This window comes from Acidithiobacillus sp. IBUN Pt1247-S3 (genome assembly GCF_041146875.1).
GTDB lineage: Bacteria > Pseudomonadota > Gammaproteobacteria > Acidithiobacillales > Acidithiobacillaceae > Igneacidithiobacillus.
The window spans coordinates 56,231-111,156 of the sequence record NZ_JBFRXP010000009.1; the positions used below are offsets into that span (position 1 = coordinate 56,231).

A 54,926-nucleotide genomic window follows, 5' to 3' on the forward strand; every position below is an offset into this window, starting at 1 on the left:
TTCCGACCAGCTTGACCGCTAACGACATTGCCAATTACACGATTGATCCGTCGTACAGTGGTGGGCAATATTTGGGCGGGCGAGATTCCGGTTGGTACATTGGTTTGCCTAGCTCTGCGCCGGCGGATGTGCTCGTGCCGCCGGATAGCGCAAACCTGTTGAGTTCGGGTAGCTCCTATCTGAGCTTCGCTGCAAAACACGCAGGCAGGCAAAACGCCGTACTTTTTTCTGACGACGATGGCTTCCTCTACGCCTTGGGCTACAACAATACTGGTAGTCCCACCTTGCTTTGGGGCTGGATGCCTGGTTCCTTGCTCCCATCTTTGCAGAATTACCAGACATTCTGGCAAGGCAACAATATGGGGGATTTCTCTACTATAGACGCCTATAATGGCTCTGCCTGGCATACCTATGTGGTGGGTGTCGCGAATAATGGCGGGATCGTCTACGACTTACAGCTTAGCGGCACTCCTGCACCAAACCTGAAATCCGTGGTAAGTCAGTATACCTTTTCCGGCTATGCACAACCTCAGCCGAGCGCGCCAGTGTATTATCAAGTTCAAACGGCAGGCGCCAGTAATTACGGTTCCACCTGGGCGCTTTTTGCATTAAACACTTCTTCTGGCAGTTATCTGGGTGTGCTGAATGTGGGCACTGGCGCCGGTTTGCTTGACCCGTTGCCATTTGCGAACACGGCCACGCCCTATATCGATGCCAGTGGTAATTTGTATTTGGGCGATGGAAATGGAAATGTTTATGAGATGTCTAACAGTGACTTTTTGAGTATCTTGACTGCGAAGAAGGCCACTACTATAGCGAGCAAGGATTTCTCTGCCGTCGGTAATTATGCTCCCTGGGTTAGCTCTACACTCACTGGCAATGTGCAATTCATGGGTGGCACCTACTATCAAGGCGCCAACTACCTTCGTGTGCAGGGTCCGAATGGCATTACCTTATTCAAGCAAACAAACGGCACCTGGGCGCCTGTCTGGACGGCTTATAGCGGTGGGGCCGGGTCTTGGAGTGGCGCAACCTATACCCCCCAGTCTGGATCGGTGACGACCAATTCAATCTCGCCGTTACCCGCGGGTTCCACGATTTCGGACCAGGCGCTGATCAGTGGTGGCAACGTGATTGTTCCCGTGACCATTCCAGCACCTGCGAATAGCTGCGGTTTCAGTACGGCGGCTTATTACCTTTATGGCTTGACCAATGGTGTTTTTCCGTCGGGCGCGTTCGTTTCGCCTACCGGCACCGCGATTACGCAAGGATATGTCATTGGTCGCGGGTCGGCGTACACGCCAACGGTTTCCATTTTTAATGGTCGTTCTCTTCTGCAGGGCGCTGCTAGCCAGAACACCACGGGTGGTACTTCCGGGTTTGCCTCCGCTCTGGGTGCCGGGATGCAGCCAGGCGGGCCAGTAGCGTGGCGACTCGTGTTAACCCAATGAGGTATTGGTTTAAGCCGAGGCTAAAAGAACTGTAGAATGCAACCATGCGTGAAAACGCCCCTACGGAGGACATCATTTGCAAACCGAACATCAAGACTTTGCTACAGAATTTCCGGAACTCGCGCAGCGCATTGCCGAGCTTGCCGGGGGCAATGCCCACTTTCAGCGCCGCCTGGAGGAGTTTCAGGAACTCACGGCGCGCATCGAACACATCGAGCGCAACGATGCCCTGTCGGATTCGCCGGATTTGCTGGCGATGAAGCAGCAGCGCCTGGCGCTGAAAGATGAGCTGTACCAGATGGCAACGCGGGGCTGAGTTCCCTTTCTATGGCTCAGGTGGTGGGGCGTCTGTTGTCCAGGGGAATGGAAACCCCCAACTCTTCCGCCCAGTCACCAAGCAAATACACAACGCCGTGGGCAACGCGGATGGCATCATCGGCGTCCTCGATCTTGTACGATTTGGAAATGCTGCTCCCTTCGGTGAGAGCTTCCGGAGATCTGGGCGCAATGTAATGTCTGTCCAAACGCTCTGGTGACAGGGCTGACAGGCTTTCGTTTCCCTCGCCAAGCTGTTTGCTTAACAGTTCGATAGAATGTGTTCTTGCGGGGTCTATTCCCGTAGCAATCAGGGTGCCTTTCATCGCCTTTTCGACAGCCTGTTGCGCCATAAAACAAGCCGAGTTATAGATGCCAGCATCCCGCATCGCAACAGCAGCTCGGAGATCGCTGAAACTCACATCAAACCACTGCCTGGCTTTTTCCAATAATTTTTCGTTACTCATAGATGATGATTCCTTCATCAGAAATCATGCGGCAAAATGGATGTCCAGATTTTGACTCTTTGGCAAATTCTTCCGCAGACCAAACGATGATATCCGTTGGCAGGCAATACCCCGTCTGGCGAGACGATTCCATTTTGGCATCAATCGCAATGCCAAGGCGATCCACAAACCGTGTTTCGGCAAAACGTTCGCCACATTCCACAAAAACATCGACGTCAGAGTCTGCACTCGCAGCCCCTCGCGCAACGGAGCCAAACAACCAAATGCGCCTGGCATCTAAAAAAGACACCAGGAAAGGCACAAGGCAGTGCCGTGTTTCTTCGGCCCACAGTGCAGAACGGTTTTTACCATCCGCCACCAACTTTTGCCGCGCAGAAAGTAAGCCATAGGGAATGGTGTGCATCTTAGAATCCATTTGGGGTTTCTATTCAAATAATAACAGCCCCATCAGGCGCCAGCAAAAAGGTGCTGCGCTGGGCTTGATTCTGCGTAATCGTTCGATTACGATTTTCCTATGACCTACACAGTAAAGCTGCTCGGCGATTTCTCCGGTTGACTCAAAGAGTTACGAGATGGGCAGACCCGTCAGCGCCTTAGCAAGCGGTTGCGCAAGGCGCAATTGGGGAACCTGGGTGATGTGGAACCGGTCGGCGAAGGCGTATTTGAGATGCGGGAGCATTTTGGCCCTGGTTGGCGTATGTATTATGCCCAGCGGGGTGAAGCAATCATTGTGATGCTCGCCGGTGGCGACAAGTCTACGTAGCAGGCGGATATTCGTCGAGCTATTGCGTTATCCAAACGATTGGAGGATTGACAATGACCAAAAGGATCAAAATCTCAGAGATTCCCGAATTCGATGTGTCCGAGTGCCTGAACAACGACGAGGAGGTGGCCGTGTATCTCACAACGATTTTAGAAGAAAACGATCCTGCACTGTTGGCGGCAGCGCTCGGCGACATTGCACGTGCACGAGGGATGTCGCAGGTGGCCAAGGATGCTGGCATCGCTCGCGAAGCCCTCTACAAAGCATTGCGGGCGGGTAGCGAACCGCGCTTTGAGACGATCAGCCGCGTTTGTTCGGCTCTGGGTGTACGGCTCGTCGCACAGCCGATGCATACGGCACATTGAATCTGACCGAATGGGTCGCGGACACCGGCAACACTCATAGCGCTGCGCAGTGCGTGCTTCTAATCCCATTGGACCGTGAGCGTCAGTGTGCGTTTTTCTATCGCTCCACCTCCGCAACACATTGACAGATTCACCGTATGAGGGAGGGTTGGTTTATTTCCAGCCAATCAACCACCGACTGAAGCAATGCTTCTGCGTTAGACAGGCATTCTTCCACCGCGCTTATCGGCACGAGATCGCCGGAGTAATCCGCGACATTGCGTTGTTTGCGCAAGGCGTCGAGCACAATGACGGTCTGCTGGTTTACTCCGATAGTCTGGTTGAGGGTCTGTATCATTGTCATGTGGTGACCGGGCTTGCTGGTCAGCGTCCTGAAACCATTGGCCTGCAATGCGACATTGGCCAATTGCATGATGGCTTTGTAGGCGGCATCGAAGCGGTTCTCAGCACTGATTTCCATCATATGCGCATCGGCAATATTGCGCTGGGCGGCCGACATTAGCCTGCGGATTACCACAGCATCAGGCTTGATCTTTTCCAGGCTAATCCCGACCAAATTATCCAGACTCATCATCAGCTCCGATCACATCCATGCGCGGCCGTGTCATCACTTCGGTCACAAAACCATTTTTCGCATTATTCAACTGTTCCCATTCTTCTCGGCGGTAAATTTTCGGATTCACCTCCCGGCCCAACATTGCCTGCACCGGATACAGCGCACCGACCACATTAGCAAAACCGGGGTCGCCGATGATCAGTAGGTCAATATCGCTGGCTGCAGTTTCCTTGCCGCTGGCCACAGACCCGAAGATAAAAGCCCGATCAATCCTTCCCACCAGCGGTTCCAACGCCAGCCGGATGACCTCGGTCGCGCCAAAAGTCTTTTTGACGATGCCGAGTAGCTCGCCATAGATAGGACATCGCGGATTGGCCTGGTAATGGTGTTGGTTGCCAATTCGAGTCATGTTCAAAATACCCGCTGCCAGCATGCGGTCCAGCTCGCGCTTGATGGTCGCCACACCCATCCCGGTCAGGCGCAGAATTTCCTTGGTATAAAAACTCCGCTCCGGCTGACCATATAGTAGACTCAGCACCTTTTGCTGGGTCTCGGTAAACAGGGCATTACTGAGTTGGCTCATATCCGTCCGACAGAGCAGTTCATTTATGGGGAACCATAGTTCATCATAAGTGAACTATCAAGCGGCGACCAAAAAGCCAGGGAAACCACCCCGTCCAGAGGACGGTCTAAGAGATGTGCGTCAGGACAGATCCAGTCGCCGCTCGATGCGGTCCAGGTTGACCTCGCGCTTGACCAGACTCATGGCTTGTTCCAGCCCGTACATGCGGTGCTTCATATCTACGAACGCTTCGTGCATCTCGTTCCGAAGGGTCGTCACTTCGTTGCGCAATGCCCGCAGGTGCAAGTGCAGCAATCACCGGCAATGCACTTGCATGGATTTCATGTCATCTGTGTTTCAGAATTATGCGGAATGGCCATCGTGCAAGTACTTGACCAGCGCTTGCGTCATGATCTCGTTGAGGCTGTGGTTCTCCTGCGCCGCCTTGATCTGGGCGTCACGGTGCAATTCTGGCGGAATGCGCACCAGAAAGCGCCCGGATGCGGGCTTGTCCGGTTCTTGATGAAGCTCGGCGCACATGCGTAGGTAGCCATCCACTGCTGCGGTGAAATGCGTCTTGAGTTCGCTGACGGATTGTCCCTCGTAGGTCACCAGATCCCGGATATTCAAGATGCGTCCATAGAGCGCATCGTCTTCTGCGCTGTATTCCACGCTCCCAAAGTACCCTTGATATTCCAGTCGATTTTTCATGGCTTGATCCCGGCTGACTCTAGCAGCTCCCTGACGGCTTTCACCTGGTATGCCTTGGCCTCTTTCTGGGTGAGTATGGTCAGAGAGATTGATGGCTTTGGATGCGCTGGCCAGCCATTTCGTGTAGGCAGCGGCTTGAAGCGCCGCATCTACCCACCAGTCGCAGGCGCAGCAATTACCGGCAATGCCCTTGCATGAGTTTACGTCATCGGTGTTTCAGGATGATGCAGAATGGCCATCGCGGTAAAACCGATTGCGCACAGCGTTCTTCCAGAACGCGTCGTCCAGCGGCGGCAAATTGTTCAGGTCAACTTCATAACGAACCGTTTTGCTCATAGCGATTTCTCCTGCATCCATGCGGGGATGTCCCGCTGACCGTGCAGCACACGCCAGACGTCAATGTGATCGGGCCTTTCGACGTAGAACACGAGATACGGATAGCGCGTCAGCGGCCATACGCGCAGCCCTGGCAAGTTGAGTTCGTGGGCATAGCGGGGCGAGCCGGTGGCGGGATGGCGGCCCACATGAGTGTAGGCATGTTCCAGCGCATCGATGAAGCCGAACGCAACCGCTTCTCCGGCCTCATTTAGATAGTAGGCAAGCGCCTCATCGACATCCCGGTTTGCCTGCGCACGCGGGACGACCGATTTGCGCTTCACCCTTTGGTGGCGGGTTTTGCAGTCGGCTTGGCGGCCTTGCGCACCCGGCCCCGCAGGACTTCGAAGTAGCCGCCATCAGCTACTGCCGCCGGGTTTGATTCTACCCCCGCCAATAGCAGACCGCGCAGTTGCAGGCGATCCTGATCCTTGCGGATCAACTCGCGCACGTACTCGCTGCTCGTGCCGTAGCCGCGCTGGTTGACCTGCTCATCCACGAAGGATTTCAGGGTGTCGGGGAGAGAAATATTCATCGTGCTCATGGCATCAGTGTGGGTTCTTTGGCAAAATTTGGCAAGATCCGATTTCCGCCTGGCACTGCATGATTGGTCCGCGCGCCAGTATCAGGGCGTCTGCCGTGGCCACGGGCCGGTGTACCACGGGGGAATTTGTGGCAGGCCGTTGTTTATGGGCGGCGCTTGCGGGGGGCGCGGTCGGGGTGGCCGTGGCCGGGTGGGAGGATAGGGCGGGTAGGGATAGCCTGGATACAGTAGCAGGGAGGGGTTGCGATCTTCGTGAATGATCTGCGGCTGGCGCTGGCCAAGGTAGTTTTCTAGTGCGCGGAGCAGGTTGAGTTTGGCGGCAAGCTCTTGGTCTTTGGCAATTTGCTGTTGCGCGCGGTGCTGCTCTTCTGGCTTTTGCACGACGGGTGGGGGTGGGGTGGGCGGCGTTGGACTCTGCTCACCGACTTTATGTACGTCTTTGGCGCCCTTGGGCGGCTGATTGCCATAACTGACCACACCACTAGGTGAGACCCAGCGATAGATGGGTAGTGCATCTGCCTGCGTTGCCAAGACCGGCAACGCCAGTAGGCAGGCGCTCAGGAGAATGCCCCCAGTTCGTACTATCCTCTTTGCGTGCATATTCGTGCTCATGTGAGCTTACTTTCGTTTACGATAAACCTTTTTCTCAGGGATACCCAAATCTAGTTGTTTGGTGGTCTGGCAGAGCGCCCAGTCGCGCGCAGAAGGACAGGCGGGGCTTGGGGCGAAGCGCCCGGTGATGACGCTGGCACGCTTTGTCACAACCTTCCGGATTTGGTTACGCAAACAGAGCTTATTTTCCTAGTTGCCGCCACAGCAAACACCCTCGGTTACTGACAGCACTATTCTGCGATTGCCATTGTTGGGCGTCAACGCGGGGCAAGGTTGTTCACCATCTCGCCCTATTTTGCCGAGGGCAATGCTTTGCATCGACCAATTGGATGCGCTCTAATCGGTAGAAATACCCATTCGGAGGCCCGATGTCCACAGGCGAATTTGCCCTGATTGCGGAGTTGCGCGATGTCCTGGGCCAGGGGCAGGCAGGGGATGGCACCATCGTGGGGATTGGCGATGATGCCGCAGTGCTGGACTGCAGCGGGCGGGCTTTGGTGGCCTGCACCGATACCCTGGTAGCGGGGCGCCACTTTTTTGCGGACGTGAACCCCGCCGATCTGGCCTGGAAGGCCTTGGCGGTGAACCTGAGCGATCTTGCGGCAATGGGCGCCGAACCGCGCTGGACCTTGCTGAATCTTTCTCTGCCGACAGGGGTGGCGAATGCCGCGTGGCGCGCAGATTTCATCCGCGGCTGGCAGACGCTGGCTGCACCTGTTGGCTTGCGCTTGGTGGGCGGCGACACGGTGGCAACCGATGGTCCGTTGTCGGTTACGGTGACGGCCCTGGGCTTGCTCGCCGGACCAGCTCTTTTGCGCAGTAGTGCGCGCGTGGGTGACGACATCTATGTAAGCGGTAGCTTGGGTGATGCGGCATTGGCTCTGGAACGCGCCTTTGCCGAGCGGCGGGGAGAGCAAAATTTGCCGCTTTTGGGCGCTAAATGGCTGGAAGAACGTCGTTTGCGGCCGATGCCGCGGGTTGCACTTGGACAAGCCGCGCAGCAAGCGGGGGTACGCTGTGCGCAGGATATTTCCGATGGCTTCCTCGCCGATCTGCGCCATATTTTGCGAGCCTCGCAGGTGGGGGCGCGTATTGATGCCGATTGCCTGCCGCTGAGTCTGCCGTTAGAAGATTGGGCGGGCGGTGACTGGCAACGCGTACTGCGTACAGCCCTGACTGGTGGCGATGATTACGAGCTGATCCTTTGTGCGCCGATTGCTTTGGCGACGGCCTTGCAGGAAGTGGCGCAGCGCACGGAAACGCCGTTGCGCAAAGTGGGGACGATTTTGCCGGCGACGGCGGGAGTGCAGATCTTTTGGCACGACGAAGCGCGGCCACTGCCGAGCCAGTGGGGGCATGAGCATGACATCTGAGTTTCCGGTTTTTCTTCCTCTGCGTCCTGCGGCCTTACCCCTGGCGCAGCGTCTTGCGGCCTGGATAGAAAGAGCCGGGCAAGCAGTCAGCCTATCGCTGGTTGCCGAACTGCCGTTGGCGAGCGCCCAGGGGCTGGCCGTTGGTGATTTCAAAAACGCTAGCGAATGGCAAGCGGCCGGGGGAACACTGCTCGACCCCCTCGATTGGCCGGCTATGGCAAGGTATCTGCACCAACGCTGGCCTCTGCCTGCCATGCTCTACACCCGCTTCGGCGTCACTCCGACAACAGCGGCCTTACCAGGAGAAATCTGGAGTGATGACCCAGAGGCAATGCCCCTCGATTTGGCGCCACCCGAGTGGGTTTTGCTGCGCCGCGCTGAGAAGTCGGGGCTGCAACTGGCGACAGCCGAGTCTTGTACGGCGGGTGGAATCGCTGCCCGCATCGCCGCTTTGCCGGGTTCGTCTACAGTCTTGCGCCAGGGATTTGTGGTGTATGGCAACGCCGCCAAGGAGGAGATGCTGGACGTTTCCCGGCAGACTCTGCAAGCCTATGGCGCCGTCTCCGAGCCGGTGGTGGACGAAATGCTGGATGGTGCCCTGCGCCATGCCGACCTTGCCATTGCCGTGAGTGGCATTGCCGGCCCAGGGGGCGCGGTGCCGGGCAAGCCCGTGGGTACCGTCTGCCTCGGTTGGGCCACGCACGCACAGCGTCAGGTGCGCACTCTGTGCTTTGCTGGCGACCGCTGGGCGGTACAATATGCCGCAGGTACGGTGGCTATCGGTGGCTTGCTCGGTCTTTTAGTAGAGGCGGATATTGTGGGAGAAGGCAAATGAGCAAAGGTTATGAAGAGGACGTATTGCTTTGGGCGCAGGAGCAGGTGGCCCTGTTGCGCTCTGGGAAATTTGCTGCCCTCGATATTGAACACATTGCCGAGGAGATCGAAGACGTGGGCAAGAGTGAACAACGGGAACTCGCCAATCGCATGGCGGTATTGCTGGCGCATTTGCTGAAGTGGCGCTATCAACCCGAGCGCCGTGGTGTGAGTTGGCAGCGCACCATCAAACATCAGCGCGAGCGCATCATGTTGGCCCTGCAGCGTACTCCTAGCCTGAAAGTTATGCTCGCAACGTCTGACTGGCAGCGAGAAATTTGGCTCGATGCCCTGGATGATGCACGGCAACAAACCGGTTTGGACGTGTTTCCTGAGGATTGTCCGTGGAGCATGGATCAGGTTATGGCCGAGGAATTTTTTCCTGAGGATTGAAAGATCCGGGGGAATCCGGGGAGATTGGTCTGAACGAAGCGCTCGGGTAGAATGCCCGAATACCTGAGCGAGGAGATGGCAAGATGGATGATCAACGCAGCAAGGCTCTGGCGGCAGCCCTGTCCCAGATCGACCGGCAATTTGGCAAGGGTGCCATCATGCGCCTCGGCGAACAGAGTGCCATCAAAGATATTTCTGTCTACTCCACCGGTTCGCTTGGGCTGGATTTGGCCTTGGGCGTAGGCGGTTTGCCGCGCGGACGCGTGGTCGAGATCTACGGACCGGAGTCCTCGGGTAAAACCACGCTGACCCTGCACGCCATTGCCAGTTGTCAGGCTGCGGGGGGCACAGCGGCCTTCATCGACGCCGAGCATGCCCTCGACCCTACCTATGCGCAGAAGCTTGGCGTGGACCTCGAAAATCTCCTGATCTCGCAGCCGGATACCGGCGAGCAGGCCCTGGAAATTGCCGATATGCTGGTGCGTTCCGGCGCTGTGGATCTGATCGTTATCGATTCCGTCGCGGCGCTCACCCCCAAGGCGGAAATTGAGGGGGAAATGGGCGACTCGCACGTGGGTCTGCAGGCACGCCTGATGAGTCAAGCCCTGCGCAAACTCACCGGCAATATCTCGCGCACCAATACCCTGGTCATCTTCATCAACCAGATCCGCATGAAAATTGGTGTGATGTATGGCAGCCCGGAAACCACTACTGGCGGCAATGCCCTGAAGTTTTACGCCTCGGTGCGCCTCGACATCCGCCGGATTGGCGCGATCAAGAAGGGGGATGAGGTGCTGGGGAATGACACCCGCGTCAAGGTCGTCAAGAATAAGGTGGCGCCACCCTTCCGCGAGGCCGAATTTGCCATTTACTACGGGGAGGGCATCTCGCGCCTGTCGGAGCTGGTTGACCTGGGGGTCAAATTCGACATTCTGGAGAAGAGTGGTGCCTGGTACAGTTATGGCACCGAACGCATTGGGCAGGGCAAGGAAAATGCCCGCCAGTATCTGAAAGAGCACCCAGAGGTCGCCAAGGCTATAGAAGACAAGGTGCGTGCTGCCGCCCTGGGGCATCCTCTGGCCTTTGCGGAAGAAGTGCCGGGGCTGGTCGAAGCGGAAGGATGAGCGATGGGGAGGCGGCCATCGAGGCCGCAGCCCTGCGTCTGTTGGCGCGGCGGGAATACGCCCGCGCCGAGTTGCGTAGCCGCCTGGTGCGGCAGAATGAGTTTGTTGCCGAGGTGGTCGATACGGTCCTTGCTGGCCTGGAGGAGCGCGGTTACTTGAGCGATGCGCGTTACCGCGAGGCGAAGATGCGCAGCCGGGCGGCGCGCGGGCAAGGGCCGATGCTGGTGGCGCGGGATTGGCGTGCCAGTGGTGCGGGAGACGACCGTGAGCTGTTGGCAGAGCCGGATTGGCTGGCGCGGGCGCGGCAGGCTCTGCATAAGCGTTTTGGCGAGCAGGCGCCGGGGGATGCCAAAGAGTGGGCACGGCGCGCGCGGTTTTTACAGGGGCGCGGGTTTCCCGCGGATTTGATTCGCAAGGCCTTGGCCGAAGAAGAATTTTTTGCGGATGGGGATTGATCGATCGCCGCCGAACATCGTTTAGGGAGTCGCATGAAGTCAGCAGCCATTCGTTCCGCCTTTCTGGAGTTTTTTGCGAGCCAGGGACATCAGATTGTCCCGAGTAGCCCCCTGGTGCCGCGTAATGACCCGACGCTGCTCTTCACCAACGCCGGTATGGTGCAGTTCAAAGACACGTTCCTGGGCCTGGAACATCGGCCATACGCGCGCGCGGTATCCACTCAGCGCTGCATGCGTGCCGGTGGTAAGCACAACGATCTCGAAAATGTTGGCTATACCGCGCGGCACCATACCTTTTTCGAAATGCTCGGCAACTTCTCTTTCGGTAATTACTTCAAGCGTGAGGCGATCCAGTTCGCTTGGCGTTTTCTTACCGAAACCCTTGGCCTGCCCGCCGAAAAACTCTGGATAACCGTCTACGAGAAAGACGATGAGGCGGCGGCGATCTGGCTGGAAGAAATGAAAGTCGATGCCACGCGTTTCTCGCGCTGCGGCGACAAGGACAACTTTTGGAGCATGGGTGACACCGGGCCCTGCGGCCCTTGCTCCGAGATCTTTTATGATCACGGCGCGGAAATCCCCGGTGGCCCTCCCGGCAGCCCGGAGGCCGATGGCGACCGCTACATCGAGATCTGGAATCTGGTCTTCATGCAATATGACCGGGACAGTTCGGGCAAACTCACTCCTCTGCCCAAGCCCTCGGTGGACACCGGCATGGGTCTGGAACGCTTGGCGGCGGTGCTGCAAGGTGTGCATAACAACTACGATACGGACATCTTCCAGACGTTGATCGCCGCAGCGGCGGAGCTCGCCAAAACACCCTATGGCCAGAGCCTGGAAACGGATACCAGTCTGCGCGTACTGGCGGACCACATTCGTGCCTGTAGCTTTCTGATTACCGATGGCGTGATTCCCGGTAATGAGGGGCGCGGCTATGTGCTGCGGCGCATCATCCGCCGTGCGGTGCGGCATGGGCGCAAGCTGGGTATTGAGGATGCTTTTTTCTATCGTCTGGTGACCCCATTGGCGGCCAGTATGGGCGATGCCTACCCGGAGCTACGTCACGCACAACACGAGGTGGAGCGGCAGTTGCATCGGGAAGAACTCAAGTTTCGCGAGACCCTGCAACGTGGCTTGGATTTGCTCGACGAGGCCATTGGCAAGCTCCCAGTAGGCGCTCCGATCCCCGGTGAAGTAATCTTTCGCCTTTCCGATACCTATGGCTTCCCGGTGGATTTGACCGCGGATATCGCCCGTGAGCGTGCGCTAGATATGGACATGGCGGGCTTTGATGCCGCCCTCGCCGAGCAGCGCCAGCGCTCACGGGTGGCCTGGTCGGGCAGTGGCGCAATAAAGGCCGAAAAGGTCTATCACGACCTGGCCATGCAATTGCCGGCCACGGAATTTCTCGGCTACGGTGGCTGCGATGGCGCCGGACGCGTGCTTGCCATTGTGTGCGATGGCGCTAGTGTGGAAAGGCTACAGGCGGGCGAGGAGGGCGCGATCATTCTCGATCAGACGCCATTTTATGGCGAGTCTGGCGGGCAGGCGGGCGATTGCGGCAAGCTCTTTCATGGGCAGGAGTTGTTGTTTGCAGTAAGGGATACGCAAAAACCCGTCCCGACTCAGCATGTGCATATCGGCAAGCTGGAACGCGGCAGTATTGCGGTCGGCGATATCTTGCAAGCGGCGGTAGATCCTGTAGCCCGCGCTGCTACTGCGGCGCATCACTCGGCGACGCATCTCTTGCATGCCGTTCTGCGTCGGCGTTTGGGCAGCCATGTCCAGCAGAAGGGTTCGTTGGTGACGCCGGAGCGCCTGCGCTTTGACTTTAGCCATCCCGAACCCTTGGGTGCAGCCGAATTGCAAGCCATCGAGCGCGAGGTCAATGCCGCCATTCGCGCCAATGTGATGGCGGAGACCCGCGTTTTGCCTTTAGATGAGGCGCAAGCCCTGGGCGCTATGGCTCTCTTTGGCGAAAAATATGGCGAAGAGGTACGGGTAGTGCTGATGGGCGAGCATTCTCTGGAATTTTGTGGTGGCACGCATGTGGCCGCCCTGGGGGAGATTGGGTTTTTCAAAATTCTGAGCGAATCCGCCGTTGCTGCTGGCGTGCGGCGCATCGAGGCGGTAGCTGGCGATGCCGCGTTGGGCGCGGTACAGCAGGATGAGGAACGCTTGCGTGGAGCTGCAGCACTACTCAAGGCCGCGCCCGCAGAGCTTGATCAGCGTCTGGCGCAAACCCTGGAGCGCCTGCGCCAACTGGAAAAAGAACTGGAGCGCAGCAAGCGCGAATTGGCGGCCTCCGCCGGTGCCGATCTGGCGGCCAAGGTGGAACGGATTCATGATATTCCCGTCCTGCTGCAGCGTTTGGATGGCATGGATGCCAAGGCCCTGCGCGAGGTTTTGGATCGTCTGCGTTCGGAAATCAGCTCGGGCATCATTGTGCTGGCCGGTGTTGCCGACGAGAAGGTATCTCTCCTGGCCGCCGTTAGTAAGGATCTGCACGCCAAGGTTCACGCCGGGGACTTAGTCAATGTGGTGGCGCAACCCTTGGGCGGCAAGGGCGGTGGACGTCCCGACATGGCCCAGGCCGGTGCCGGTCAGCCCGAGGGCCTCGACGCCGCCATGGCCCAGGCCAAGGCCTGGCTTAACGAGAAGATTGCTTCGTAAGCCGGCAGTCTCTCCTGCACTAGCTACTGGTTCTGCCAGGGCTGACCATGACCATGACCATGATCACCTGGTCCGTGGTCACCTTGTCCACGATCACCACGGCCGTGATTACCATGATCTGGTCGCTGATCACCGGGACGATTCCATCCTTGTGGCCCTTGCCCACCCCCATGTTGCCATTGCGCTCCGTGTGGGTACTGCTGGCGATAGGGGCCATGCTCTGGCCCCTGCGGCCGATATTGCTGTGGGATAGGCGGCTGCGGGCGTGCTTGCGGTCGGAAATGCCGCCAGTGCGGATTGCGTGCGTAGTAACCCGCATCGTGTTGTACCCGCTGCCAGTCACCGGGATTCCAGCGCCGTAAGCCCGGTGGCGGGGCGGCAATGGGTCGCCATGGCCCGCGGTACGCGGGGCCCATCCACCAACGATTACCGTAATAGTAGTAGTAGCTGGAGCCGGAATAGAAAATTGGCTGAGAACTACCGTAGGCAGCATATACCCCAAGGTTCGAGAGCCAGACCATAAGCGGCGGGGCGGCAACGACCGCGGGCGGATAATAAGCCGGTGTACCGATATTTAGTTGCAGGTCAATGGGGTCGGCGATGGCGGCACTGCTTGCCGCAAGCAGTGTGGCACTCAATATGGTCGCCGCTAGAGAAAGACGGTTTTTCTCGGTCATGATGCTCTCCTGATAGTGCCCATTCGTGGTCAAGCGTTGCGATTTTGCGCTATGCTCGGACGGGTTTCTTCTTGCTAGGATACGGTTTTGCTGATAGGAAGCGAGCACAAAACTGTGAGTAAACATGAATTTTTGTGTCTTGTCGCGTGATTGACTCGGCTGATCTCGAGCAACTGTTGCGCGCTGTCGCGCGCGGCGACCAGCAAGCCTTTCAGCGCTTCTACCGCGAGACCTCTGCGCATCTATACCCTGTCGCTTTGCGTATTTTACGAGAGGAAGGGCGGGCAGCCGATTGTTTGCAGGACGCCTTCATCAAGATCTGGTTGAAGGCATCAGAGTATCAACAAGGGCGCTCGCCGATCGCGTGGGCAGCCGCCATCGTGCGTTACCAGGCAATTGACCTGTTACGTCGCCTTCCCAAAGACGAGCCTGGTTGGGAGGAACCGGATTGGGAACGCGAAGAGTGGGGCGCAATGGGTGAGGAATCTGCCTTGTACCCAGCGGAACGCAAGCGCCTAGAGGATTGTCTGCAATTTTTGTCGACAGAGCAGCGGCAAGCGATCGTACAGGCATTTTATCGCGCTGCTACCTACGAGGAGGTGGCGACGCAGTTCGGCGCGGCGCTGGGTACGGTGAAGAGCTGGATTCGTCGAGGGTTATTATTGTTGAAGGATTGTTTGCAGCATGAATCTGCGTAAGCACCCGCAACTTGCCGAGCAAATGGCCGCCGCATACGTTATTGGCAGTCTGCGCGGCCGGGCTCGGCTGCGTTTTGCGCGGCTGCTGCAGCAAGATATTGTCCTCGCGCAAATGGTGGAACGCTGGGAGGATGCCTTGTTGCCTGCTTTGCTTCCGGCACGGGCGCAAAGCGCTCCGGCGCGGGTATGGCATGGTATTCAGGCGCAGTTGCCAAAGACGAGGCTCGCTAGGGAGACGTCTCGCCATACGGCACGGGCGGCACAATTACCCTGGTGGCGGCGTTTGGCCTTGTGGCAGGGTGTGAGCGCGGCGCTGGCGGTGGCCATTGTCGTTACCTGGCTCTGGCCCAGCGCGCCGCAAATGCCGATGTTGGCGGTAGTGAACAATAGCCAGGGTCAGGCGACTTGGGTATTCCATGCGAGCGCGCATCACATGCGTCTGGTGACGTTGCGGCATACGGTGATCCCGGCGGATAAATCTCTGCAACTCTGGGCGATAGTGCCCGGAAAGAAGCCTGTATCCATGGGATTGTTGCCGATGCAAGCGGGGGAAACGCCGATCTTGCCCGCGCCAGACGATATGAACCTTTCTCACGCCAGATTGCTCGCGGTAACCATGGAGCCGGCGGGGGGGTCGCCTACCGGGCAGCCGACTGGTCCTATCCTGCTCAAGGCGACAGTCATTTCCAGTTAACTGCGCATCTGAATTTTGCCGCTTTACGTACTAAGCTGTGATGACCGTGTTCATCATTCCTTTTTTCGTCATAGGCAGGAGACTACCATGCAAGAAAATACGCAATCTGGCGCAAATCGTCGTGATTTTCTCAAGAAAAGTGCTCTTTTCGGTTTGGGCTTAGTGGCTGCTGGAAATCTGGTGTTGCCGGCCACGGCGCGGGCAGCGGGAATGGCCGCGAACAGCGAAAGTCATGACCTGGGCATATTGAATTTTGCCTTGAATGCCGAGCACCAGGCGATTGCTGCTTACCAGGTTGGTGCCGACAGCAAACTCCTCAAGCCAGGTCCGTTGAAGCTGGCACTGGAATTTCAGAAGGATCATGAGGCACATGCCGATATCTTGGCGGAGACTATCAAGAAAATGGGCGGTACACCCGTTGCCGCCAAGCTTCCGCTTACGGCTTCCATGGGCGATCTTGCCAAGGCATGGGACTTGCCAGTGGGAAAACTCAAGAATCAGTCGGACGTGCTGCATTTTGCGGCAGGGTTGGAGATTGGTGCGGCGAAGGCCTATTTGGGGGCGGTGAAGCAATTCAGCAATCCAGAACTGGCGCATGCTGCGGCAAATATTGAGGGCGATGAGGCGATGCATTTTGCCACTCTGCGCTACGCCCTGGGGATGAACCCGGTGCCTGCAGCATTTATTTCGGCCATGCCGAACGGGTAATTCGCCTAGCCGATTCTGTTAGGTCGTTTGTTGCGATGGACGTAGAGAAAGGCCGGCAAATACGGCAATCGTGGCACAGAGCAGTATGACCAAGGCCATGGGCATAGCGCTGGGAATGGTGATCAGACCCACGCCCATGGCCGCAATGGCGGCGCTGGCAAACTGTAGGCTACCGAGTAGCGCAGATGCGGTGCCCGCCTGTTTGCCTTGCCCACTCATGGCCAATGCGGTGCTGTTGGGGGACACCAGCCCGATAGAAGCGACATAAATAAAAAGGGGAACGATCAACCCCGCCAAGCCGGAATCGGGTACGAGGCTGGCCAAGACCAAAAGCAGCGCTGCGACAAATTGTATTAACAGGGCCGCGCGCAATAGGCTTCGCGCCGGGTAATGGCGATGCAAGACACGGTTGAGTTGGGAGAGGGCAATCAGACCTAAGGCGTTGAAGCCAAATATCCAGCCAAAATCGTCTGCAGGTACCTTGTGCAAGTCGATAAAGACGAAGGGTGAGCCAGCAATATAGGCAAACATGCCAGAGAAGCTTGCGGCGAGGATGATGGCGTAGGGACGAAAACTGTGATCGCGGAGTAAGTTCGAAAAGCGCGAGAAAATGGCAAAAATGTGCAGCGAGTGATCGGGATCGCCCAAATGCCCGGCCGGCAGGAAGGAAGCGCTGGCAATCAGGCTCAGGAAGCCAAGGGCAGCCAACAGGGCGAAGATCGCCTGCCAACCAAACCAGAGTAGTAAATAGCCGCCCAAGAGGGGCGCAAAAATGGGGGCAACTCCCATGACCAGAATTCATGCGCGCAAAGATGTGGGTAGCGTCCTGTGGGGGAAAAAGATCACGCACCAAAGCACGACCAATGACCGGCCCAGAGCAGGCACCGATTCCTTGTACCAGGCGAAAGACCGCCAACCAGCCGGCGCTGGGAGCGAGAGCGCAGGCGATGGAGGCACCAACATAGAGCGCTAGTGCTATGAGCAATGGTATGCGGCGACCAAAGCGGTCACTGATCGGCCCGAGTATCGCCTGGCCCCCGGAAAAGCCGAGGAAAAAGGCAGCGAGGGTGAGCTGGATTGCGAGTTGGCTAACTTGAAATTCGTGTTGTAGTGTAGGCAGACTGGGTAAATACATGTCGATAGAGAGCGCACCAAAGGCGCTCAGACTGCCGAGGAGAAAAATGCTGCGGCGCGGGTGCAATGTTGCGGTCAAAGAGTTATCTCGGTAAGAAAATTACGTAGGTAGTCAAATCCAATTCGCTCTTGTTCCAGACGAACTCCCTCACCCCAGTGTTTGTCCCGTAATTGCTCGTACAAGGTCAACTCCATAGCATTTAGACGGTTTAAGGTAGCGGTTTCGGGCTTTGTCTCCTTCCCCCACAGCGAGCGATGGGCGAGGAGGGTGTGTTCATCCATTAAAAACGAAACGGTCTGTGGAACGGTTTTGCGCAATTGATCCAGTATGGCAAACCCATGGGTATCGAGGTCCCCCCAGTAATAGACGTGCTTATCGTGTAGCCAGCGCGCAGCAGCAAGATTCTCGAAGCCGTAGCCCGCACCGAAGATCACTATCGCTCTTGGAAATGCTGGGAAAGTCAAAAAATTGATTTCATTTTCGGTGATGAAAACGGTGTCGACCGATAGCGACAGAGCTGCGAAGGCCGGCGCCGTTAGCGTGATGTCCTGATCTTCTGTTCCCGGAAACATGCGCAGGCCAATATCCAATATGCGGAAGCGTACCCGTGTCGGTTTGTCTTGAAAGCCATAGCGTTGGCAAAATCCACCAATGCCAACGTGGGTACTATCGATGGCGTCTTCGGGAAGCGCGCGGTCCAGCAACTCTGCCAGTACAGCGCGGTGGCTTTCGAGCCATTTACTATGAATGCCGGGCAGGTCGAGTTGACGCAAATAAATGCCTGGGCGCGGATGGTCTTGCAGCCACTGGATGACCTCCAGCAAAGATGGCCAGTCCTCCGCTAGTTCCAGGGCGTGCAGGGGGCGTTTTCGTAGCCAGGGGAGCAATGCCGGTTGCTGCACGCGGGTTTGCTCGAGCAGTTGTGAAAATTGTTCCGCGGCACGTCGTTTGCCAATGAAGAGGAGCGCGTCAGTTGGCTGGTCGATCCAGATGGCAGAGGGAATTTCGTTGCTACCGAGAACACGATGATTCACCGTGCGCCATTCAATGCGATAGTGAATGGCTGCGGCGGACAGGGCGCTGATCCAGTCGCGCACCTCGGAAAAGCGCTCGCTCAGTTCGCGGGAATTTGGGCCTTTGATTGGCAGGCGCAGAGGGAAGAGTGCATCTTCTCCATCGGCTACCGCAGCGAGTAATACCCCGCGATCCCAAAGCCTTTGTACCTGCGCTTTGACATCTGCGGGACGGGTCCAGTTCATCCCTGCATCCGTTCTTTTTCGCTGCGATATTCTTCGATAGTCAGGTTGCGTAAAACCGAATTACGCCCCTCTTCATTGTAGACAAATCCAACGCCGGCTACATAGGGTTCGATAATGTGAATTTTTTGTAACGGGGTAACGATCAATAATTGCAGATTGAGTTGGGCAAATAATTGCAGGCCATACTGTGCCGACTCGTCGGAACCACGGCCGAAGGCCTCGTCGATCACCACGAAGCGGAAGGAGCGCGAACGCACCGCGCCCCATTCCAGGCCAAACTGATACGCGAGGCTGGCGGCGAGCACGGTATAGGCGAGCTTTTCCTTTTGCCCGCCAGATTTGCCGCCGGAATCTGCATAGTGCTCATGTTCACTATTGTCTTCGCGCCAGCGTTCACTGGCGGCAAACACAAACCAGTTGCGCACATCGGTGACCTTGGCGGTCCAACGCCGGTCCAGATCGGCATATTCGTCCCGCCCACGGAAGCGTTCGATGATGCGCTTGACCTGTAAAAACTTGGCCTCGGAATACTGCCCGTCCTCGGAGCCCGTGAGTGCGCCTTCGGTACAGGTACGCAATTCGCTCTGAAAGTCACGTATATCGGCGTCGAGGTTCATCTGTGCCTCGAGACTGATATAGCGGCCGGGGTTGTAGTCGATTTGCGTGAGCGACTCGTTGATCTGCGCAATCCGTTCTTTGATAGTCTCCCGTTCACGTGCCAGTTGCGATTGAAAATTGGCGACCTCCCGAATCGTGTTTTCGTTGAGCAGCTCCTTGAAGCGACCCGCAAAGCGCGGCAGGCCATCGGCCTGGAGCTGCTCAAGCATGCTACGGTATTCCGGGGCTGCTGCCAGATGGGCGTCCACTTCGCTGCTTTCCAGCGGCCATGCTGCTTTATACTCGCTCATCGCCCGGATGATTTTCTCTGCCAGTCGTTTGCTCTTGGCATCTTCTCCACCGATGCGCGCATGCAGCCATTCGCGCATGTCATGTTCGCGATTGTCGCAGGACTCTATGGAGATGAGCTGGTTGCCGATGGCATCAGGACGCATTTCGGCAAGGGCGCCAAATTGCTTCTGTTCCGCACCCGCTGCTGCCACTATGGCGTGCGCCTGTTCTTGCATCTCTTGCGCAGAGCTGATTTTTTCCTCAATTTTGGAGCGTTTGTCTTTGCGCTCGTCTAATTGCCTTTCGGTTTCTTGCAGTTGGGCTTCCACTTGGCGCAGTTGTGAGCTGAGGAGTTGCAGCTGATCGGAGCTCGCCTCAAGATTCTGTTTTTCCTCTTCCAGACGGGCAATGCTCAGGGCTAGGGGTTGCCAGTCCAGTTCCCGAAAGTCGTTGTACTCCCCAAGCTTGGATAAGCTGTTAAGGCGATCCCGCAGGGTGTTTTGCTCTTTCTGCAGGGCGCTGATCTGGGCGGCAAGGCCGGCGAGCCGGGTTTGATGCGCCTTCGCCTCGTTTTCCAGCGCCGCAATCTTTTCTGTGTTGCTCCAGCCAAGCACGTAGCGCCGGCGGTCGTCCAGGTGGTGGCGGTCATCTTTTTCATGGCGTTCGCCGGGGGTCTTGATCTGTCCGGCGCGGGTAATGGCTCGCGTTTCGCGACGAAATTGTTCTTGGGTTTGGCAGCAGGCAATGTCGAAACGATGACCGATCTCGCGTTCGATCCAGACATAGAAGGGAGAGTTGGGCTTGATTTGCAGCTTGTGGACCAACGAATCGGGATGGAGACTGGCCTCCGCGCTGCGTGCACCATCGCGTACGCGGAAATACACCAGACGTCCGCGCAGCGAGTTCTGGTCTACCCATTCCTCCACTTGCGCATAATGGCGATCGGGCACCAATAGAGAGAGGCCGAAACCGTGCAGGGCGCGCTCAATAGCTCCCTCCCAGTCGCGTTCCGATTCCCGCACCTGCAGTAATTCGCCGGCGAAAGGCATTTCTTCTTCCGCCAGATGGAGGGCCTGACAGAGCAAGCGGCGCAAGGCGATCTGCTTTTCGTCGATATTGCTGACGCGGGCTTTCAGTCCGGTGATTTCCGCCTGCAACTGATCATGTTCGTCCTTGCCTTGACGGAAGGAGACCTCTGCTTCGGTGAGCGCATTTTGCGCCTGCATTTGCGCATCTTCGCTACTTTCGCGCCAATGGACGATCTCTGCCTGCTGCCGTAAGAAATCTTCCTCATTGACTGCGGGGCGTTGCTGCAAAGAGCCGAGCAGTTCTGCATAGCGGGTTGCCTTGTGTTTGCGCCGCTCGCGCTCATCTTCCTTTTGCTGGATTTCTGCGGCGATGCTGGCAATGCGGTCACCGCCATTTTCGGCGATGCTACGGCGCAGGTCGCGCTCCTCACTTTGCTGCGCACGCCGTTGTTCTTGCAGGCGTTCGATGGCCACCTGCTGGCGGGCTTGGTCCTCGTGCAAGGTGCCAAGACGTTTTGTCAGCAAGTCTAGTTTGATGCTGGCAAACCAGGGGCGAAGGGCATCGCGACAGGCGCGCAGATGGTCTATTGTGATCGATAATTCCTGATGTCGCTCGGTATCAGCGACTAACGGGTCGAGCATTTCGATTTGGCGTTTGGCCTTGAGGACGGCTTCGTGGGCGCGATGGAGATCCTCGAAGTGGGTAATCAGGGCATTGATACGCGGTGCTACGTCGAATGGCTCGAGCATGTGGTCGCGCACAAAATCGGTCAGGTTGCCAACCGACTTCATGGATACCGTTTGATGAAACAGGTCCAGCGCCTGTTCATTGTCGATACCAAAACGGCGCCGGAACCAGGCGCTGTAGGGTGGAAAGCTATCGAACAACTCTACGCCCCGTGCGCGCAATTGCTTACGCAACCCGTTCATTTCTTTGCCAAAACCGGAAAAATCGGCGCTGATGGCGAGATCGCGTTCGCAGGCTGCATAGAGGTGCGCTGGTTGCCCGCCGGCGTCTGTCATCCAGAACACTTGCGCCAGGGTGACGGTTTTGTCGTAGCCAGCGTTGTGAAATACGCCAAGGATTACCGAATAATTGCTGACGTCGCGTAGTGCGACCGGCTTCGCGTTACCCAGACTCTCCTGGCGTTCGGATTTGTAGTAGCCCAGAACATAGGAACGCAGAGTACGTTCGCGACTCTCGGCGCCGGCGGCCTTGTTGTAGGCCACGCGATGGCTGGGCACCAGCAGGGTGGTTACGGCATCCACCAGAGTCGATTTGCCCGAGCCGATGTCGCCTGTGAGCAGGCCGTTTTTGCCGTGCAGATGCAAGGTCCAGACGCGCTGATGGAACGTACCCCAATTGTAGACTTCCAGCCGTTGCAGGCGAAATCCGGCCAGCCGGTCGTCGGCCATAAACTCCAGTTCCAGCGCCTCAGTCATCTGCGTCCTCCACCGCTTGGCCAATTTGCTGGCGGTATTCCGTTAGTCGCTGGTCAAAGTCGGCGAGCCATTGGGCATCGACAAAGGCCTTAATGATGCGCCGCACTTCGAGCATCTGTGGCTGGCCGCGCAGGCGCCGGACAAAGCCAAGTTCGGCGATTTTGTTCAGGCTGGCATCGACCTGGTCAATGAGCTTTACCTCATTGCTGCCGGCCGGCACAAAGATGCGGACCAGCTCCACAACCTCATCGCGCGAGAGGATCAGGCGCGTATCACCACCGCCAGCGTCAAATTCTGCCAATTTTTTGCGCAACAAGGCCAGCAGCAGACTGACGGGGTAGGAGAGTTGGCGGCGAGCTACCAGCCGCGGCGTCTGGATCTCTTCCTCGTCTTCCGGGCGCGAGCGTAAAAATGCGTAGCCCTCTGCTTCGTCAAGCTGCAAATCCAGACCGAGCACGGTTATGTAGTCCCGCACCTGAGCTTGCAGTTGCAGTAGCGCATTCCACAAGGCTGGGCTCTCGTCCCGATACAGTACACCCTTGAGCAGGGGGACGAGTACGGAGGAGAGCTCCTGGGTCGCGTTATCCATTTTCAATTTCTCAGCAAAATGATGCGAGGCAGGGTGGCCTTGCGGATTTCTCCCGACGCCGTCTGCCAACGGATGTGTTCCTGTACCATATCGTCTACCACTGTTTTTGGCCACTCGCTCGCCAATTGCAGATAGACCACCAATTCTGCCAGACCCTGCTGCAATGGGTGCTGATCCAGCAATTCTGCGAGACTGATCTGGCTGTGACTTTGCAGTGCGTGGCGAATATTGCCTGCCAACTCCGCACGATTCACGACGATTTGTGCATAGAGGGCTGCGGTGTCTACTTCGGCATCACCCTCTTCGAGCGCGACTTCGGCGATCACAGGACGCAGAGGAGGGCGATACAGGCTGCGTTCCAGAGGGAGTTCGATGGTGGCGGAGGTTTCGTCTAGGGCGAGGAATTCGCCTTTGGGTTGCTGTTCGCGTACTGCAAGCGCCTGATTTTCGATCTGGTGCAGGATGTCCATGATACGGCGGTTTTCCAGCCAGGCGCGGTCGTCAAGAAAACGTCGGAGCTGCTCCGATAGCATGGCCACCGTGCGCTGGGTATGCTCTCCGGCCTCCAACCAGTCGTAATGGACCCGCTGCAGGCGAGCCTCTGGTTGCATCGACTGGATGGGTGCCAGAGACAGCACATGCTCCAACATCTGCGTCAATTCCTCTTGGCGCGCCTGGGACATGAGAAAATCCCAGAACGCGCGAAAGCTCTTTCCCTGGTCGGAATCGGCAATGGTATCGCGCCTGCCCATGATCTCTTCCAGCAACGCGCCTTTCGCGCCATCCCACAGCGCAATGCGTTCGCGCACCTGACGGTCGAGGTTGCGGAAGTTATGTTCTACCTCGCGAAAATCGGTCAGTAGTTCGCGCGCCAGTTGCAAAAACTGCTGAAAGCGATCTTTCAGACCGGTATCGTCCAGGAGAGGAATGTCTCCGGCCAAAATGCGCTCGATTTCGCTGTCAATTTCGTCGCGGCGTTTTTGCAGCTCGCTAACGCGCAGCTCGGGATCTGTCTGGCTTCCTTCACGCATTTGCTGTAGTAGATCAAATAACGTGAGCAGGCGCGATTCGGTGCCAACAAAGCTGCGCGTGGTCAATCCTTCGAGCCAGGAAAGAGCCTTTTCGGTGGTGGGCGTCAGATCAAAATGCGCTTCGTCGGTGCCGGCGGGATAAAATTTCCGTAACCAGCCTTTGCTATCGTCGGCCCAATCATTGAGATAGCTCTGCGCCGTACCGGGAAAGCTCTCGCTTCCCAATTGCTCGCGCAGGGCGAACAATTCGTCTTCCAGTGCCTCAACCAAATCCGCCTGTGCCAGATTGCGGACGTGGGGAACGATAAATGCCCGATGCAGAAAGCTGGCAACCAGCGCTGCGTGCTGGGCACGCAGCAGCCGCCAGGCGGGATGATTCTGCCGCAGTAGCTCCAGGGTGGTGTAATCGAGGGGCATGCAGGTATGTTTACGGGAGATGTATGTCGCGCGCGGTCTGCACAAGTTGCAGCAGCGCGGGAGCGACGTTCCATTGCTGCCTGCGTTCGGTAAGAACACTGATCGTTTTCTTGTTCAAGCGCAGAACCACTCCCTCGTGCGTGAGGCCATCCGGGCCCTGGAAACTGACGCGGTCACCGCGGGTGAAACTGATCATGAGAGTCGTCGTGCGTTCCTGGGCGATGAGCTGCAAGCGCTCGACAATCAGGTGATTGAGAAAAAGCAGATCTTCCTCTCCCAGGCGCTTGATGGCCTCGACAGCGGAAACGCGGTTGGTGATGTTGACAGTGCCGGTTTTCATAGTCGGATGACCACCATCAATCCTCGAGCGTACTGATATCCTGCGTGATTTCTTCACCGCGGGCCTGGGCGCGTAGCAGGCGACGCATAATTTTGCCGGAGCGCGTTTTGGGTAGAGCATCAACGAAATGGATATCGTCGGGGCGGGCGATGGCACCAATCATATCTGTCACCTGAGAGCGCAGCGCGGCGCTGAGTTGATCATGATCATCTCCCTGATGGGCGGCCTTGAGGATGACAAAGGCGGAGATGGCCTCGCCCTTGATCTCGTGCGGTACACCGACCACCGCCGCCTCGGCAACGGCGGGATGGGCCACAAGTGCAGACTCGATCTCGGCAGTGCCTAGTCGATGGCCGGAAACATTGAGCACGTCGTCAATACGACCCATCACCCAAAAATAGCCATCACCATCGCGCCGGGCGCTATCTCCGGCGATGTAGTAGCGATTCGCGAACTTGCTCCAGTAGGTTTGTACATAGCGTTCGGGGTTGCCCCAAATCCCGCGTAGCATCCCTGGCCAGGGGCGATCGATGACCAGATAGCCACCTTGGTCGGGAGTCGTGACTTCTACCCCTTGCTCATCTACGATCTTGGCGGAAATGCCCGGTAGGGGCAGGGCGCAGGAACCGGGTTTGTTGGCACTCACACCGGGTAGCGGGGCGATCATGTGCCCTCCAGTCTCGGTCTGCCACCAGGTATCGACAATGGGGCACGTGCTGGCACCGATACTGTCGCGATACCAGATCCACGCTTCCGGATTCATGGGCTCGCCCACACTGCCGAGCAAACGCAAGCTGCTCAGATCATGTTTCTGGACCCAACTATCACCCATCTTCATAAACGCACGCACGGCCGTGGGCGCGGTGTAGAGGACGCTGATGCCGTGGCGCTCAATCATGGACCAAAAGCGATCAGGATGCGGGTACATCGGCGCACCTTCGTACAGGAATACCGTGGCACCATTCGCTAGCGGCCCGTAGACTACATAGCTATGGCCGGTAATCCAGCCGACGTCGGCAGTACACCAATAGATGTCTTCGGCGCGTAGATCAAAGGCCCAATGACTGGTAACTTTTGTCCATAGCAAATAGCCGGCACAACTGTGCAAAATGCCTTTCGGCTTGCCGGTGCTGCCCGAGGTGTAGAGGATGAAGAGAGGATGCTCGGCGGGGAAGGGGGTGGCCGGACAATCCGCCGATTGCCCATTGACCGCGTCGTGCCACCACAGGTCGCGGCCATCCAGCATGTCGACCTCGCTACCAGTGCGCTGCAACACGATGACGCGCTCCACCTGGTGTTCCTGCTCACGTAGCAGGGCCTGATCGGCATGACGCTTGAGGGGGACGATTTTTCCGCCACGGAAGGCGCCGTCGGCGGTAAGCAATAGCTTTGCCCCAGTGTCTTCCAAACGGTCTTTCAGGGCCTCGGCAGAAAAACCGCCAAAGACTACCGAATGTACGGCGCCGATGCGTGCGCAGGCGAGCATCGACACCACCGCTTCGATGACCATGGGCATATAAATCACCACCCGATCGCCTGCCTCTATGCCCTGGGCGCGCAGGGTGTTGGCAAAAATGCTCACCTCACGATGTAATTGCGCATAGGTGAGAGTCTTAACGCTGCCATCTTCGCCTTCCCAGATCAGCGCCGCCTTGTGTTTTTGCGTGCCATGCAAATGCCGGTCGATACAGTTGGCGGCAACGTTGAGTCTGCCATCGGCAAACCAGCGGTAGAAGGGCGCTTCGCGTTCGTCCAGAATCTGGGTGAAGGGCTTGTCCCAATGCAGGTGTTCCCGCGCCAATGTGCCCCAAAACTTTTCCGGATCCTTCTGCGCCTCTGTCTGTAGGCGCTGATATTCGCTGTGATCGATGTTTGCGCTCGCCGCAAAATCCTCGGGCACAGGAAAAAGGCGCTCTTCGCTGAGATGGGAATCGATGGGTGTTGTCATGATCTTTGTCGTCGCAGCCTAATTATCCATTGATGGTAAGACCTCGGCGGGCGACTGGCAAACCGCCACTGCGGATACACACGAAACGATCCGGCGCAATGGCAGCGATCAATGACGTTGCAAGAGGATCACCGTACGGCTCGCGCGGGAACAAGTTGTTGCCAACTGGTGCAGGAGAGGGAAGTCCTTGGCGCTCACGAGAAAATTGGGCAGGGTCAGGGCTTGTCGAATCGTTAGCACCTTGCCCAGGAATCGATAGGTCAATCGATAATCGCCGACGGCCGAATGAAGGGCCTCATCGTGCGGCAAGAATACCGGCTGATAGCCGGTAGGCAGGACCAATCGGGTAACGCTGACCTGGCGCGTAGGCGTCAACAGGCTCGCCTGCTGACGCTGCGTTTGCCCGGTAAAGGCGAGCAAGCCATGATCCAACAGATTGACGGGAGTCAAGGCAATGCGCTTACCCGGCGGAAAAAGCCCCAGGGTGCTTGCTCTGATCCGAATGCCGAGCGGCTTCTGAGATTCTCGACGCTGCGCAAAGGCGATGTCTTGCAGTTGGCCCAGGTTACCTTGGGTGTAAAAGGAAGATGCCATACTCTTCCACAACAGGCGGCCATGCAGCCCGGCAAGACCGCCGCGCGTTTGCGCCGCCAGATACCCTCGATACCAACTGGTTTGCAGCAGATTGCCGTCACCGTTGCGATGGAGTTGGATGGTGGAACGGGTGACGACCAGGGGCGTGCTGAGACTTGGCATGGGCGTGCGCAGAATCTGCGGCTGAGAACCGGTAATCAGCACAGGCCGGCCAGCGTCGGCGATGGGAAGTTGGTCGATGTCGTGGTGGCGTACGCTGGGGTCCAGGAACAATTTCTGCTGCGGCAGATAGACTAAGAAGTGACTGAAAGCAAAGGGACTCGGTGCTGGCCACAGGTGAAAACGCGCGTTGGTGGACAGCATGGCGGGTACTGCAGGAATCCGCACGGCGTGCAACATAGCGCAAAGCAAAGCGGCGTTGCTGTTGCTATCCCCGAGTCCACGCGCGAGCGTAGCGCTGGCGGCTAGGGGGCGAAAACCGGCGTCCGCGTAATTTACGGAAACGCTGTGCATATGGCGTTGAAACCAGAGATAGATTTTGCGCACTGCCGCAATCCCGGAGTCGGAACCAGCAATCTTCCTCGCCAGATTTTGAATGTTGGGGCTGATCCGCATCGCGGGTTGCGCGAGCTGGTTATACGCCTGGGCAATGACCTGCCAATTTGGCGCGGTGCTGAGAACGGCGAGGGGCGAAAATTCGCTCAGGGCTGGTGAACCCGCTGGCGGATAGGAGACGTGCAAAAGTTGCGTGCTGTAGCTTTCGCCGTTGCTATCGCTGTGACGATGCCAATGATGTCCCTGCACGCCACTATAGATCTTTTCCCCCGCTGGCACTTGCAAGGAAACTTGCCCCCGCAACAGGGCAATGTTGGGAGCAATGAGCATGCTGGCGGCATAAATGCCGGGCAAATAGGCATGTTGATAGTCAATCCGATAGCGAACGTGCAAGGTATCGCCGGGTGCGACATTGGGAAAAACCAGACTCAGTTGTCTGCCATCACTCAGGAATGGCGCATGTAATGCGCCCGCCGTGGACTGGCTGAATTCTGCATCCTTGGGCACCAGATAGCGCCGTTTCTGGGGCGTTTCGGTGTATGCGTATAGTACCTGGACGTGGGCAAAATTGGCCGGATAGAATATGGAAAATTGCGATTGCGAAGCCACTCCGGCCGGGGTAAGCGGCGCAATGACCCGCGTTACGGTTTCGCTGAAACTACCATTTTTTTGCACGGTAATTTGGCTATTGGCCTGTAGGAGTTGGTAATTCTCGACAGGATTAGGGGGCTGTGCCATCGCAGCCATAGCATGGAGGAAGAATAGGGCGCCGCAAGCCAGTACGCTGAGAATTCTTGTCTGCATTGCGCCCTAGCCTTTATTACGGGTGAAGAGAAACGCGGCTTGCTGTGCCGTATAGTCCGCAAGCAAAAGCCGTCGCAGGGCAGGATATTGCTTCGGATTATAAACGACGCGATTCAGGCGCAAACGATACTCTGCTTGCAAGACCAAGCCATGTAGTTTGATTACAGACGAAAAGCTTCCGGCCGCATTGTGCATTCGCGATGCTGGCGGAAGGTACAGCGGATGATAACCCGCGGGCAATTGCAAATCCGTCTGCCAACGGATCTGCCCCAAATAAATGGTGACCGGGTGCTTGCGCGCTTGTGGTCCTACCACTTGCGCCAGGGCTACCGTTGGTGATGTTCCGGCTCCCAAGCCTGGCGTAAGATAGGGGCCGGCAGGGAGCACGAGGCTCAATTGCTGACCCAGGCGCGTGTAGGCAGGGGTCTGCCAATGGGCACGGAGTGCAAAGGGTTGATCGAGCAAATTGGGGTCACTCGGTTGAAAGCTGCCATTTCCGCCTCCCTGATTTTGCAATACCGCCGTCATTACCCGCGGATACGATGCTGGCGGCAGGGAAGCAAAGGTCTCGCGGTACATCCACGCCCACCAACCACGGGCCTGCATCTGCGCTGTGCCTTGCAAGGTGCCATTGGGCAGCAATGTAAGCTGGGCTGTGTAGCGTAGCTGATTATTCTCGGGTTCGGCGCCGGGCGTGCGGGCAAGATGGGAATGCGGGCCGGTAATGAGCGCGGGCTTATCGCGCTCGCCCACGGCGAGCTGCCTTGGGGTTTCAAATTCGCCGGTGCTGTCCAGAAAGATCTTGCGTTCTGGTGCGTAATCTATCGCGTGATTAAACCAAAAAGGCGTGGGTAGCGGTGGCAGCGAAAAGACCTGATTCCAGTTGATCAAAACGGGATATAAAGGATGACCGCGTGCCGCAAATAACGCCTCAAGCAGGGTTGCATGTGCCTTACAATCACCGTACCGGGTAGCCAGTGTCTTTTGCGCAGAGATCGGTACATATCCGCCAACGCCGAGTTCCAGGCCAACATAGCGAATATTTTTGGATACCCAAGAATATAGCGATTTTTGTGCTTGCCAGCCTTGTTGCTTGCCGCTGATTTGTGCTGCAGTGTGACGTAACTCTGGGGTGAGTGCGGCCTTGCCCTTGGCGCGTGTCCAATATGCCTGGCCTACTGCGGCCCAACTTGGGAAGGAACTCAACTCAAAGAGAGGGTCGAATTGGCGTTCACTTACCGTAGCCGGACCGGGGTAGCTGGCATGGTGTACGGTGACGCGCGCAGTGAAAATCTCTTCCTCGCCCTTTTCTTGACGCTTCAGTTGCCAGGGTCCAGTCACTGCCGCACGCAGATGCAAAGCGCTGGGCGCTACGACACGCACTTCATAGTTACGCGCACTGAGGGTACTGGGAATCTGCCACAGGGCAGAATATTGCCCAGGGAAATAGGGGGTGTGCTGTATCTTTTCGGTGATTAAATGAAAGCGATCCCCGCGTTGTAGTTTTGGCAACTCGATGCTCAATTCTTGTGCGTGACTATACATGGGGGCGCCTGCTGCGGCCGCCACCGGACGTCGGTAGATAGCTTGCGCAGTTATGGGTATTTTTTGGCCGGAGGGCGTGCTTACCCATGCCCGCACGACATGCAGGCTCCCCATTTCTGACGAATATTGTAAGGTAAAGGGGTTGAGTGCGGAGGTGAAATTGCTATTGCGTAGCTCCCAGACTTGCTTCTGCCGCACGCGATAGCTGCCGTTTTTTTTCACACGCACGGTTTCGTGATTGTATAGCAGGCGTACGGGCGAGCCACTAATGTTTTGGTTTACCGGATGAAACCCAGTATTGGCAGCGGCAATACCTGGGATGGTCATGCTGCAAAACAGCAGCGTCGCGAGTAGCGGGTGGGAACCGCTTTGCCTCGATGGATGCAAATGCACGCGGAGAAAATCGCGAGGGGTATTCATGCTGAGCCAATCTTCTGCGTTTGTATACTGCGCATGATTTTTTTGCGTAAGCTTTCCTGCGCAAGAAGAAGTCTTTCTTTTTCCGGTGAAACCATTTGGTATTTCCCAACTATGGATACCAGATCACCGTAGTGCAGCAGATGAAACATATGCTCTGCGTTTTTGTAAGGCATTTCTACACAACCAGCACTCTGCGGCCAACCATAGCTTTTACGCGGGTAAAAATGAATCGCCCGACCATTGTAGAAATAATTGACAAAACGGACATTGGGCGCGACATACTTTTGCCAATAGACCAAATGCCCATGATAATGGCCGCGTTGCTTGGAGGACAAGGTGAGATACTCGGCTTTGCTGATGGGAACGGGAAAGGTGCCGTGCATCGTCGTGTCGGCAAGACGCTGATACACCGGCCAGGTTCCATCTGGCGTGGAATGTAACACACCGGTATTGCAGACGGAGTGATATTTCCAGTGACCGCGCCAGTGCACGGCCGTGGCGCTGGATGGAAGTACCTGCCAGACCCGCAATTGCTCGGGGTGATGATTCTTGCGAACCTCAACCCACTGAAAAGGATAGGGGTTCTGCGGAATATTGCCTGCATCCAAGCGGTCGACTAGCGTCGCAGTAACGCGACCGCGTGAAATGTTATTGAAGGGCAGGATATGAGTCGCCCGTTCAAATTGAATCACGCCGCTACGAAACTCCGGGTTCATGGCTGAATGTCCCCAGGTATTGGATAGCCTTTGCAGGGTTGGCGGCACTACCACATCCCAAGCAGCCACCGTGTGCTCGCCACCATAGCGCCCCATGTAGCTACCATACACGACGTGCACATAGCCGTAGCGCGCCAGTTTCTGCCATACCCACTGCCAGCCGTGCGGGCTGGTGGCTACGCCATCTGCGGCAAGAACGTTGCCCGAAAAGCCGCCCAGCACGGGTAAAATGCATAGGGTAAGGATTTGCTTGCGGAACAGGGGTGGCGCATTGCCCGACACTCAGAGCCCGCCCTGGTATTTGAGCGAAATCTCATGGCACTGGGGGCAAACAAACACGCGTACGGCCATTTTCTTCTCGAAGGCTTCCTCTGCGTCATCCGCCATTTGACCCGCAACCATTGCGGCACCCGCGCCCAGAATGCCGGTCAGTCCCCCCATACGTATGCCGTGGGAGCCCTTATCCTCCATGCCAGCCTGACAAGCGGGGCAGTTCACGGCTGGCATCTCTTCCTTTCCAAACCCAAACATTGCGGCGTCCTTTTGTGTGTAGTGAATGACAATTGATTGACCATTTGCAGTGCGGGATGGTTCCCGCTGGCTCGCAAACCCCTTGCGTTACCAATCAAGATCTAGCTGAAGCACGTTACCCGGGGAGTTTGTGATGTATCGGAGGAGAATCCGGTACATGTCGGCATCAAAGATAAGCGGATTATCGAGCGCTGTCGATTCTCCGGTTTCTTTGTGAATCATGCCCATTTGGCGCCACCGATCAAAGACATGGATGTAGAAACCATCGTTTTCCTCGGGGATACCGATTGGTCCAGAATATGGCCAATGCTGAATCTGCATGACCTGTAGAGCATCGTACAGCCTCTCGTCATGTTGGATTGCGGACTCTTGCCCAATGCAGGCGCCGAGACAACGCTTGATCTGGAATCCAAAACAGGAGCCAGTTCCGTTTTGTAATCCCAGGCGAATATCACACAGCCTCGATTTCTGGGCCAAATGCTTGAGCGCAGCTTTGGCGCTACGACGATTGGCAAATGTTCCATAACAGACACCGGGACGTAGTTCTGCACCATGAATAATTTTTGGTGGCTCCGTGCCTGGTCCTTCCCAGAAAATCGTGCAGAAGTCTTTTTTCTGGCGTAATATACGGTTATAAATAGGTTTTCTTTCTTTGACCAAGCGCGCCTCGAGCAATAGTGCACCGAGCTCATCGGCTGTCTCTATCCATTCGATATGCTCGACTTGCTGGGCTATGCGAAATTCTCGATCCTGATGAAAGTCATTACGAAAATGATCCAAAACTCGCTTGCGTAAATGAATGCTTTTTCCGATATAGAGTGGTAGTTCGCTTTTTCCCAAGAAAAGATACACTCCCGGACGATTCGGAATGCTTTCAATCTCTTGCGGATCAATATTGGGCGGGAGACTCTCTTGTTGCCACTGAGTTTTGCACGCATGTACAAGATCATCATAGCGCTGCTCGGCCATGCGATGGATAAATTCTGCTACCACACGGGCATCCCCCAAGGCACGGTGGCGACTGCTGCAAGAGATCGCTAGGCGGTCCATGACGGCATCCAGCCCATGTCGCGCCTCGCTGGGAAACAATTGTCGAGACAACTTGACACTGCATAAAGTTTTCGCCTTGAAGGGTATTTCCGCGCGCAGAAAGGACTGGCGTAAAAAAGCGAGATCGAAGCGCGCATTGTGGGCGACGATGATATGACCTTGAAGCTGCGCTGCGAGTTGCTCGGCAAGCTCCTCGAAGCGCGGCATGCCGTGCAGCATCTGCGCGTGAATCCCGGTTAGTTTGCTGATGTATGGGGAAACGGAGCAGCCAGGATTTAATAGCTGAGTCCATTCTCGCGGCTCTTCGTTTTGGGAGAGAAAAACAATGCCAACTTCCAGAATGCGATCCTGTTGCGGGCGCCCTCCGGTCGTTTCCAGATCTACGCAGGCAATGGGCTGACCAAGATCGGCGAGCAATTGGTCAAATGATGCGCGGCGGTTCTTCATGTGCATAGTGTAGTTGGAACGAGGCAACCGCGAAGCTCCGTAGCGGCAAAACTGTAATTGCATTCATGGGGCATAAAGGCTATGATCTGCCTCCATCATCGGGGCGGTAGCTCAGCTGGGAGAGCGTCGCGTTCGCAATGCGAAGGTCGGGAGTTCGATCCTCCTCCGCTCCACCAATGAGTAGGGCTTGGGTAGTCACCAAGCCCTTTTTGTTTGCCCAACGTTTTTTGCGCGTATCCAGTCTTCAACGATGGTAACGGAGCAAAAATTTGCCCCGTTTACGAACCTTATGAAACGAGATGTATGACTAGTGCTTAGGGAGCTGCGCGTCTGCGGCGGATTTGCGCTTGCGCACCCGCAACACGATGTCGACTTCTTCTAGCTCCGTGTCTTCTGGAAGCTGCGGTTGCTGGGCAAGACGCAATTGTTGTGCAGGGATATCCAACAAGTCACCAGTGTCGACATAGTAATAGTGGTGATGCGGGGAAACATTGGAGTCGTAGAATACCTTGCCGGGTTCCACGATGACCTCCCTTACCAACCCATGTTGCACGAAAAGGCCAAGCGTATTGTAGACTGTTGCTTTAGATACGACGGCATAGTCTGCATTCACCCGCTGCATGATTTCTTCTGCGGAGAGATGCGCATGCTGGGCAAATAAAATATAACCAATCTCCACCCGCTGACTGGTCGGGTTTACGCCTGCATCCCGCAGTGTTTCCAAAACTTCCTGCTTGTTCATGCTTTCGCTGTTCATTTGCTTGTTCCAGTGCAACTCTATACTGAGTTTAATATATTACTCTTTGTTCGCCAGGGGAAGCCCGTAGGGCGCAAGATCCAGACTTGTTGGGCGGCCCAGTACCAGATCGCGAACCAATTCGGCGGTGATCGGGGCGGTAGTGAGTCCATAGCGAAAATGACCGCTGGCGATATACATGCCCGGATGATCCGGCACACTGGTGATAAAAGGAATGTTGTCAGGACTACCAGGGCGTAAGCCAGACCACTGTCGGGTAACGGCGTAAGAGCGACTGGGGGGAAATACGCGATGCGCAAATGCCAGTAGTTCGTTTGCGGCAGTAGAGGTGCAGGACTTGTCAAAGCCGGCCTCCTCACTGGTACTGCCGATCAGTAGCTGTCCGTCCCGCCGTTGTACTAGGTAATGTGTTCCCTCCAAGACTATTTGTGGAAGGGAGTTTGCTTGTCCTTGCAGTAATAGTATCTGGCCGCGTACTGGACGTATCGGCACTTGGATGCCTAGCTGCGCGAGGATTTTGGCTGTCCAGGGGCCGCCGCTGACCAAAACTCGATCGGCGCGAACCCCCACATTGCCTGTTTTCGCTACCCAATATGTCCCATCTCTTTTGATCTCGGTGACTTCGCTGTTGTCTCGGATGTGGACACCAAGCGACGAAACATATTTTACCAAGCCTGCGAGCAGGCGTGGGTTACGCACTTGCGCCACCTCTTGGCAGAAGAGCGCGGTGTCTGTGCGGAGCATGGGGGCGAGTTCGCGCATTTGCGTAGCCGTGTGCCGTTGCCAATGCCAGCCCCAGGACGCTCCCCACTCGATAACATCTTCCAGCAACGGGAATTCTTGGCTATCAAGAATCCACATCCCACACGCCTGCCATTCTGGATCGATGTGCGAAGCCGTGTGGATCTCTTCGGCAAAGTCTCGATAGCGTCGCATGCCCTCCCAGGCCAAACGAAGTAGTGCAGGGCGGTATCGCCAGGCGTGTAAGGGGCTCAGGATGCCGCCGCCCGCCCAGGATGCCTCGCGGCCAGCGGAGCCACGCTCCAAAACAGTCACTGCCATGCCCGCCTGGGCTAAACGCAAGGCCGTGCTCAGTCCGATAACGCCTGCCCCGATGACGACCATATCTGCGTGTTGCATGCGCGGCCTAGAAGTCGATCCGGTAAAAGATGTTAGCGCCATCCTGGGTGCCGCTTTCCGTTTGAATTTCCACATGCCGGGTTATCGAATAGCGTAACCGTGCAATGGTACCGTCACCGAGCACAGACTGACCGACGCTAAAATAGAGATTGGGCGTTATATAGTGACCAAGGGTGACCATGTCAGCCGCTAGACCGCCGCTGTTGCCACTGGAGCTTACGCCAAAATCAATACCTGTACTGTTTAGACTGTTGCCCAGAACCGCTGCGCGTCCAGCAGAAAATAGCTGTCCTGCCGCGGCTGAGAGCACGGCATCCTGGCTTTGTAGTCCAGTGCTTGGGGTTCCAAGTATCAGGTAAGAGAGGATATCGTTCTGCGCCATGCTCGGTTTGGAGTATAAATTGACAACTGGGTGGCTCAAGTTGCCTGTCACTTGTACACCGGCCAGAATCGTTTCGTTGTCTACCGCAAAACTATCACTATTCTTGATGCTGCGCACTGCGAGTACGTCAAGGCTTGCCGCCTGTGGAGCGCCATTGAATAAAATTTTACCTTTTTCGAAGGTTAATGAGTTGCCATAGATCTCATATTTTCCATCAACCATCTCCAGTGTCCCTTGAATCAGCGGTGTGGTGGATGGCGGGAGCATGCGCAACTGCAAATTTCCTTCAAGGTTGGCAGCTAAACCACCGATGAGCACCTTGGCATTTTTCCCGAGCCCAATGTGAATGTCCACCGCCAGTTCAGAGGGTGTAGTGCTGGTCTTTTTCTCGTGGACAAAAACCACATCACTCGATGGTTTGGGACCACCAAAATCCGTGCCTAAAATCCGCAGCCGTGTTGTTTCGAGTTTTCCCGTGACCTGTAATTTATTTTTCTCATGTTGAATACTAATCGTTGGATTAATGGCGGCCTGTACCTGTGGTAAATTTAATGCGAGAAAATTCTCTCCGGTAATATGGATCTGGTAGGGAATACCCTGGCTAAAAGAAATATCGCCATGGCCGTGCAGACTACCGGAGCCAGAGTGCACAGTCAGGCCTTGCAAGAGCAAATGGTCGCCATTGCCGGTTACATCAGCAGAAATATCTTGCAGATGTAATCCTGCCTCGGGGATATAACAACCCAGGCCTGAGGCATTGGCGCGCCCTTGCCAAAGAGGTTTACTCCAGGTTCCAGACGTCCGGAGATCGACGTTGATATTTCCAACTGGGTCAACGTCGATGTTTCCGGTCGGTAATTGGGAAAGAAGGAGTCCAGGAACGTGCCCCGTAACTGTGGCCTGTATTGGTTGTTGCTGAGGTGTTTTCCATGGGAGTTTTAGAACGGCTGGGCTACTAGCTTCTAGCTGAACCTTACCCAAATGATCTGCCAAGAGCAGATTGCTTTGCATTCTCAGCCCATCTTTCTGCCAGTGCAGATTCCCAGCGAATTCGTTTACCGCAACTTGATGCTTCGTCTCGCCAGCTTCCCAATGCAGTGCAGTATCTTTTACCCCCCAATCGGCGTTAAGTTGGCACGTGCCATCACAATGACCATGAATTTGTGCATTCCATCGACCGCGAATCCCAGCATGTAGTTCGCTGTCCCAAAAATCCAGCGGTAGTGCTTGCGCAGTCGCGTCAATGTCGCCTTGTGTTGGCAGTGGTCCATAGTTTCCGGTGACTCGTATGCTGGCACCATTTGCGCCATCGACGCGTAGATTATTGATGCTCGCGCGCCCCTGTTTCCACTCTATGGTGCTCGGTTGATATAAGCTCCACTGGCCCAGGCTGGCTCCGTGGAACGCTAACTTCAACAGGTCCAGCTTCCAGTTGGACGCGTGCTTCTGCAATATGCCCGCAAGTTTTAACTCACGTTTTTGGCCATCCTGCGCTGCAAGACGAATATCTGCTTGCTGCAAGGAGCCAGATACGACGCTTTGCAAATCGATCGTTTGTCCGTGTATGGCAAGGCCGGTTGCGTTAAGTTTTGCCTGTACTTTGTTCATCCCGGTAAGTGAGCCATCGAGATCAATATGTCCCAGGGCAACTTTTTGATAGTGCAAATGATTTCCCTGGAGATGTAGCTCTCCTTGCCAATTCTTGCCGTCCTGTGCTACCCATCCGTTTATTCGGGTATCGCCATTTGCGCCGGGTAATATGCCCGACCAGCGATCCACTTGAGCTGCAATTTTCAGGCGCTGCGCCAGATTGCCTTGCGCCTGCAATCGCAAACCGGGCCCCTGAAGCGTGGCCTGTTTCAGTTGCCAAGTCTTTCCCGCGAATTGTAGATCTCCGTTGCCTTGAATTTTTTGCAGATAGATCTGGCTGGGCAATACGTTCCATCGCACTGTTCCCTGCCAACCTTGTGGGTAGGAGTTCGCGTCGATCTGGAGATCAGCAGAAAGCTGTCCAGGAAGGGCAGAAGAAATGATCTGTAGCGGGATTTGCCGGAACGCCAGTTTGCCACGCACCGATTCTGCCTTGCCGAAGGTTGCCCGCACTTCGGAACGTAGAAGTTTTCCTTGTAGGAAATGTCCTGCTAACAATAGCGTTATGGCTTTATGAGCGCCTTCGAAGTTGGCATTGAGCCCACCTTTTTCGGATTCTATGGCCAACGAACCGTGATATTTGGATTCTGTACCAGCCGCGTCCCAGGCGACGTGGATAGCTGTTTTGCCGAGAATTTTTGGCATTTTCTCCCAGGCAATATCTCTCAGGCTACCCTTCGTGGAGTAGTCGCCGTGTTGTGCCTTCGGTAGACGAAACGTGAGATCTCCACTGATAGGTCTGGAAAGCATTGAACTAATGAGTTGTACTTTCGATAACTCCACTAACTGCGGAGAGATTGTGGCTAATCCACGTATTTTGCTATAGCTGTTTGCCTGGCGCAGGGCTACAGTGATGGGTCCACCATATTGATCAGCGGAGAGGCCGTGCCAATCCAGTTGCATAGTTACCGATGTAGCCTTCGGTTTGGCTTCTTGCCAAGTAGCATCAAGAGTAACGTTTCTTTCTGCCAGTTCGCTACTCCCGGTAACAGTTAGTTTGCCAAATGATCCCTGTGTTCGTAAATTACGAATTTGGATTGTTCCATGTTGCCAAGCAAGTTTCTCGCACTCTCCTTTGTCTAGAGAAAAAGTTTCCTTTCCATTTTGATAAATTCTCAGGTTATCGATCTGCAACGGCGCAACGCGTAAGCTAAAAATACTTAACCAATCGGGTATTTGTGGCATTGCCAGATTCAGTGCTGTTTTGCTGGGCTTGGCTGGCGGAAGCCAGACCTGGGCACTTTGTAAGGTAATCGATGAGAATTTCGCTTCTCCCCATAGTAATGCGACAGGTTGAAAGCCCCACGAGAATTCCTGCGCCTTGATTTTCATGTTGCCGTGGACATAGGATATGCCCTGCAAGCGCAAACCATGCGCTATATTTCCGTGCAGGGCGCGATAATGAAGCCCAGGTACCAGCGCCAGTGCCCAGTTCGCGCCCGCACTGGTGAGAAAGAGCCATGTGAAAAGCACAAAAATGCTGATGATGGGCAATAATAATCCAGATAAAAATATGCGGTATAGTATTGCCCATCCACGCATCAGAAATTAAATCCCACGGAGAGCGCTACGCGAACGGCGGGAGCACGAGGTGCGATTAAGGGGTGTGCAAGGTCGAGTATTATGGGGCCGACGGGAGAATACCAACGAGCCCCTATACCAACATCCTGCAACACATGGAATGTCGAGAAACTATCGAAGGCATTGCCAATATCGTAAAACGCGTCAATGGCCCAGTCGCGAGTAATGAAGCGGTTGATGTGAACACCGGATACAGCCAATAAGGTGCCGCCGATCACTCCTCCCTGGGCATCTCTAGGGCCCTGAGATTCGAATGCATATCCCGGAAGGCTGTTTTGTCCGCCAGCGAAAAAACGTAGATCTGGTGGTAGGAAGCGAATATTCCCATGAAGCCAGAGCGCACCCAAGCTAACGCGCCCGCCGACACCCCAGTTGCGATTGATCATTTGATCCCAACCGCCACGCACCCGTAGTCTGACATAATTGCTGGTGCTACCCCAAACCTTGCTTGCTCCTTCTGCCGTTGCGCGCACATAAAATCCAGATACTGGTCGTAAAATATTGCGATAGTTCTGCACACTATAAGTGATAGATGGATAGAGATAGAACGAACTATCACTGATGCCTGAGACCGTATAGTTTGCTTGCTCAAGGTTGAACGTGGTCTGAATTGTTGCATTGACATTCTTGCGCGCGTTATCAGCTAAGGCCCAACGTCGGCCAATGGCTGCATGTAGTTCGTTGGCGGACCAAACCTGATAGGTTTCATTTTGAAAAGATGTGCTGGCAATATACTCGGAGCCTAGCGTAGACCCGACGGGCCAGGTATATGTTGCGCCAATGTTGCGGGTATTCTGTGCCGCTTGCACAGCTACGTGCAAGTGCTGCGCGCGGCGAAACATATTGTAGTCATCATAATATAGAATGCCGTTCAGGCCGATGTTGGTGCTGTAGCCTACCCCAACTTTTAAATGTTGCTCAGGCAGGCTATCGAGCTTCACCTGTACCGGAACCGAATCGTCGTTGAGGTGAGCTGTATCCCCCAGTACCTGAATATTCTGGAAACGATTGGCATCGTGCAAGTTACTTTGTGTTTGGGACAGCGCTCGAGGCGAATACCAATCTCCCGGTTTGAAGGTGAAATATCGCTCTATGAACCAGCGCGGATACCGATCTGCACCAACAATATTGATTGTCCCAACCCGTACGCGCTCCCCGCTATTGAGCCAGAGATAAATTTCCGCCCAATTTTGTTTCTTGTCGATGAGAATCTCATGGCGCTGGTACTGGGCTTTTACGTATCCCTTAGACTCCAGAAATGACAGGCTCTGGTCTTTCCAGGTTTCATAATCAACCTGATTCAGGATGTTTCCGTCTACGAGAGGGAAGGGCTTTATCCGTCTACGCAGCTGAGGATCTTCAGTGATCGGCCCCAAGATGCGCACATCCCTATGACGTACGCGGGTTGCTGCACCGAGGGTGATATCATATTGCACTACCGCGTCCCCATTTTTGTTGGGCGGGAGGGGTTTGGTATGCCATGTTGCATGGTAATAGCCATACGCTTGTAGTGCGTCGCGTAACCGGAGATTGGATGAGAGGATGAGCTCGTGCAAGCGGCTTTCTTTGCCGTCATAGGTAAGCGAAGGCATGGCATTTTGCAATTTCAATCGCAGTTCGGACGGAGTCCCATCGATTTGAAATGAAATTTGATTTTTTGCCATCGCGACAGCCGGCAATGCGCTACAGACTAGCGGCACAAGAAGCCATGCGGCCCGGTAGCCGTGGCCTGGTTGCCTAGTTTTTTGCAGGAGGCGTCTCACCCTCTCCCCATGATTCCCCCGATCGATGCAAAGGAGTGTAACACAGGAAAGAGCTGGCTGAGCCATTGACCAGGAAGGAATGGCGAAAGAAATTCGACTTGATTTTGGTTCCCGAATTCCCTAGTATCTGCCTCTCTTTGAGAGTTGGGCGGTTAGCTCAGCGGTAGAGCACTGCCTTCACACGGCAGGGGTCGCAGGTTCAAACCCTGCACCGCCCACCAATTAAATCATAGGGTTAGGACAAATGTTTCTCCTTCCTTCGCTACCCTGGTGTAATTTCTGGTGTAATCTGCGGGCAGGGTGCCAGTAGCCTCCGCGCCTACCGTGAGTACAAACAGGCCCGGCGTGACCCCAAGCGATCCAGAGCAGCATCATTGACCTGTCGGCTGTCGCGGCGTACAAGGTGAAGTCCTGGGATGCGCGGCGCTATTGCTCAAGCGGAACTTCTGGGCTTGACCGTTATCCCCGCGAAGGCCGAATCCAGCGCCTCTCGCTGGGCATCCACCTGCAAATGGGTATAGCGCTCCGTGGTTTTTACGCTGGTATGCCCCAGCACCCGGCTGATGGTGAACAGATCCGTGCCCTGGGCCAGCAAAATCGAAGCGCAGCTATGGCGCAAATCATGGAAATGCACATGGGCCATGCCGGCCTTCTCCCGTGCCCGGCGAAACCCGGTTTTCAGACCCTCGTCTGTCAGCGGTAATGGGATATACCCTAACCAGGGCCGCAAGGAAGCAATAATCGGCACCGTTCGCGTTTTCAGGGTCTTGGTGTTCCCTGCATGGATGGTGATGGTGTCCCCGCGAATATCTTCTGCCCGTATTTTGAGGAGTTCCCCCCGTCTGCAGCCCGTCAGCAAGGCCATCCAGATAGCCGCAGCAACTGCCTCACTGGCACACTCCGTCAGTCTGCGCACATCCTCGATGCTTAGGTATACCTGACGTTCGTTGTGCTCTGGCACCCGCTTGACCTGGAGCCCGTAGTTTTCTGGGGTGATCCCCTGCGCCCAGGCTAGGGCCAGCGCTTTTTTCAGCGCTCCCAGGCTCCGGTTGATCGTCGCCGGGGCGTAATGCTTGAGCATATCCTGGGTCAGATGCGCCGCACACTGCCGGGCTTGACTGGCCTTGTAGCGCTCCACCCAAGGTCCCAGGCGCATGGCGTGGTATTTGGCCGTCTCCGGGCTGCGCAAAGTCTCCGCATGATCCATGTACAGCCCCAGAATGGAGGACATGGGCGGGTCCCCCGGAATGACCGGCTTTTCGGCAACTACCGCCGCCTTTCTTAGCTCTCCTTCCAGTTGCTTGGCATCACGCGCAGATGCACCTTCCTGCAGGATTCGGTGAATGCGTTGCCCATTGACCATAATTCCGACATGCTTACGGCCCCTCTTGTCGGTCCAGATGGACATCGGTTCTCCTTTAGCCAGTCGTTTACATCGCCAAGAATATATCGCTTCGTGCGCCGACCCAAGTTCAGGCAAGGCATCCCGTCCAGTTCCATCCGTCGCAATGTGCTTTCGCTGATCTGCAATAGGGCGCAAAGCTGCTGGCGGGTAAGTGTTTCTTTATTGTTCATCATGGTCGCTCCCATTAACTTTCAGACTGAACCCACGAGGCGCATAGTCCCGATTGAACTCATCCAGTATCTCGCGCATGTCGTCGCCCAGATCCACGCAGACGCCGATTTGCTCCAGCCGCACGTAGATGGCTTGACAGTCAAGGCAGTGATACCAGGGAGCCAGGGGAACCTCATCGCCGTGGATGCGCTCCTCGATGTCCGAGTTTGGATCACGCCAACGGGTGAATCTGTACACTTGCGCTCCAGGCTTGAGTCGGTAACGACACGACCGGCAATGGGTAGATCGCTTGCCATTAAATGTGTCCAACTGCGCGTAACGGTCGTACCACCATTCGGCGCTGCTGTCGTCCATGCCTTCGCAATGACAATGCAGGCTCATGCCATCACCTCCTGCCGGCCCGCCACACAGGGCAGCGATGGCCCCACACCCATCCCCCAAACATCCCAGACGGGCCGCGTTGCCATAACCAGGGACCATCCACGCCGGTACAACTCCCCAGGCGTCGCCCAGAAATCCACCACGGCGCCCTGCACATGCAGGTGTGCATCGCCGTCCTGATGGTCCACCCCATAGACTGGGAACAGCTTTCCGTCATGCCGGCGGATGACACCGGCCAAGCGTTGTGCGGCCATCACTCATCCTCCTCGGCAGCGATGATGTCCATCAGAATCTGACCATCCTGCAACCGCTTTTGGATGTAGGTCAGACCCTTCCCCGTCACGAGTGTCCGTGTGTAGGTATTGCTTTCCCCGTGCCGGTCAAAATACTGCTTCTCAACCACCCGGAAGTGTCCCGCATCCAGATATTGCTGATAGGGCAAGTTGTTGTGCATCAGGATTCCCGCATCTCGCAGGAATTTGAATAGACGATTTGGTCCCGTCCTCAGAGCCTTGGCCACTTCCTGGATGCTCTGGGCATTGATGGCTTCGGCTACCGCGTCATGGAACCGTGCCTTGGGCGCCTGCTCCTGCACTTCGGCCTCCAGGGCCAGCACTCGCTCGGTATAGGTCAACAGCAGTCCGCGCAGGCTGGCAGGGTCCGACAGCGCCCGGATCGGGTCCGGTGCGACAGTGGGAGCGGCCTTGGCCCGGCGCTCGCATTCGATGAAGTACAACCGTGCCTGCTTGCCCTTCTCGTTGCGCTCGACCATGGAGAGTTCCTTGGCCATGTCGAGGGTGAGGGCGTATTCCTTCTTGGGTTGCCCACGACCATGGGAATTCTTTCCAATTTCGGAAAGAATTACAAAATCTTGATTTTCAACGAATCCGAACTGCTGGATACGATCCTGTATCCATGCGGCAAAGACCTTGCCGACTTCCAGGAACGCATGGAGATCACGGGCGTTGACGGTTTGGGCGATGCTATCTCCAAACGCCCGGCTTGATACGGGGATCAGTTCGCTCATGATGCACCCCCACGCGTCCCGTCGTCCCTCCGGTAGACGGGACGCTCCCCGCGATATTCCTCACGGGGGCCGGTGGGCAGGTAGGCGGGACGGGCATAGACGGCGGGATCCATGGCGCTCATAGCTTGTCCTCCTTGCCGGAGAGGTTATTCCGCCCGGCCATGCGGGCCAGACGGTCCAGACCGATCCGCATCAGGTCCGGCAGCAGCGCGCCGGGGATGAACTCGCGCATCAGCGTCGTCATACTGCCTGCGTTTGTCGGAGACAGGATGCAGGCATCCTCAGCGATCTGCTTGAGTTGTAGCCGCCCCTCCTCGTCGAAAGTCGCGAGGAAACGGGCATATTGCAGCCGTTCGGAGATGTCTGGCGGGCTGCCATACCCGCCCTGCTGACGGATGGCCGGCAGCACTTCCTGCGTCACCCAGCGACGGAAGGGCTTGGCTTCCGGGCGGCGCGATTTGAGCAGCGCGTGATACAGGCCCGATTCGGAGAGGATGGTGACTTCGCGGGTCTGAATGACGCCGTTCTCGGACCTGATACGCAGATTGTGCGTATCAGCTTCGTCCTCATCGAGCCAACGGGTCATGTCATCCGCGTTGCGATAGCCGAGTGCTTGGGCCACATCGCTGGCGACAAACCAGACCTGGCCGTCGCGGTCGATGGTGCGGACTTCAAGGGAATGGAACTGAAAAGAGACAGGCGTCAAAGCCTGCTCAGGCGCGGCTACGCCGGAAATAGGTGTGGTCATGGCGATACTCCGTCTTTGCGGTTGTTCAACCGCCAACCCCCTGCTAAAGAGGTGGGCGGAACCGGACGGGTTAGCAGACCGGCAGACGGAGCCGGCGAGCCTGGAGACGTTGCCGTCCGCCAGGACTCCCCGTCCGGCCCGCCCATAGGAGCAAAGCCGGACCACGGACGTAAAAAATGCCGCATCCCAAAGGGGAAGGGCGGCTGTCCGCCGTCTTTCCGGGCTGCTAAACCCGATCACCGGGACCCCGGTGACGGATTGAGCGTAGACCCAGAGGCGGCGGGTGTCAAATGGGAAGCCCTGTAGAATAAAACTTATGGAACCCATATAATATGGCGCATGGAGAAACGAAAGGCCCACTACCCCCTGCCGGAAGTCAAGGCGTCCATAGCCCGCCTGGGAATCGACGCTTTCACGGCTACGGCCTTGCAGGGATTGGACCGAATGGGGCTTTCTCCGGCTGAGGGATTGGCGGTTGTGCTGAGTCTGCAATCGGAAATGCTGTTCAAGAGCATGACCACTTACGCGGATAGCCGGGTATGGCAGGACGTGTATCACGCCCTTTGCCCCAATGGGAAAACGGCCTATATCAAGATCACTTTGCGCCCAGGAGCGGTGGTCATTCAGTTCAAGGAGCTTTGACATGATGGAAAAACGCTTTTGTTTGCAGTGTGACGACGGCACGGAACTCGTCCATGAACGCAAGGACATGCCCATCTCCGTGGACACGTTGACCGGTACCGTACCCAACGTCTCCGGTTGGCATTGCCCCGTCTGCGGAGAATGCGAGTTCGACGAGGGGGAAGCGCAGCGGTATGCGGACGCACTGGCGGGGTTGCGGAAGAGTGCCGCCATTCGCCAGGGACAGGCGTTGCGGGCAACGCGCAAACGTTTGCGCCTGAGCCAGAGAGATGCCGGACTGCTTTTCGGTGGTGGTGTATCCGCCTTTTCCGAGTACGAGCGCGGCAAGACGCGCCCCCCCAAATCCACCACCATTCTGTTGGATCTGCTCGGCAAACACCCGGAATTACTGGATGAAGTGCGCCGTGTCAAATCGTGATGCGTGCGCCCGCATCCCGGCAAGGAAGCCTTGCGGTACCGGGTGAAGGATGCGCGGCTAGGAGCGAATCCACTCTCGCGCTTCATGAGAGCGCCACCTTCCGAGCTTGGTCTGGCATGGGCATTTCATCCCAAAGCATTACTTTCCGCACCCGTCCGGCGCGGCTAATGGCGGCCATGAGATCGGAGATCCTGGTGGAGCGGTCGAAGAGATAGGTCAGGGTGAGCCCGTCGCGGTACTGGACGGCCAGCGCGGTGTTGCCCTGTTGTGCAGTTTGGGTGCGGCTGGGTACTACCAGAGACAGTGCCATGTATTCCCCCAAGGATGCCGCGCCGGGGTGGGCGGCTTCGATGAGAGAAGTATAACCGACGCGGTTATATTGTCAACAAGACGGATACAACTTTACCTGAACCTTCTGATGGCCTCTCTAACAACGCCAACAATGACGCACTCACCGAGAGGTTTAGTCGGGTAGTCTGGATTTTTGGGCGCCAAGTACCAGCTTCCCCCATCACGCAGCAGCGTCTTCACGTTCGCTTCGTTGTCGCCATTCCTAGCCACAACAATATCTCCATGTTGGTAGCTCAACCCTGGATCTACTAACACAAGAGATCCATCGGGAATATCTGGCTCCATACTCTTTCCTACCACCCGGAGATAAAAAGAGTTCGGGCTACAATGAAGCGATGTTGGAATCCATTCCGTCGCTGGGTCCCGCCTATAACGCTCAACAACATCCTTGGGCTCTCCCCCTGGAACAAAACCAACAAGAGGATACCACGCACGAAAATCAGGACCCTCCTGAACAGAATCATCCCGCTGCTCATGGCTGCCGCCAGAACCGCACAATGAAGTCAGACCTTCATTGCTAAGGTCTTCTACCGAGCACCCCAGCAGCTTTGAGAGCCGGACCAGCTCCTTGAGCGGGACGCCTCTCTTCTCCCAGTGGGAGTAGTTCTGAGCGTCGTTCAACTGTAATACGTCGAGGGCATAGCGACGTTTCGATGGTATTCCTCGCCGCAGTCTGTCGCGTTCGAGCGCATCGAACGCTGCTTTTGATCCAGTAATCTTCAAGGGCTGCTCCATAACCATATTGTTTACGCAACACGCGAAGCATGGAATAACCGGAGCGTTGACAATATCAACGGTGTGGTTATACTCGCTTCATGGATGATCTGAAAAAAGCAATTGATCACTTCGGCTCCCAGGCATCTCTCGCCAGAGAGTTGGGGGTAAGGCCGATGGCCGTGACGCACTGGATAAAGCGCGGAAACGTCCCGTACAAGCAGGCCATGGCCATCGAACGGGCCACCAACGGCATCGTCACCCGCTCCGATCTCCGTCCCGACATCTGGCCACCCCAGGAGTCCCAAGACCGGGGGGCTGCGTGATGCCAGCGCGCTCTCCGAGGCTCCGCCTCTGCGGCCTTGAGTTCTTGGCCTTTATCCGTTTGCTGATTCTCACAGGGGGCGCTCCATGGTTGGCGGTAACAACATGACCCTACTATCGGACACCCCCATTGAAAGGGCGAGAAAGGCACACGGGCGCATCTTGCAGTCCCTGCAAGCACCTGGAAGCCAGGTGGCTCTGTCCAAAACCCTCGGGGTGTCCGAAAGCAAAATATCCAGACTCAAAAACGAAGCGCTGGAAGATGCCTTGGCGCTGATCTACCTGTGCGGGTTCAAGATCGTGGACGAGGATGCGGTAACGATCCGCCGCGACGCCCTGCAGTTCATGCGGCAATCGCTGGCGCGTGTGCTGGCCGACGATGCCATGGCAAAAAGCGTATTTGAGGCGGACGAATGAAAAAGAGCCCCGCCCATAAAGACATGATGTTTCGCGCTGCCCGCGAGAGCGCCATCCGGCTCAACGAAGAGCGTAGCCGACAAGCAAAAGCCCTGATCAAACGCGACGGCCACAAAACCATCGACGAATACCTTGCAGCCACCCAGGCCAGAATGATCGCCCGGGGGGTGCAGAAATGAATATCACCGCTTCTATGCCAGGAAACGGGGGCACCCGTGTTGTGCTTTACGGCCAGCACAACAACTCCTGGCGCCTATTCGCTGACCGTGGCCAAGGGAGGATGACCGTGTATGCCTTCGCAAATTCAGCTACCTGACCCGCTAGTACCCGCAGATTGTGATCTGCGTCGGTTTCCCTACATGCCGATAGACATTAACCGCCTCTTCGACAGCCGATTTCACGCCATCTGCAACGATGCAGAATGGCGGGCCGGCGTGACGCTTTGGCTGAAGAGTTTCCATCAGGTCCCAGCCGCCTCTCTCCCAGAAAATGATGTGGAGCTGTGCCGTCTTGCAGAGCTGGGCCGCGACATGAAAACGTGGCTCAAGGTGAAAGACAAAGCCCTCCATGGTTGGGTTCTGTGCGCCGACCATCGCTGGTACCACCCTCTCATCGCGGAGAAAGCCAATGAAGCCTACGACACCAAGCAAATGCGAAAAAAGGCCGCAGAAGCAAGATGGACAGGCAAAGGACAGGCTCGTGAATCGGTTGAATCTGGCGGCGGCCAGGGAGTCGGAAATCAACAGCCGGATCGTGCTCCGAATGTGCCTGAAGGCGTAAAATCGCTTAGACAAAGTCCAGAACGGATTTATAATAGGTCTAAACCGGAAAACTGGACAGATTCTAAAACTTCAGACGAAAAACCAGATCAGCCGAGCAAGACTGAGTCTTGCATCACGGATGCGCAGATGGTGAGCACCAACAATATCAGACTAAAACAGTCAGGTATTGACGGTGAATCCGTTGAAAAACAGGATGATAGCGAATCGCATGACGGCGAATCTGCCATGCAAGTGCATCAGCAAGTGCATAGCACGAGCACAGCAGGTGCAGATCCATGTGCAGTGCAGGAGCAATGCACGACCACAAGCACATGCAATCCAGAAGCAGAGCAAATGCAATGCAAAAGAGAAGGATATAGAAAGGGATATAATACTACAGCAGGTATACCTACACACACTGGTCACTCGCAAAGCGAGCGCCCTGTAGGTGTGAGAGAAAATCCCTCTTGTTTCGAGCAGTTTTGGACTGCATACCCCAAAAAAATCGCCAAAGCGGGAGCGTTGAAACGCTGGAAAGTCCAGCAACTGGACGCCCTTATCGCTCCAATCCTTGCGGATTTAAGCGACCGGATACAACGCGACCCCGCATGGCAACGCGGCTTTATCCCGAATCCCACGACCTACCTGAACCAGGAGCGCTGGAACGACGAAATTCCTGCGTCTCCATCACCTGTGGAGCACACCCATGGAACCGATCAGCAGCACACTGCACCTCGTAACCTCTCGGCTGTCGAGCGAGTCCGGCTCGCCTCCACAGCCTGGGCAGAACGAGAAGAACGCAGGCTCCGAGAAGCCGGAAACGTCATCGACATCACCCCGCAGAATGCTGCAGGTCTGGGCAAAAATGTCTGAGATTTACGGCCACAAGTGGTTGACGTCCTATGGTCCTGAGCCGTCTCAAGCGTGGTGTGCAGGCTTGGCGGATCTCTCGGTTGAGCAACTGGCGGCGGGGTTTCGCTGGTGCGTGACCTGGCGATCAGACCCGTGGCCGCCCAGTCTTCCCGAATTTCGCCATGCCTGCCTGCAAGCTGCCAGTGCGATTCCGGAGGCCAGGGCGTATGGACTCGGCATGGCCTACGCCAGCGCTGTGCAATATGGGCGTCCTCTCCCGGAGACACCTCCAGAGGTGGCAGAGACCTGCCGCCGCGCGTCCAGCCTCGCTCTGATTTCGACGTCCGCTGAAAAGAGCCAGAAGCTCTTCGGGTATCACTACGCGCAGGTACTGGCGGACATGGCCAGAGGTGCCCAGTTTGCGGGGCAAACACCAGTGCGGGCGATTGAACAGGATATTTCGTCAACACCTGCCGAGGTACAGGAATGGGCGAATAAGTTGCGTGCAGCGCTACGGGGAGAGTCACAATGAGCCAAATTGAAAAAACGGATCTTCGCCGGCACCTGGTTGACCTGGGATTGTTTTTCGAGGATGCCAGGCAATTTCTGACGACCATGCAGGAAGCCGATTTCCAGTGGCTGGGCTACGACTGCACGGTCCAGGTGGCGATCCGGCTGATGCGGTGGTCCCGCGCTATCGACCTGACCCCGCGGCAGACCCACGTCATGGAGCGGTGCGTAGCCGAAGCCATCCAGCGGGGCACGAAGCTCGTAGAGCGACGCTTGTATACTTGCGGCTGGTCCATGCCTTCATCGAGTGACCGGGGCGACCTGGCGTATTCCACGGCCTCCAAGGCACTGGAGCACCTTGCCGAAACCCACGATTTCTGCGGCGGTCCAAATGGGAGAATCTTGCCCAATCCATCCATCGTTGCCTTTGTCGAAAGCAATACCCGGTTCGTCTCCCGGGAGGCCCTGGAAAATTTCGTCTACCACAAACGATTCAAGGCCGAGCCTAAGCTGGAATCTGCCGCGGCTTCTGGGTTTCTCCTGGAAACCTACATCCGCCAGCAAAAAAGCCTGCTGAAGAAGAGGCAGGGCAAGGAGCGGGAATCGGTCGAAAACAAGATTGCAGAATTGACTGCCAGACTGTACGGGTTGCGTTCAGAAATCCGCTTGGATGCTCTCGACAGCGGCGATGATGATGACCATCCAGGCGCCCATATCTCTTCCCATGACCAATTATCCATGGCGGACTGGGGATCTTATGACCTGGACAACGGTGATAATGAAGCGGTGGAAATACCCTCACATCATCTGGAGTTTCTGGATTATCTGTTTCAGATTGGGGATCAGAAAATGTCCGCCAGGGACCTGATTCCAACCCTCATCAAAGCTGGCGAATACCGGGCCGTTGCCGGGCTCCTGCGCGTCCTGCGCAACCCGAACCAGGCTAATGAGGCGGATACCCTCAAGTCCTTGCTGGGCAACCGGACGCTGGCAGACATCCGCAAGCAGATCCTGCGGCTGAAAAAGACCGACTCTGGCGAAGTCGTGCAACTGTTTGGTACCTGCAAGAGCTTCTTGCGGTGGGATGCCGATGAGGAGGCTTTGATGGAGCGGGTGGTAGCCTGTGGGGTGGCGTAATGCAGCCCCTCTACCCATGGATTGGCGGCAAAGGCCGCCTGGCCCAGGAAATCCTCACCCGAATCCCTCCCCCGCACCGGGACCGGACCTATGTGGAGCCATTCTTCGGCGGTGGCGCCGTGTACTTTGCCCGGCGCCCCGCCGGGGTCGAGGTCATCAACGACCTGAACAGTGAAATCGTACATTTTTTCCGAGTGCTGAGGGATCGGGAGTCCTTCGATGCGTTGCTTTGGACCCTGCAAAGCACTCCCTATTCCCGAGAGATGTTTTACGCCTGGCGCAAGGTGGACCCGGCATCATTGCCGGACATTGAGAGAGCGGCGCGATTTTTCTACGTCGCCAGATCGTCTTTCTCCGGCCAGTCCACGGGCAGAACCCCGTCCTGGGCCTTCGCTCGCATCACAGACAACCGTGCCCGGGCGCTGGCCGCCGTGATCGACAAAGAACTGATCCAGGTTCGGGACCGGCTACGGGAGACGATCATTGAGCACGACGACGCGCTCACGGTCATCCAGCGGTACGATTCGCCTAGCGCTGTCCTCTATTGCGACCCGCCCTACGTTCAGGACACCCGCAGCTACGGCGGATACCAGGAGGAGATGGACGACTTCGACCACGAGCGCTTGCTGGCCGTCCTGAAAGGCTCTGCAGGCTATGTGGCTCTGTCTGGGTACCCTTCCGAGCTTTATCGGGACGTGTTGGAATCTGAGCCTGGCTGGTCCTTTGTGGATTTTGATGTGGTCTGCCGGGCGAACCGATCTACCCAGGTGAGCGATGAGATCGACCGGCAACGCACGGAACGGTTGTGGATGAATCCGCGCTTGACGGAGTGGGTTGCCCAAAAGCGAAACAGCCAAGCGTCCATTTTTGACCAGCTTGAAGCAGGAGTTGCCTGATGAGCTACTTTCCAAAGTACAAGTTTGCCGTGGATGCCGACGGCGTGCTCTTCGATTTTGACCGATTCTGGGCGGCATGTGCAGAGATGGTACTGGGCCACCACCTAACCGTTCAGAAGCCCGTGTATGCCCTGAGTGAGCGCTACGGGCTCACTCAGGCGGCTGTGGCCAAGGTCTGGGCTGGCTGGGAGGCCATGGATGGCTGGGCCATGGTGTATCCACGGCCAGAAGGGGTCCGCACGGTGCGAATGCTCCTGGACATGGGCCACTCGGTCACGGTGGTAACGAAACTGCCCAATGATCGGGCCGTGGATGGCCGGCGCCGGTCCTTGCAGCGGCATGGCATAGGTGATGCGGGTTTGATAGCCGTCGAGGGTAGCAAGTCTGGTGCTCTGGCGGCCCTGCGCCCGCATTTCTTCGCGGACGATACGGTTGACCATTGTGTGGAGGCCATGGGCACCATGGTCCCCCATGTGGCGAGGATTCAGTCCTGGGGAGATGCGCAGCCATTGCCTTTGGGTATTGAGGACTATGCCTGCCTGGAATCTGCTGTGCGCGGGTTTTTCGAGCGATACCAACAAGGATGACCCGGTTCTGATCTATACCCAAGGGTGGTCATCATGGAGGACGTGAAATGGCTGGGTTGAACAAGGTGGTAGTGTTGGGGAATCTGGGGCGCGACCCCGAGATGCGGTACATGCCAGACGGCAAGGCGGTGGCAACGCTGGCGATTGCCACATCAGAGACGTTCAAGGACAAGAACGGAGAAAAGCAGGAGCGTGTCGAGTGGCATAGGGTATCCCTGTTTGGCAAGACGGCGGAAATCGCCGGGCAATACCTGAAAAAGGGCAGCCAGGCGCTCGTCGAGGGTCGTATACAGACCCGCAAATGGACAGACAAAGACGGACAGGAGCGGTATTCCACGGAGATTGTGGGGGAACGGCTTGTGCTGGTCGGCGGGCGCCGCGACGGGGCCGATGGCGTGAGCTCAGCGAACCCGGCACCGCAACATGGCGGTGGGGGTGGCGGAGACATGGAGCCCAGCGACGGATTCGATGATGACATTCCGTTCGTCACCCGCGCCATGGTCGAAGAAGGAAATCACTGGATGCGTAAGGTTGCGCGCTGGATGTAAGTAGTTCGTAGCGGTTTTTTGCGGCTATTGGGTCGAGTGATCGGCCCTTTTTTTGGAGAATCCTAAATGCTGTTTGTTGAACCTAATGCAGGCCCCGCTCCCATCATCCAGGTCATCCAGCAAGCCCGGCACACGCTGGATGTGGGCGTATATTACCTCTCGGATCGGCCCATCCTGAACGCGCTACGGGCGGCCCATACGCGAGGCGTGGATGTGCGGGTCATCGTGGAAGGAAAACCCTATGGCATGAAGCCCTGGCAGGTAGCGAAGGAAGAACGGGCCATCGAGGCGACAGGAGCTACGCTGCATCTGGCACCTTACCGCTTCACCAGTCACGGAGGCCAGTACGCTTTTTATCACGCCAAGTACGTCGCCAATGGGCATGAGGTAGAAGTGGGTACAGCGAACTTCGACTGGTCGGCCTTTCACCGCAATCGTGAGTACCTGTATGTCACCAGGAATCCTGCCGTGGTCTCGGCGGTTCAGTCTGTTTTTACCGCCGACTGGAACAACCAGCGCGCCCCCGCATCGGCCCATCGGGTGCTGGTCTTGTCCCCAGGCACGTCAGCCGGACAACTCCTGCGGGTGATCAACCAGCCCGGCCAGATTGACGTGGAGAGCGAAGAACTTGGCCCCTACCGGCCCATCCTGGATGCCCTGGCGGCCAAGGGCCGGGACCTGCGGATGATCCTGCCGTCCAGCATCAATGACGATGATCAGCGGGATGTAGCTTTCCTGCGCGCCCACGGCTGTCAGGTTCGCCTGATGCCCAGAAAGCCCCTGTATATGCACGCCAAGATGATCGTCGGGAGCCGTCTGGCCTTTATCGGGTCCGAGAACTTCACCCAGACCAGTCTGGAATCCAATCGGGAAATGGGCCTGTTGCTGAACGGGTCGGACATTGGAAAACTTCAGGCGCAGTTTGCGCGAGATTGGGGGAGTGCAAAGTGATGGACAGGACAGAAAAGACAGCAGCGAAGAAACCGTCTGCCACTATATTTTATCTCAACACGAACGTACCTACCCCGCTTCTTGATATGAATGATCAGGAATCGTTCGTTGAAGTGCTGGACATATTTCGACTTATGGCGACTTGCAGCGAATCCGATCTGAATCAACTTGTCGAACGATTCGCGCCAAAAATAGATCAGGATTGGTTTGACCCTGCATGGTTTCGGCTCTTTTGCATTGATGTGGCAAATTATCTCGAAACAGAAGAAGAAAAGATCATAAGTCACCTTGATCGTGAAATTGAGGATAAAAAACAGTGGTGTGCAGAGGGTAATTTATTTTTTGAATATATGTCGCCATCAGATAGCGACATATTCGAATCGATGACCAAATCGGCCATGCAGAACATCGCTAATGGTACGGCAAATTCTTTGGAATATGCGGCAGCACTGTTTTGGTTGGGGAGAGACCGCATTAAACCTGATGGAACCATGCGATCTGTTGTCGAAAATCCTTCCTTGGCGGCTATCGTTGCCGGGGCCGTGTGCGCAAATTGCGACAGCATAGCCAGATTGGAGCATGAGATGGAAGAGACGATAGCGTTACTACCTGCATGGTGGACAAAAAGAACGATTGAAGATAACTGGTTTTTTGCGGTTATCATGCAAGACGGCACCGTCATCCCATTTAGCCATTTGTTTGATTTTAGCATCGAAACAGATTGGACGCTTTACGCAAACATAGAAACATCCAGTCGTCTTTATGACCTTCATTCTTATAAAACCAAGGTTTTTTCTGGAAAAGAAATGCGGATTAAAGTTTCTGATATTGCAGAGGTACAGGCAGCGGACGGCACAATCTGGTGGGATGCTGTGATGGCTGAAATCAGTGCCTATGAACCTTATAGAAGGAATGTCTCGATCAATGCCAAGCATGTGAAAGGTCGGAAATCGAACCCTGATGGGACTGAAACCATGACTTTCGTTATTCCCATGTTACGTGATGCTGATCTATGTGAGGGGGTCATGCAACAAGTGCCGACCAGTGAGATGGTCGTGGTTTTTGAGACAGCGGATACCTGAGAACAACAATAAAGCTTCTAGCGTTACTGACGACTTTTGCTCGTTGTTCCATTCCGTCCGGGAAGCTACTGATGCCACAGAGCTACTACGATTGTGTGTGAGATGTCCTGTGAAGAAGTGGCGCCATTAGCTGCCAGAAGTTAGGAAGCGCCTTTTTGGATTGTGGTAACATAGGAGATGGTGCAATGATCGGGTATGAAGATATTCTTTGCCAACTTTACGATGCCTTGGAATCAGTGGTTAGATCGCTTGATGCTAGCGACCTGTACCCGGTTATAGGAGCTGATGACGGATTGTTTTTTTGTGAGTTGTCTTCAGGTGATCTGATGGATCGTAAGATATATACGACAATATGGTACCATCAGGGAGAGTATGGAAGAGCTTCCATGAGCAGATGTGAACAGGATATGGAAATTTTTTTGCCGGACCCGGCGCTGTTTATCGCGATGTTGGGTATTTTGCAAAAGATGACAGGGAAAAATGTAATGATTTTGCACCCCCTTGTCGGTGGTAATTACTTACCTGGTTGGGCTTCTGTGATGGATCTTGATAGCGTAAAACAAGTCAATCGCTGCGAGCCAGGAGAGCGAAGCGGGGGCGAG

Annotated in this window: 60 protein-coding genes, 2 tRNA genes and 2 pseudogenes (3 of these 64 only partly in view); 29 read left to right on the forward strand and 35 right to left on the reverse strand. The window is 56.2% G+C overall.

Annotated features, from left to right (window positions below):
* Together AB4090_RS08100 and AB4090_RS08105 are read left to right on the forward strand one after the other, a co-directional pair.
* A protein-coding gene (locus AB4090_RS08100; RefSeq protein ID WP_369573366.1) for a type IV pilin biogenesis protein crosses the window boundary here: on the forward strand, positions 1 to 1,451 show its 3' end. It extends 1,954 nt beyond the left edge of the window; 1,451 of the gene's 3,405 nt are visible here — the last part of the coding sequence; its start codon lies off the left edge, out of view; it ends in the stop codon at positions 1,449 to 1,451.
* Between the two features lie 76 nt (positions 1,452 to 1,527).
* Positions 1,528 to 1,767: a YdcH family protein gene (locus AB4090_RS08105; protein ID WP_369573367.1), complete on the forward strand. Its 240-nt coding sequence runs from the start codon at positions 1,528 to 1,530 to the stop codon at positions 1,765 to 1,767.
* 16 nt (positions 1,768 to 1,783) lie between these two features.
* Here AB4090_RS08105 and AB4090_RS08110 read toward each other — a convergent pair whose 3' ends face one another.
* The gene (locus tag AB4090_RS08110; RefSeq protein WP_369573368.1) at positions 1,784 to 2,233 is read right to left on the reverse strand and encodes a HEPN domain-containing protein; all 450 of its coding nucleotides are present in this window, start codon (positions 2,231 to 2,233) and stop codon (positions 1,784 to 1,786) included.
* On the reverse strand, positions 2,226 to 2,636 hold the full coding sequence (locus AB4090_RS08115) for a nucleotidyltransferase family protein (RefSeq protein ID WP_369573369.1): 411 nt from the start codon (positions 2,634 to 2,636) through the stop codon (positions 2,226 to 2,228). Before AB4090_RS08115 ends, AB4090_RS08110 begins: the two co-directional genes overlap by 8 nt.
* A 165-nt stretch (positions 2,637 to 2,801) precedes the next feature.
* Between AB4090_RS08115 and AB4090_RS08120 the strand changes: the two are divergent.
* Both AB4090_RS08120 and AB4090_RS08125 read left to right on the forward strand, forming a co-directional pair.
* Positions 2,802 to 2,996 (forward strand): annotated as a pseudogene (locus AB4090_RS08120) (type II toxin-antitoxin system RelE/ParE family toxin); the annotation flags it as partial.
* A 53-nt stretch (positions 2,997 to 3,049) separates the two neighbouring features.
* Positions 3,050 to 3,361: an addiction module antidote protein gene (locus AB4090_RS08125; protein ID WP_369573370.1), complete on the forward strand. Its 312-nt coding sequence runs from the start codon at positions 3,050 to 3,052 to the stop codon at positions 3,359 to 3,361.
* A gap of 130 nt (positions 3,362 to 3,491) precedes the next feature.
* On the opposite strand, the gene AB4090_RS08130 is transcribed toward AB4090_RS08125, so the two are convergent.
* The 7 genes from AB4090_RS08130 to AB4090_RS08160 all read right to left on the reverse strand — a co-directional run bounded on the left by AB4090_RS08130 (position 3,492) and on the right by AB4090_RS08160 (position 6,709).
* Positions 3,492 to 3,932 (reverse strand): hypothetical protein, encoded by a 441-nt coding sequence (locus tag AB4090_RS08130; RefSeq protein ID WP_369573371.1) that lies wholly within the window; start codon positions 3,930 to 3,932, stop codon positions 3,492 to 3,494.
* Positions 3,919 to 4,500 carry a nucleotidyltransferase domain-containing protein gene (locus AB4090_RS08135; RefSeq protein WP_369573372.1) on the reverse strand — a complete coding sequence of 194 codons (582 nt, stop codon included), beginning with the start codon at positions 4,498 to 4,500 and terminating at the stop codon, positions 3,919 to 3,921. Before AB4090_RS08135 ends, AB4090_RS08130 begins: the two co-directional genes overlap by 14 nt.
* A 120-nt stretch (positions 4,501 to 4,620) precedes the next feature.
* The gene (locus AB4090_RS08140) at positions 4,621 to 4,758 is read right to left on the reverse strand and encodes a hypothetical protein (protein ID WP_369573373.1); all 138 of its coding nucleotides are present in this window, start codon (positions 4,756 to 4,758) and stop codon (positions 4,621 to 4,623) included.
* An 84-nt stretch (positions 4,759 to 4,842) separates the two neighbouring features.
* Positions 4,843 to 5,190, reverse strand: coding sequence for a type II toxin-antitoxin system HicB family antitoxin (locus AB4090_RS08145; RefSeq protein ID WP_369573374.1), 348 nt, complete (start codon positions 5,188 to 5,190; stop codon positions 4,843 to 4,845).
* A 332-nt stretch (positions 5,191 to 5,522) separates the two neighbouring features.
* Positions 5,523 to 5,849: a type II toxin-antitoxin system RelE/ParE family toxin gene (locus tag AB4090_RS08150; protein WP_369573375.1), complete on the reverse strand. Its 327-nt coding sequence runs from the start codon at positions 5,847 to 5,849 to the stop codon at positions 5,523 to 5,525.
* A complete protein-coding gene (locus AB4090_RS08155) occupies positions 5,846 to 6,109 on the reverse strand; it encodes a type II toxin-antitoxin system ParD family antitoxin (RefSeq protein ID WP_369573376.1) in 264 nt (87 codons plus the stop codon). Before AB4090_RS08155 ends, AB4090_RS08150 begins: the two co-directional genes overlap by 4 nt.
* A gap of 81 nt (positions 6,110 to 6,190) precedes the next feature.
* The gene (locus AB4090_RS08160) at positions 6,191 to 6,709 is read right to left on the reverse strand and encodes a DUF4124 domain-containing protein (RefSeq protein ID WP_369573377.1); all 519 of its coding nucleotides are present in this window, start codon (positions 6,707 to 6,709) and stop codon (positions 6,191 to 6,193) included.
* A gap of 380 nt (positions 6,710 to 7,089) precedes the next feature.
* On the opposite strand from AB4090_RS08160, the gene thiL reads away from it, so the two are divergent.
* The 6 genes from thiL to alaS all read left to right on the forward strand — a co-directional run bounded on the left by thiL (position 7,090) and on the right by alaS (position 13,612).
* Positions 7,090 to 8,094, forward strand: a complete 1,005-nt coding sequence (gene thiL, locus AB4090_RS08165) for a thiamine-phosphate kinase (protein WP_369573378.1) — start codon at positions 7,090 to 7,092, stop codon at positions 8,092 to 8,094.
* Complete coding sequence (locus AB4090_RS08170) at positions 8,084 to 8,929, forward strand: CinA family protein (protein ID WP_369573379.1); 846 nt, start codon at positions 8,084 to 8,086, stop codon at positions 8,927 to 8,929. Before thiL ends, AB4090_RS08170 begins: the two co-directional genes overlap by 11 nt.
* Positions 8,926 to 9,360, forward strand: coding sequence for a DUF29 domain-containing protein (locus tag AB4090_RS08175; RefSeq protein WP_369573380.1), 435 nt, complete (start codon positions 8,926 to 8,928; stop codon positions 9,358 to 9,360). The genes AB4090_RS08170 and AB4090_RS08175 overlap by 4 nt, the downstream gene beginning before the upstream one ends.
* 83 nt (positions 9,361 to 9,443) lie before the next feature.
* Positions 9,444 to 10,484, forward strand: a complete 1,041-nt coding sequence (recA, locus tag AB4090_RS08180) for a recombinase RecA (protein WP_369573381.1) — start codon at positions 9,444 to 9,446, stop codon at positions 10,482 to 10,484.
* The gene (locus tag AB4090_RS08185; protein WP_369573382.1) at positions 10,481 to 10,939 is read left to right on the forward strand and encodes a regulatory protein RecX; all 459 of its coding nucleotides are present in this window, start codon (positions 10,481 to 10,483) and stop codon (positions 10,937 to 10,939) included. Before recA ends, AB4090_RS08185 begins: the two co-directional genes overlap by 4 nt.
* Before the next feature lie 33 nt (positions 10,940 to 10,972).
* The gene (alaS, locus tag AB4090_RS08190; protein ID WP_369573383.1) at positions 10,973 to 13,612 is read left to right on the forward strand and encodes an alanine--tRNA ligase; all 2,640 of its coding nucleotides are present in this window, start codon (positions 10,973 to 10,975) and stop codon (positions 13,610 to 13,612) included.
* 23 nt (positions 13,613 to 13,635) lie between these two features.
* Here the strand turns inward: alaS and AB4090_RS08195 are convergent, their stop codons facing one another.
* Complete coding sequence (locus tag AB4090_RS08195) at positions 13,636 to 14,289, reverse strand: hypothetical protein (RefSeq protein WP_369573384.1); 654 nt, start codon at positions 14,287 to 14,289, stop codon at positions 13,636 to 13,638.
* Between the two features lie 146 nt (positions 14,290 to 14,435).
* Here AB4090_RS08195 and AB4090_RS08200 point away from each other — a divergent pair, with 146 nt between their 5' ends.
* The 3 genes from AB4090_RS08200 (at position 14,436) to AB4090_RS08210 (ending at position 16,389) form a co-directional block, all read left to right on the forward strand.
* Positions 14,436 to 14,987: an RNA polymerase sigma factor gene (locus AB4090_RS08200; protein WP_369573385.1), complete on the forward strand. Its 552-nt coding sequence runs from the start codon at positions 14,436 to 14,438 to the stop codon at positions 14,985 to 14,987.
* Positions 14,974 to 15,681: an anti-sigma factor gene (locus AB4090_RS08205; protein ID WP_369573386.1), complete on the forward strand. Its 708-nt coding sequence runs from the start codon at positions 14,974 to 14,976 to the stop codon at positions 15,679 to 15,681. The genes AB4090_RS08200 and AB4090_RS08205 overlap by 14 nt, the downstream gene beginning before the upstream one ends.
* Before the next feature lie 87 nt (positions 15,682 to 15,768).
* Positions 15,769 to 16,389, forward strand: a complete 621-nt coding sequence (locus AB4090_RS08210) for a ferritin-like domain-containing protein (protein WP_369573387.1) — start codon at positions 15,769 to 15,771, stop codon at positions 16,387 to 16,389.
* Positions 16,390 to 16,407: 18 nt separating this feature from the next.
* Here the strand turns inward: AB4090_RS08210 and AB4090_RS08215 are convergent, their stop codons facing one another.
* The 13 genes and pseudogenes from AB4090_RS08215 to AB4090_RS08275 form a co-directional block, all read right to left on the reverse strand.
* Positions 16,408 to 17,178 (reverse strand): MFS transporter, encoded by a 771-nt coding sequence (locus tag AB4090_RS08215; RefSeq protein ID WP_369573388.1) that lies wholly within the window; start codon positions 17,176 to 17,178, stop codon positions 16,408 to 16,410.
* A 4-nt stretch (positions 17,179 to 17,182) separates the two neighbouring features.
* Positions 17,183 to 17,524: pseudogene (locus AB4090_RS08220) on the reverse strand (MFS transporter); the annotation flags it as partial.
* A 74-nt stretch (positions 17,525 to 17,598) separates the two neighbouring features.
* On the reverse strand, positions 17,599 to 18,783 hold the full coding sequence (locus tag AB4090_RS08225) for a DUF3322 domain-containing protein (RefSeq protein WP_369573389.1): 1,185 nt from the start codon (positions 18,781 to 18,783) through the stop codon (positions 17,599 to 17,601).
* The gene (locus AB4090_RS08230; RefSeq protein ID WP_369573390.1) at positions 18,780 to 22,142 is read right to left on the reverse strand and encodes an ATP-binding protein; all 3,363 of its coding nucleotides are present in this window, start codon (positions 22,140 to 22,142) and stop codon (positions 18,780 to 18,782) included. Before AB4090_RS08230 ends, AB4090_RS08225 begins: the two co-directional genes overlap by 4 nt.
* Complete coding sequence (locus AB4090_RS08235) at positions 22,135 to 22,731, reverse strand: DUF4194 domain-containing protein (RefSeq protein ID WP_369573391.1); 597 nt, start codon at positions 22,729 to 22,731, stop codon at positions 22,135 to 22,137. Before AB4090_RS08235 ends, AB4090_RS08230 begins: the two co-directional genes overlap by 8 nt.
* A 2-nt stretch (positions 22,732 to 22,733) precedes the next feature.
* Positions 22,734 to 24,179 (reverse strand): DUF3375 domain-containing protein, encoded by a 1,446-nt coding sequence (locus tag AB4090_RS08240; RefSeq protein ID WP_369573392.1) that lies wholly within the window; start codon positions 24,177 to 24,179, stop codon positions 22,734 to 22,736.
* Between the two features lie 10 nt (positions 24,180 to 24,189).
* Complete coding sequence (locus tag AB4090_RS08245; RefSeq protein ID WP_369573393.1) at positions 24,190 to 24,519, reverse strand: hypothetical protein; 330 nt, start codon at positions 24,517 to 24,519, stop codon at positions 24,190 to 24,192.
* Between the two features lie 16 nt (positions 24,520 to 24,535).
* Positions 24,536 to 26,467: an acetate--CoA ligase gene (acs, locus tag AB4090_RS08250; protein ID WP_369573394.1), complete on the reverse strand. Its 1,932-nt coding sequence runs from the start codon at positions 26,465 to 26,467 to the stop codon at positions 24,536 to 24,538.
* 108 nt (positions 26,468 to 26,575) lie between these two features.
* On the reverse strand, positions 26,576 to 28,354 hold the full coding sequence (locus AB4090_RS08255) for a DUF3857 domain-containing protein (RefSeq protein ID WP_369573395.1): 1,779 nt from the start codon (positions 28,352 to 28,354) through the stop codon (positions 26,576 to 26,578).
* Between the two features lie 72 nt (positions 28,355 to 28,426).
* Positions 28,427 to 30,385: a DUF3857 domain-containing protein gene (locus AB4090_RS08260; RefSeq protein WP_369573396.1), complete on the reverse strand. Its 1,959-nt coding sequence runs from the start codon at positions 30,383 to 30,385 to the stop codon at positions 28,427 to 28,429.
* A complete protein-coding gene (locus AB4090_RS08265) occupies positions 30,382 to 31,383 on the reverse strand; it encodes a L,D-transpeptidase (protein WP_369573397.1) in 1,002 nt (333 codons plus the stop codon). The genes AB4090_RS08260 and AB4090_RS08265 overlap by 4 nt, the downstream gene beginning before the upstream one ends.
* Positions 31,384 to 31,632, reverse strand: a complete 249-nt coding sequence (locus AB4090_RS08270) for a hypothetical protein (protein WP_369573398.1) — start codon at positions 31,630 to 31,632, stop codon at positions 31,384 to 31,386. It lies immediately after the preceding gene.
* Positions 31,633 to 31,719: 87 nt separating this feature from the next.
* Positions 31,720 to 33,129 carry an exonuclease domain-containing protein gene (locus AB4090_RS08275; protein WP_369573399.1) on the reverse strand — a complete coding sequence of 470 codons (1,410 nt, stop codon included), beginning with the start codon at positions 33,127 to 33,129 and terminating at the stop codon, positions 31,720 to 31,722.
* A gap of 100 nt (positions 33,130 to 33,229) precedes the next feature.
* Here AB4090_RS08275 and AB4090_RS08280 point away from each other — a divergent pair.
* Positions 33,230 to 33,305: transfer RNA gene (locus AB4090_RS08280), tRNA-Ala, on the forward strand.
* A gap of 131 nt (positions 33,306 to 33,436) precedes the next feature.
* On the opposite strand, the gene AB4090_RS08285 is transcribed toward AB4090_RS08280, so the two are convergent.
* Genes AB4090_RS08285 through AB4090_RS08300 form a run of 4 tightly spaced genes read right to left on the reverse strand, consistent with a single transcriptional unit; the run spans position 33,437 to position 40,303 of the window.
* On the reverse strand, positions 33,437 to 33,886 hold the full coding sequence (locus tag AB4090_RS08285) for a Fur family transcriptional regulator (protein WP_369573400.1): 450 nt from the start codon (positions 33,884 to 33,886) through the stop codon (positions 33,437 to 33,439).
* A gap of 39 nt (positions 33,887 to 33,925) precedes the next feature.
* Positions 33,926 to 35,026, reverse strand: coding sequence for a glycine oxidase ThiO (gene thiO / locus AB4090_RS08290; protein WP_369573401.1), 1,101 nt, complete (start codon positions 35,024 to 35,026; stop codon positions 33,926 to 33,928).
* A gap of 7 nt (positions 35,027 to 35,033) precedes the next feature.
* Complete coding sequence (locus AB4090_RS08295) at positions 35,034 to 38,552, reverse strand: translocation/assembly module TamB domain-containing protein (protein WP_369573402.1); 3,519 nt, start codon at positions 38,550 to 38,552, stop codon at positions 35,034 to 35,036.
* Between the two features lie 47 nt (positions 38,553 to 38,599).
* Positions 38,600 to 40,303 carry an autotransporter assembly complex family protein gene (locus AB4090_RS08300; RefSeq protein ID WP_369573403.1) on the reverse strand — a complete coding sequence of 568 codons (1,704 nt, stop codon included), beginning with the start codon at positions 40,301 to 40,303 and terminating at the stop codon, positions 38,600 to 38,602.
* Between the two features lie 245 nt (positions 40,304 to 40,548).
* On the opposite strand from AB4090_RS08300, the gene AB4090_RS08305 reads away from it, so the two are divergent.
* Positions 40,549 to 40,623: transfer RNA gene (locus AB4090_RS08305), tRNA-Val, on the forward strand.
* 212 nt (positions 40,624 to 40,835) lie between these two features.
* Here the strand turns inward: AB4090_RS08305 and AB4090_RS08310 are convergent.
* The 5 genes from AB4090_RS08310 to AB4090_RS08330 all read right to left on the reverse strand — a co-directional run bounded on the left by AB4090_RS08310 (position 40,836) and on the right by AB4090_RS08330 (position 44,134).
* Positions 40,836 to 41,810, reverse strand: a complete 975-nt coding sequence (locus AB4090_RS08310) for a tyrosine-type recombinase/integrase (RefSeq protein WP_369573404.1) — start codon at positions 41,808 to 41,810, stop codon at positions 40,836 to 40,838.
* 156 nt (positions 41,811 to 41,966) lie between these two features.
* Complete coding sequence (locus tag AB4090_RS08315) at positions 41,967 to 42,359, reverse strand: hypothetical protein (RefSeq protein ID WP_369573405.1); 393 nt, start codon at positions 42,357 to 42,359, stop codon at positions 41,967 to 41,969.
* A complete protein-coding gene (locus AB4090_RS08320; RefSeq protein ID WP_369573406.1) occupies positions 42,356 to 42,613 on the reverse strand; it encodes a hypothetical protein in 258 nt (85 codons plus the stop codon). The genes AB4090_RS08315 and AB4090_RS08320 overlap by 4 nt, the downstream gene beginning before the upstream one ends.
* A complete protein-coding gene (locus tag AB4090_RS08325) occupies positions 42,613 to 43,386 on the reverse strand; it encodes a phage antirepressor KilAC domain-containing protein (protein ID WP_369573407.1) in 774 nt (257 codons plus the stop codon). The genes AB4090_RS08320 and AB4090_RS08325 overlap by 1 nt, the downstream gene beginning before the upstream one ends.
* A gap of 118 nt (positions 43,387 to 43,504) precedes the next feature.
* The gene (locus tag AB4090_RS08330) at positions 43,505 to 44,134 is read right to left on the reverse strand and encodes a Bro-N domain-containing protein (protein WP_369573408.1); all 630 of its coding nucleotides are present in this window, start codon (positions 44,132 to 44,134) and stop codon (positions 43,505 to 43,507) included.
* Positions 44,135 to 44,473: 339 nt separating this feature from the next.
* Here AB4090_RS08330 and AB4090_RS08335 point away from each other — a divergent pair, with 339 nt between their 5' ends.
* Entirely contained in the window at positions 44,474 to 44,776 is a 303-nt protein-coding gene (locus tag AB4090_RS08335) for a type II toxin-antitoxin system MqsR family toxin (RefSeq protein ID WP_369573409.1), read from the forward strand.
* A 1-nt stretch (position 44,777) separates the two neighbouring features.
* Entirely contained in the window at positions 44,778 to 45,194 is a 417-nt protein-coding gene (locus AB4090_RS08340) for a type II toxin-antitoxin system MqsA family antitoxin (RefSeq protein ID WP_369573410.1), read from the forward strand.
* Between the two features lie 82 nt (positions 45,195 to 45,276).
* Here AB4090_RS08340 and AB4090_RS08345 read toward each other — a convergent pair whose 3' ends face one another.
* Both AB4090_RS08345 and AB4090_RS08350 read right to left on the reverse strand, forming a co-directional pair.
* A complete protein-coding gene (locus AB4090_RS08345; protein WP_369573411.1) occupies positions 45,277 to 45,504 on the reverse strand; it encodes a hypothetical protein in 228 nt (75 codons plus the stop codon).
* A 92-nt stretch (positions 45,505 to 45,596) separates the two neighbouring features.
* Entirely contained in the window at positions 45,597 to 46,268 is a 672-nt protein-coding gene (locus AB4090_RS08350) for a LexA family protein (protein ID WP_369573412.1), read from the reverse strand.
* A gap of 92 nt (positions 46,269 to 46,360) precedes the next feature.
* On the opposite strand from AB4090_RS08350, the gene AB4090_RS08355 reads away from it, so the two are divergent.
* The 12 genes from AB4090_RS08355 to AB4090_RS08410 form a co-directional block, all read left to right on the forward strand.
* A complete protein-coding gene (locus tag AB4090_RS08355; RefSeq protein WP_369573413.1) occupies positions 46,361 to 46,585 on the forward strand; it encodes a transcriptional regulator in 225 nt (74 codons plus the stop codon).
* 190 nt (positions 46,586 to 46,775) lie between these two features.
* Positions 46,776 to 47,000 (forward strand): hypothetical protein, encoded by a 225-nt coding sequence (locus tag AB4090_RS08360; RefSeq protein ID WP_369573414.1) that lies wholly within the window; start codon positions 46,776 to 46,778, stop codon positions 46,998 to 47,000.
* Positions 46,997 to 47,179, forward strand: a complete 183-nt coding sequence (locus tag AB4090_RS08365) for a hypothetical protein (protein ID WP_369573415.1) — start codon at positions 46,997 to 46,999, stop codon at positions 47,177 to 47,179. Before AB4090_RS08360 ends, AB4090_RS08365 begins: the two co-directional genes overlap by 4 nt.
* A 111-nt stretch (positions 47,180 to 47,290) precedes the next feature.
* Complete coding sequence (locus AB4090_RS08370; protein ID WP_369573416.1) at positions 47,291 to 48,634, forward strand: hypothetical protein; 1,344 nt, start codon at positions 47,291 to 47,293, stop codon at positions 48,632 to 48,634.
* A complete protein-coding gene (locus AB4090_RS08375; RefSeq protein ID WP_369573417.1) occupies positions 48,627 to 49,145 on the forward strand; it encodes a hypothetical protein in 519 nt (172 codons plus the stop codon). The genes AB4090_RS08370 and AB4090_RS08375 overlap by 8 nt, the downstream gene beginning before the upstream one ends.
* The gene (locus tag AB4090_RS08380; RefSeq protein ID WP_369573418.1) at positions 49,142 to 50,260 is read left to right on the forward strand and encodes a hypothetical protein; all 1,119 of its coding nucleotides are present in this window, start codon (positions 49,142 to 49,144) and stop codon (positions 50,258 to 50,260) included. Before AB4090_RS08375 ends, AB4090_RS08380 begins: the two co-directional genes overlap by 4 nt.
* Complete coding sequence (locus AB4090_RS08385; RefSeq protein WP_369573419.1) at positions 50,260 to 51,156, forward strand: DNA adenine methylase; 897 nt, start codon at positions 50,260 to 50,262, stop codon at positions 51,154 to 51,156. Before AB4090_RS08380 ends, AB4090_RS08385 begins: the two co-directional genes overlap by 1 nt.
* On the forward strand, positions 51,156 to 51,743 hold the full coding sequence (locus AB4090_RS08390; RefSeq protein ID WP_369573420.1) for a hypothetical protein: 588 nt from the start codon (positions 51,156 to 51,158) through the stop codon (positions 51,741 to 51,743). Before AB4090_RS08385 ends, AB4090_RS08390 begins: the two co-directional genes overlap by 1 nt.
* 47 nt (positions 51,744 to 51,790) lie before the next feature.
* The gene (locus tag AB4090_RS08395; RefSeq protein ID WP_369573421.1) at positions 51,791 to 52,291 is read left to right on the forward strand and encodes a single-stranded DNA-binding protein; all 501 of its coding nucleotides are present in this window, start codon (positions 51,791 to 51,793) and stop codon (positions 52,289 to 52,291) included.
* A 66-nt stretch (positions 52,292 to 52,357) separates the two neighbouring features.
* Positions 52,358 to 53,242, forward strand: coding sequence for a phospholipase D-like domain-containing protein (locus tag AB4090_RS08400; RefSeq protein WP_369573422.1), 885 nt, complete (start codon positions 52,358 to 52,360; stop codon positions 53,240 to 53,242).
* On the forward strand, positions 53,242 to 54,324 hold the full coding sequence (locus AB4090_RS08405; protein ID WP_369573423.1) for a hypothetical protein: 1,083 nt from the start codon (positions 53,242 to 53,244) through the stop codon (positions 54,322 to 54,324). Before AB4090_RS08400 ends, AB4090_RS08405 begins: the two co-directional genes overlap by 1 nt.
* 185 nt (positions 54,325 to 54,509) lie before the next feature.
* A protein-coding gene (locus tag AB4090_RS08410; protein ID WP_369573424.1) for a hypothetical protein crosses the window boundary here: on the forward strand, positions 54,510 to 54,926 show its 5' portion. 3 nt of this gene lie beyond the right edge of the window; the window shows 417 of its 420 coding nt (coding positions 1-417); its start codon is at positions 54,510 to 54,512; the stop codon falls past the right edge of the window.
* On the reverse strand, positions 54,843 to 54,926 hold the 3' portion of the coding sequence (locus AB4090_RS08415; RefSeq protein ID WP_369573425.1) for a hypothetical protein. 687 nt of this gene lie beyond the right edge of the window; the window shows 84 of its 771 coding nt (coding positions 688-771); the start codon falls outside the window, past its right edge — the gene reads right to left on this strand; the stop codon is at positions 54,843 to 54,845. The genes AB4090_RS08410 and AB4090_RS08415 overlap by 87 nt on opposite strands.

Coding starts and splice junctions, on each gene's coding strand:
- AB4090_RS08315 (WP_369573405.1), bottom strand. CDS start 42,359: ATGAGCCTGCATTGTCATTGCGAAGGCATGGACGACAGCAGCGCCGAA.
- AB4090_RS08320 (WP_369573406.1), bottom strand. CDS start 42,613: ATGGCCGCACAACGCTTGGCCGGTGTCATCCGCCGGCATGACGGAAAG.
- AB4090_RS08210 (WP_369573387.1), top strand. CDS start 15,769: ATGCAAGAAAATACGCAATCTGGCGCAAATCGTCGTGATTTTCTCAAG.
- AB4090_RS08355 (WP_369573413.1), top strand. CDS start 46,361: ATGGATGATCTGAAAAAAGCAATTGATCACTTCGGCTCCCAGGCATCT.
- AB4090_RS08115 (WP_369573369.1), bottom strand. CDS start 2,636: ATGCACACCATTCCCTATGGCTTACTTTCTGCGCGGCAAAAGTTGGTG.
- AB4090_RS08130 (WP_369573371.1), bottom strand. CDS start 3,932: ATGAGTCTGGATAATTTGGTCGGGATTAGCCTGGAAAAGATCAAGCCT.
- AB4090_RS08375 (WP_369573417.1), top strand. CDS start 48,627: ATGTCTGAGATTTACGGCCACAAGTGGTTGACGTCCTATGGTCCTGAG.
- AB4090_RS08235 (WP_369573391.1), bottom strand. CDS start 22,731: ATGGATAACGCGACCCAGGAGCTCTCCTCCGTACTCGTCCCCCTGCTC.
- AB4090_RS08365 (WP_369573415.1), top strand. CDS start 46,997: ATGAAAAAGAGCCCCGCCCATAAAGACATGATGTTTCGCGCTGCCCGC.
- AB4090_RS08135 (WP_369573372.1), bottom strand. CDS start 4,500: ATGAGCCAACTCAGTAATGCCCTGTTTACCGAGACCCAGCAAAAGGTG.
- AB4090_RS08340 (WP_369573410.1), top strand. CDS start 44,778: ATGATGGAAAAACGCTTTTGTTTGCAGTGTGACGACGGCACGGAACTC.
- thiL (WP_369573378.1), top strand. CDS start 7,090: ATGTCCACAGGCGAATTTGCCCTGATTGCGGAGTTGCGCGATGTCCTG.
- AB4090_RS08145 (WP_369573374.1), bottom strand. CDS start 5,190: ATGAAAAATCGACTGGAATATCAAGGGTACTTTGGGAGCGTGGAATAC.
- AB4090_RS08335 (WP_369573409.1), top strand. CDS start 44,474: ATGGAGAAACGAAAGGCCCACTACCCCCTGCCGGAAGTCAAGGCGTCC.
- AB4090_RS08300 (WP_369573403.1), bottom strand. CDS start 40,303: ATGGCAAAAAATCAAATTTCATTTCAAATCGATGGGACTCCGTCCGAA.
- AB4090_RS08260 (WP_369573396.1), bottom strand. CDS start 30,385: ATGAATACCCCTCGCGATTTTCTCCGCGTGCATTTGCATCCATCGAGG.
- AB4090_RS08125 (WP_369573370.1), top strand. CDS start 3,050: ATGACCAAAAGGATCAAAATCTCAGAGATTCCCGAATTCGATGTGTCC.
- thiO (WP_369573401.1), bottom strand. CDS start 35,026: ATGCAACACGCAGATATGGTCGTCATCGGGGCAGGCGTTATCGGACTG.
- AB4090_RS08330 (WP_369573408.1), bottom strand. CDS start 44,134: ATGACCACACCTATTTCCGGCGTAGCCGCGCCTGAGCAGGCTTTGACG.
- AB4090_RS08195 (WP_369573384.1), bottom strand. CDS start 14,289: ATGACCGAGAAAAACCGTCTTTCTCTAGCGGCGACCATATTGAGTGCC.
- AB4090_RS08390 (WP_369573420.1), top strand. CDS start 51,156: ATGAGCTACTTTCCAAAGTACAAGTTTGCCGTGGATGCCGACGGCGTG.
- AB4090_RS08215 (WP_369573388.1), bottom strand. CDS start 17,178: ATGGGAGTTGCCCCCATTTTTGCGCCCCTCTTGGGCGGCTATTTACTA.
- AB4090_RS08170 (WP_369573379.1), top strand. CDS start 8,084: ATGACATCTGAGTTTCCGGTTTTTCTTCCTCTGCGTCCTGCGGCCTTA.
- AB4090_RS08255 (WP_369573395.1), bottom strand. CDS start 28,354: ATGGCACAGCCCCCTAATCCTGTCGAGAATTACCAACTCCTACAGGCC.
- AB4090_RS08185 (WP_369573382.1), top strand. CDS start 10,481: ATGAGCGATGGGGAGGCGGCCATCGAGGCCGCAGCCCTGCGTCTGTTG.
- AB4090_RS08370 (WP_369573416.1), top strand. CDS start 47,291: ATGCCTTCGCAAATTCAGCTACCTGACCCGCTAGTACCCGCAGATTGT.
- AB4090_RS08310 (WP_369573404.1), bottom strand. CDS start 41,810: ATGTCCATCTGGACCGACAAGAGGGGCCGTAAGCATGTCGGAATTATG.
- AB4090_RS08205 (WP_369573386.1), top strand. CDS start 14,974: ATGAATCTGCGTAAGCACCCGCAACTTGCCGAGCAAATGGCCGCCGCA.
- AB4090_RS08245 (WP_369573393.1), bottom strand. CDS start 24,519: ATGAAAACCGGCACTGTCAACATCACCAACCGCGTTTCCGCTGTCGAG.
- recA (WP_369573381.1), top strand. CDS start 9,444: ATGGATGATCAACGCAGCAAGGCTCTGGCGGCAGCCCTGTCCCAGATC.
- AB4090_RS08345 (WP_369573411.1), bottom strand. CDS start 45,504: ATGGCACTGTCTCTGGTAGTACCCAGCCGCACCCAAACTGCACAACAG.
- AB4090_RS08325 (WP_369573407.1), bottom strand. CDS start 43,386: ATGAGCGAACTGATCCCCGTATCAAGCCGGGCGTTTGGAGATAGCATC.
- AB4090_RS08155 (WP_369573376.1), bottom strand. CDS start 6,109: ATGAGCACGATGAATATTTCTCTCCCCGACACCCTGAAATCCTTCGTG.
- AB4090_RS08270 (WP_369573398.1), bottom strand. CDS start 31,632: ATGTTTGGGTTTGGAAAGGAAGAGATGCCAGCCGTGAACTGCCCCGCT.
- AB4090_RS08240 (WP_369573392.1), bottom strand. CDS start 24,179: ATGCCCCTCGATTACACCACCCTGGAGCTACTGCGGCAGAATCATCCC.
- AB4090_RS08405 (WP_369573423.1), top strand. CDS start 53,242: ATGGACAGGACAGAAAAGACAGCAGCGAAGAAACCGTCTGCCACTATA.
- AB4090_RS08160 (WP_369573377.1), bottom strand. CDS start 6,709: ATGCACGCAAAGAGGATAGTACGAACTGGGGGCATTCTCCTGAGCGCC.
- alaS (WP_369573383.1), top strand. CDS start 10,973: ATGAAGTCAGCAGCCATTCGTTCCGCCTTTCTGGAGTTTTTTGCGAGC.
- AB4090_RS08275 (WP_369573399.1), bottom strand. CDS start 33,129: ATGAAGAACCGCCGCGCATCATTTGACCAATTGCTCGCCGATCTTGGT.
- AB4090_RS08285 (WP_369573400.1), bottom strand. CDS start 33,886: ATGAACAGCGAAAGCATGAACAAGCAGGAAGTTTTGGAAACACTGCGG.
- AB4090_RS08225 (WP_369573389.1), bottom strand. CDS start 18,783: ATGAACTGGACCCGTCCCGCAGATGTCAAAGCGCAGGTACAAAGGCTT.
- acs (WP_369573394.1), bottom strand. CDS start 26,467: ATGACAACACCCATCGATTCCCATCTCAGCGAAGAGCGCCTTTTTCCT.
- AB4090_RS08110 (WP_369573368.1), bottom strand. CDS start 2,233: ATGAGTAACGAAAAATTATTGGAAAAAGCCAGGCAGTGGTTTGATGTG.
- AB4090_RS08385 (WP_369573419.1), top strand. CDS start 50,260: ATGCAGCCCCTCTACCCATGGATTGGCGGCAAAGGCCGCCTGGCCCAG.
- AB4090_RS08175 (WP_369573380.1), top strand. CDS start 8,926: ATGAGCAAAGGTTATGAAGAGGACGTATTGCTTTGGGCGCAGGAGCAG.
- AB4090_RS08400 (WP_369573422.1), top strand. CDS start 52,358: ATGCTGTTTGTTGAACCTAATGCAGGCCCCGCTCCCATCATCCAGGTC.
- AB4090_RS08230 (WP_369573390.1), bottom strand. CDS start 22,142: ATGACTGAGGCGCTGGAACTGGAGTTTATGGCCGACGACCGGCTGGCC.
- AB4090_RS08395 (WP_369573421.1), top strand. CDS start 51,791: ATGGCTGGGTTGAACAAGGTGGTAGTGTTGGGGAATCTGGGGCGCGAC.
- AB4090_RS08380 (WP_369573418.1), top strand. CDS start 49,142: ATGAGCCAAATTGAAAAAACGGATCTTCGCCGGCACCTGGTTGACCTG.